The organism is Parendozoicomonas sp. 2304DJ65-17 (genome assembly GCF_058148445.1).
Map to the genome: position 1 here is coordinate 1 of NZ_JBYVJV010000016.1, position 51,855 is coordinate 51,855.

Annotated in this window: 44 protein-coding genes, 2 tRNA genes and 1 pseudogene; 21 read left to right on the top strand and 26 right to left on the bottom strand. The window is 48.9% G+C overall.

Features of this window, described 5'->3' with window-relative positions; genetic code table 11:
• Positions 1-2: 2 nt before the first annotated feature.
• The 15 genes from ACY2RR_RS23615 to ACY2RR_RS23685 form a co-directional block, all read right to left on the bottom strand.
• Positions 3-75 (bottom strand) — tRNA-Lys (locus ACY2RR_RS23615).
• 135 nt (positions 76-210) lie between these two features.
• Entirely contained in the window at positions 211-1,047 is an 837-nt protein-coding gene (ybgF, locus tag ACY2RR_RS23620; protein ID WP_490110663.1) for a tol-pal system protein YbgF, read from the bottom strand.
• A 6-nt stretch (positions 1,048-1,053) separates the two neighbouring features.
• Positions 1,054-1,620: an OmpA family protein gene (locus ACY2RR_RS23625; protein WP_490110664.1), complete on the bottom strand. Its 567-nt coding sequence runs from the start codon at positions 1,618-1,620 to the stop codon at positions 1,054-1,056.
• A 115-nt stretch (positions 1,621-1,735) separates the two neighbouring features.
• Complete coding sequence (gene tolB / locus ACY2RR_RS23630) at positions 1,736-3,049, bottom strand: Tol-Pal system beta propeller repeat protein TolB (protein WP_490110665.1); 1,314 nt, start codon at positions 3,047-3,049, stop codon at positions 1,736-1,738.
• Positions 3,046-3,864 (bottom strand): cell envelope integrity protein TolA, encoded by an 819-nt coding sequence (gene tolA / locus ACY2RR_RS23635; protein WP_490110666.1) that lies wholly within the window; start codon positions 3,862-3,864, stop codon positions 3,046-3,048. Before tolA ends, tolB begins: the two co-directional genes overlap by 4 nt.
• A 2-nt stretch (positions 3,865-3,866) precedes the next feature.
• Positions 3,867-4,298, bottom strand: coding sequence for a protein TolR (gene tolR / locus ACY2RR_RS23640; RefSeq protein WP_490110667.1), 432 nt, complete (start codon positions 4,296-4,298; stop codon positions 3,867-3,869).
• A gap of 2 nt (positions 4,299-4,300) precedes the next feature.
• On the bottom strand, positions 4,301-5,008 hold the full coding sequence (tolQ, locus tag ACY2RR_RS23645) for a protein TolQ (protein WP_490110668.1): 708 nt from the start codon (positions 5,006-5,008) through the stop codon (positions 4,301-4,303).
• A 40-nt stretch (positions 5,009-5,048) separates the two neighbouring features.
• Entirely contained in the window at positions 5,049-5,471 is a 423-nt protein-coding gene (gene ybgC / locus ACY2RR_RS23650; protein ID WP_490110669.1) for a tol-pal system-associated acyl-CoA thioesterase, read from the bottom strand.
• Positions 5,472-5,621: 150 nt separating this feature from the next.
• Positions 5,622-6,086, bottom strand: coding sequence for an outer membrane lipoprotein (locus ACY2RR_RS23655; protein WP_490110670.1), 465 nt, complete (start codon positions 6,084-6,086; stop codon positions 5,622-5,624).
• Positions 6,087-6,095: 9 nt separating this feature from the next.
• Complete coding sequence (gene ruvB, locus ACY2RR_RS23660; protein WP_490110671.1) at positions 6,096-7,103, bottom strand: Holliday junction branch migration DNA helicase RuvB; 1,008 nt, start codon at positions 7,101-7,103, stop codon at positions 6,096-6,098.
• A gap of 24 nt (positions 7,104-7,127) precedes the next feature.
• Complete coding sequence (gene ruvA, locus ACY2RR_RS23665) at positions 7,128-7,739, bottom strand: Holliday junction branch migration protein RuvA (RefSeq protein WP_490110672.1); 612 nt, start codon at positions 7,737-7,739, stop codon at positions 7,128-7,130.
• Between the two features lie 171 nt (positions 7,740-7,910).
• Positions 7,911-8,435, bottom strand: coding sequence for a crossover junction endodeoxyribonuclease RuvC (ruvC, locus tag ACY2RR_RS23670; protein WP_490110673.1), 525 nt, complete (start codon positions 8,433-8,435; stop codon positions 7,911-7,913).
• Between the two features lie 390 nt (positions 8,436-8,825).
• The gene (locus ACY2RR_RS23675; protein WP_490110674.1) at positions 8,826-9,572 is read right to left on the bottom strand and encodes a YebC/PmpR family DNA-binding transcriptional regulator; all 747 of its coding nucleotides are present in this window, start codon (positions 9,570-9,572) and stop codon (positions 8,826-8,828) included.
• 178 nt (positions 9,573-9,750) lie between these two features.
• Positions 9,751-11,535, bottom strand: coding sequence for an aspartate--tRNA ligase (aspS, locus tag ACY2RR_RS23680; RefSeq protein WP_490110675.1), 1,785 nt, complete (start codon positions 11,533-11,535; stop codon positions 9,751-9,753).
• 70 nt (positions 11,536-11,605) lie between these two features.
• On the bottom strand, positions 11,606-11,878 hold the full coding sequence (locus ACY2RR_RS23685) for an FmdB family zinc ribbon protein (protein ID WP_490110676.1): 273 nt from the start codon (positions 11,876-11,878) through the stop codon (positions 11,606-11,608).
• Positions 11,879-12,113: 235 nt separating this feature from the next.
• Here ACY2RR_RS23685 and ACY2RR_RS23690 point away from each other — a divergent pair, with 235 nt between their 5' ends.
• The 3 genes from ACY2RR_RS23690 to ACY2RR_RS23700 all read left to right on the top strand — a co-directional run bounded on the left by ACY2RR_RS23690 (position 12,114) and on the right by ACY2RR_RS23700 (position 16,133).
• The gene (locus ACY2RR_RS23690; protein WP_490110677.1) at positions 12,114-13,469 is read left to right on the top strand and encodes an OprD family outer membrane porin; all 1,356 of its coding nucleotides are present in this window, start codon (positions 12,114-12,116) and stop codon (positions 13,467-13,469) included.
• A gap of 324 nt (positions 13,470-13,793) precedes the next feature.
• A complete protein-coding gene (locus ACY2RR_RS23695; RefSeq protein ID WP_490110678.1) occupies positions 13,794-15,125 on the top strand; it encodes an OprD family outer membrane porin in 1,332 nt (443 codons plus the stop codon).
• A 195-nt stretch (positions 15,126-15,320) separates the two neighbouring features.
• Positions 15,321-16,133 carry an SDR family NAD(P)-dependent oxidoreductase gene (locus ACY2RR_RS23700; protein ID WP_490110679.1) on the top strand — a complete coding sequence of 271 codons (813 nt, stop codon included), beginning with the start codon at positions 15,321-15,323 and terminating at the stop codon, positions 16,131-16,133.
• Between the two features lie 79 nt (positions 16,134-16,212).
• Here ACY2RR_RS23700 and ACY2RR_RS23705 read toward each other — a convergent pair whose 3' ends face one another.
• Positions 16,213-16,545 carry an HU family DNA-binding protein gene (locus ACY2RR_RS23705; RefSeq protein WP_490110680.1) on the bottom strand — a complete coding sequence of 111 codons (333 nt, stop codon included), beginning with the start codon at positions 16,543-16,545 and terminating at the stop codon, positions 16,213-16,215.
• A 928-nt stretch (positions 16,546-17,473) separates the two neighbouring features.
• Between ACY2RR_RS23705 and ACY2RR_RS23710 the strand changes: the two are divergent.
• Positions 17,474-17,686, top strand: a pseudogene (locus ACY2RR_RS23710) (cold-shock protein); the annotation flags it as partial.
• A 63-nt stretch (positions 17,687-17,749) separates the two neighbouring features.
• On the opposite strand, the gene ACY2RR_RS23715 reads toward ACY2RR_RS23710, so the two are convergent.
• The 4 genes from ACY2RR_RS23715 to grxD form a co-directional block, all read right to left on the bottom strand.
• Complete coding sequence (locus ACY2RR_RS23715; protein ID WP_490110681.1) at positions 17,750-17,953, bottom strand: SlyX family protein; 204 nt, start codon at positions 17,951-17,953, stop codon at positions 17,750-17,752.
• A gap of 4 nt (positions 17,954-17,957) precedes the next feature.
• The gene (locus ACY2RR_RS23720) at positions 17,958-18,401 is read right to left on the bottom strand and encodes an HIT domain-containing protein (RefSeq protein WP_490110682.1); all 444 of its coding nucleotides are present in this window, start codon (positions 18,399-18,401) and stop codon (positions 17,958-17,960) included.
• Positions 18,402-18,527: 126 nt separating this feature from the next.
• On the bottom strand, positions 18,528-19,130 hold the full coding sequence (locus ACY2RR_RS23725) for a peroxiredoxin (protein WP_490110683.1): 603 nt from the start codon (positions 19,128-19,130) through the stop codon (positions 18,528-18,530).
• Between the two features lie 261 nt (positions 19,131-19,391).
• On the bottom strand, positions 19,392-19,724 hold the full coding sequence (gene grxD, locus ACY2RR_RS23730) for a Grx4 family monothiol glutaredoxin (protein ID WP_490110684.1): 333 nt from the start codon (positions 19,722-19,724) through the stop codon (positions 19,392-19,394).
• 162 nt (positions 19,725-19,886) lie between these two features.
• Here grxD and ACY2RR_RS23735 point away from each other — a divergent pair, with 162 nt between their 5' ends.
• The 3 genes from ACY2RR_RS23735 to ACY2RR_RS23745 all read left to right on the top strand — a co-directional run bounded on the left by ACY2RR_RS23735 (position 19,887) and on the right by ACY2RR_RS23745 (position 25,612).
• On the top strand, positions 19,887-23,300 hold the full coding sequence (locus ACY2RR_RS23735) for a hypothetical protein (protein WP_490110685.1): 3,414 nt from the start codon (positions 19,887-19,889) through the stop codon (positions 23,298-23,300).
• A gap of 111 nt (positions 23,301-23,411) precedes the next feature.
• Positions 23,412-24,593, top strand: coding sequence for an aspartate aminotransferase family protein (locus tag ACY2RR_RS23740; protein ID WP_490110686.1), 1,182 nt, complete (start codon positions 23,412-23,414; stop codon positions 24,591-24,593).
• Positions 24,590-25,612 carry an ABC transporter ATP-binding protein gene (locus ACY2RR_RS23745; protein WP_490110687.1) on the top strand — a complete coding sequence of 341 codons (1,023 nt, stop codon included), beginning with the start codon at positions 24,590-24,592 and terminating at the stop codon, positions 25,610-25,612. Before ACY2RR_RS23740 ends, ACY2RR_RS23745 begins: the two co-directional genes overlap by 4 nt.
• A 335-nt stretch (positions 25,613-25,947) precedes the next feature.
• On the opposite strand, the gene ACY2RR_RS23750 is transcribed toward ACY2RR_RS23745, so the two are convergent.
• Positions 25,948-26,781 (bottom strand): M48 family metallopeptidase, encoded by an 834-nt coding sequence (locus tag ACY2RR_RS23750; protein ID WP_490110688.1) that lies wholly within the window; start codon positions 26,779-26,781, stop codon positions 25,948-25,950.
• 206 nt (positions 26,782-26,987) lie between these two features.
• On the opposite strand from ACY2RR_RS23750, the gene glpD reads away from it, so the two are divergent.
• On the top strand, positions 26,988-28,511 hold the full coding sequence (gene glpD / locus ACY2RR_RS23755; RefSeq protein WP_490110689.1) for a glycerol-3-phosphate dehydrogenase: 1,524 nt from the start codon (positions 26,988-26,990) through the stop codon (positions 28,509-28,511).
• A gap of 112 nt (positions 28,512-28,623) precedes the next feature.
• Positions 28,624-29,718: a mechanosensitive ion channel family protein gene (locus ACY2RR_RS23760; protein ID WP_490110690.1), complete on the top strand. Its 1,095-nt coding sequence runs from the start codon at positions 28,624-28,626 to the stop codon at positions 29,716-29,718.
• On the opposite strand, the gene ACY2RR_RS23765 is transcribed toward ACY2RR_RS23760, so the two are convergent.
• Positions 29,681-31,276, bottom strand: coding sequence for an ATP-binding protein (locus ACY2RR_RS23765; RefSeq protein WP_490110691.1), 1,596 nt, complete (start codon positions 31,274-31,276; stop codon positions 29,681-29,683). The genes ACY2RR_RS23760 and ACY2RR_RS23765 overlap by 38 nt on opposite strands.
• A gap of 95 nt (positions 31,277-31,371) precedes the next feature.
• A complete protein-coding gene (locus ACY2RR_RS23770; protein ID WP_490110692.1) occupies positions 31,372-32,109 on the bottom strand; it encodes a winged helix-turn-helix domain-containing protein in 738 nt (245 codons plus the stop codon).
• Positions 32,110-32,855: 746 nt separating this feature from the next.
• On the opposite strand from ACY2RR_RS23770, the gene nrdA reads away from it, so the two are divergent.
• The 7 genes from nrdA (at position 32,856) to rhlB (ending at position 40,629) form a co-directional block, all read left to right on the top strand.
• Positions 32,856-35,132: a class 1a ribonucleoside-diphosphate reductase subunit alpha gene (gene nrdA / locus ACY2RR_RS23775; protein WP_490110693.1), complete on the top strand. Its 2,277-nt coding sequence runs from the start codon at positions 32,856-32,858 to the stop codon at positions 35,130-35,132.
• 106 nt (positions 35,133-35,238) lie between these two features.
• The gene (gene nrdB, locus ACY2RR_RS23780; RefSeq protein ID WP_490110694.1) at positions 35,239-36,369 is read left to right on the top strand and encodes a class Ia ribonucleoside-diphosphate reductase subunit beta; all 1,131 of its coding nucleotides are present in this window, start codon (positions 35,239-35,241) and stop codon (positions 36,367-36,369) included.
• Between the two features lie 33 nt (positions 36,370-36,402).
• Positions 36,403-36,693, top strand: a complete 291-nt coding sequence (yfaE, locus tag ACY2RR_RS23785) for a class I ribonucleotide reductase maintenance protein YfaE (RefSeq protein ID WP_490110695.1) — start codon at positions 36,403-36,405, stop codon at positions 36,691-36,693.
• Positions 36,694-37,029: 336 nt separating this feature from the next.
• A complete protein-coding gene (gene pyrB / locus ACY2RR_RS23790; protein WP_490110696.1) occupies positions 37,030-37,953 on the top strand; it encodes an aspartate carbamoyltransferase in 924 nt (307 codons plus the stop codon).
• 11 nt (positions 37,954-37,964) lie between these two features.
• On the top strand, positions 37,965-38,426 hold the full coding sequence (pyrI, locus tag ACY2RR_RS23795; RefSeq protein WP_490110697.1) for an aspartate carbamoyltransferase regulatory subunit: 462 nt from the start codon (positions 37,965-37,967) through the stop codon (positions 38,424-38,426).
• Positions 38,427-38,620: 194 nt separating this feature from the next.
• The gene (locus ACY2RR_RS23800) at positions 38,621-38,896 is read left to right on the top strand and encodes a hypothetical protein (RefSeq protein ID WP_490110698.1); all 276 of its coding nucleotides are present in this window, start codon (positions 38,621-38,623) and stop codon (positions 38,894-38,896) included.
• 533 nt (positions 38,897-39,429) lie between these two features.
• Entirely contained in the window at positions 39,430-40,629 is a 1,200-nt protein-coding gene (rhlB, locus tag ACY2RR_RS23805; protein ID WP_490110706.1) for an ATP-dependent RNA helicase RhlB, read from the top strand.
• Positions 40,630-40,688: 59 nt separating this feature from the next.
• Here the strand turns inward: rhlB and ACY2RR_RS23810 are convergent, their stop codons facing one another.
• Together ACY2RR_RS23810 and ACY2RR_RS23815 are read right to left on the bottom strand one after the other, a co-directional pair.
• Positions 40,689-41,156, bottom strand: coding sequence for a pyridoxamine 5'-phosphate oxidase family protein (locus ACY2RR_RS23810; RefSeq protein ID WP_490110699.1), 468 nt, complete (start codon positions 41,154-41,156; stop codon positions 40,689-40,691).
• Positions 41,157-41,221: 65 nt separating this feature from the next.
• On the bottom strand, positions 41,222-43,054 hold the full coding sequence (locus tag ACY2RR_RS23815) for a hypothetical protein (protein ID WP_490110700.1): 1,833 nt from the start codon (positions 43,052-43,054) through the stop codon (positions 41,222-41,224).
• A gap of 202 nt (positions 43,055-43,256) precedes the next feature.
• Here ACY2RR_RS23815 and ACY2RR_RS23820 point away from each other — a divergent pair, with 202 nt between their 5' ends.
• The 5 genes from ACY2RR_RS23820 to ACY2RR_RS23840 all read left to right on the top strand — a co-directional run bounded on the left by ACY2RR_RS23820 (position 43,257) and on the right by ACY2RR_RS23840 (position 51,609).
• Positions 43,257-44,558, top strand: coding sequence for a M18 family aminopeptidase (locus tag ACY2RR_RS23820; protein WP_490110701.1), 1,302 nt, complete (start codon positions 43,257-43,259; stop codon positions 44,556-44,558).
• 149 nt (positions 44,559-44,707) lie between these two features.
• Complete coding sequence (locus ACY2RR_RS23825) at positions 44,708-44,890, top strand: hypothetical protein (protein WP_490110702.1); 183 nt, start codon at positions 44,708-44,710, stop codon at positions 44,888-44,890.
• Positions 44,891-45,115: 225 nt separating this feature from the next.
• Positions 45,116-47,257: a carboxy terminal-processing peptidase gene (locus ACY2RR_RS23830; protein ID WP_490110703.1), complete on the top strand. Its 2,142-nt coding sequence runs from the start codon at positions 45,116-45,118 to the stop codon at positions 47,255-47,257.
• A 164-nt stretch (positions 47,258-47,421) separates the two neighbouring features.
• Complete coding sequence (locus ACY2RR_RS23835) at positions 47,422-49,845, top strand: hypothetical protein (RefSeq protein ID WP_490110704.1); 2,424 nt, start codon at positions 47,422-47,424, stop codon at positions 49,843-49,845.
• Between the two features lie 135 nt (positions 49,846-49,980).
• Positions 49,981-51,609: a uridine kinase family protein gene (locus ACY2RR_RS23840; RefSeq protein WP_490110705.1), complete on the top strand. Its 1,629-nt coding sequence runs from the start codon at positions 49,981-49,983 to the stop codon at positions 51,607-51,609.
• A gap of 38 nt (positions 51,610-51,647) precedes the next feature.
• On the opposite strand, the gene ACY2RR_RS23845 is transcribed toward ACY2RR_RS23840, so the two are convergent.
• Positions 51,648-51,724 (bottom strand) — tRNA-Asp (locus tag ACY2RR_RS23845).
• Positions 51,725-51,855: the final 131 nt, after the last annotated feature.

Consider the following 51,855-nt stretch of genomic DNA (forward strand, 5'->3'; position numbering starts at 1 on the left):
GGTGGGTCGTGTAGGATTCGAACCTACGACCAATTGGTTAAAAGCCAACTGCTCTACCAACTGAGCTAACGACCCACTCTTTGCTTGCCCGGCGTTCTCAACCGGAGCGATGCGTATCTTACAGAACTGCCGATAACGTGCAACCCCAGCATTTTCCGAAAAGGTTTCGAAAATTGCGAAATTGCACATATCGGGAATTCAGTTTGAAGGTTACCCTTCCAGATTCCTCAGATAAACATCAGCCAAACGTGCTGCTGAGCTACCTGGAAAATCTTTTACCGCCTTCTGCAAATACTCTCGTGCCTTAACACGATTTCCCTGGCGATCATAAACCTGACCCAGCTTATAGGTGGCATCTGCCAGCTTATCGCTGAAGGGGTATTTTTCTACTAGCTGAGTAAATGCCGCCTGAGCATCTTTCAGTTCACCCTGAGCAAGGTAAACCTCACCCAACCAGTATTGAGCATTATCAATATAAGTGCCGGATGGATATCTTTCGATATAGGTTTTTAAACCTGCAATTGCTTCAGGAAACTTGCGATCACGGATCAACTGGAACGTATCCTGATACAACGCCTCACCAGCCTTTTCTGCAGCAGCCTCAGCCAAGTTTGCCGGAACATTTAGCGGAGCAGTATTACCGGCACTTGAATCAGTAGTTGCAGGCGCTACAGGACTTGCAGAATTAGCCTGCTGCCCTGAGGCCAGCTGACTAATACGTCGATCAAGATCAAGATACCGGTCACGGTTCTCTTTCTGGATACGATCAATGGCATTAACCTGCTCTTCTACCAGTCCGCGCAGCTCCATCACTTCACGCTGCAGTGTCTCGATCTGATTCAACAGACCTGCAGGTTGAGCAACATTCTCGGTCACAGTTAATGTGGTGACCGGGGCTGAAGCAGTAACTCTGGAAGCAGGAGCAACGCTGGCGGCAGGTAAACGCTCACCACCAGCGCTCACCACCGGAATAGGAGAAGTTTCAGCAAAAGTCTGAACAGCAAAAGCAGTCAGTGCCAGACCCAGCAAAGCATTCCTTGCCGCCATTCGCGATTACCCTTCTACAGGAACGATAACAGCGCGACGGTTCTTCGCCCATGCAGTTTCGTTGTGTGCAGGATCAACAGGCTTTTCGAAGCCATAGCTCACAACTTCAACGCGGGAAGCAGAAATACCTTTCAGTGCCAGGTAGCTTTTCACAGCCTTTGCACGACGCTCGCCCAGTGCCAGGTTATAAGTACGGGTACCGCGCTCGTCGGTATGACCTTCAATAACCAGCTTGCTGTTCAAGCCAGCAGGGCTGGTCAGGTAAGCAGCTTGCACGTCCAGAGCTTTGATATCGTTAGAGCTGAGCTTGTCGCTGTCAAAACCGAAGTGAACAGTGTCCTGCTTCAGCAGAGCTTCGATCTGTTGAGCGCTACCCTGAACCTTGCCAGAATCGATCACAGCCTGAACAGCTGGATCAACCAGAGGAGTGGTTACAGCAGCAGTCTGATTACCGCCAACAACTTCACCACCTTCTGCACCGGACCCAGAAGTCTGGGTATTAGAGGCACAACCAGCCAGCCAGAGTACGGCCAATCCCGTGGCAACGCCTTTGGCGATATGGGCAAACTTCATTTTGAACTCCCGATTCATCATGATAATAAAACTTAATTAAGGTACCAGAGTTACCCCCGGCAAACCAGAACACCAAAGGGCTGAACCCTTACTTACGTAACAAAAAATGCACTTTTTAGTTCAAAAATGGTGACCACGCTGGTTCGCGCACATCTCCCTCACTGGAAGGCAGTCGGAAACTGACCCGCCCATCAGCAGAAATAATTCCCAGTACGCCCTGATCACCACCCTGAGCAGAATAAATCAGCATACGACCATTCGGCGATACATCAGGAGCATCTTCAAAGGGTGAAGACGACAGAATACGCATACGTCCGGTATCCATCTCCTGAACAGCCACATTATAGGATCCGTCTCCCTTGCCTTTGTGGATGAAGGCAAGACTCTTGCCATCTGGGAATACACGAGCCCGGGCATTAAAGCGACCTTCAAAGGTCAGGCGCTTAACATTGCCATTTGCAAGGGTGACTTCATACAACTGGGCAGAGCCACCGCGGTTGGAAGTAAACACAAGACTCTTGCCGTCTGGCATCCAGGCAGGTTCGTTATCCATAGCAAAGTGACGTGTCACCTGCGTCAGAGTACGGGTTGCGAGATCAAGAACATAGATGTCGGGGTTGCCGGATTTTGACAGCACCATGGCAATTTTTTTGCCATCAGGTGACCATTTTGGTGCACTGTTTAATCCACGGAAACTACTAACCCTCTCACGACGACCGGTAGCCAGCTCCTGGATATAGATCGCAGGGCGGCCAGTTTCGAAAGAAACATAAGCCAGCTTACGCCCATCAGGAGACCAGCTGGGAGCCAGAATAGGCTCTTTAGACTGCAGCACTGGCACAGCACGATAGCCGTCCATATCCGCATAAACTAGCTTGTAATCTGTTCTGTCGACACTGTGACGCTTGGCAACAACATAAACGATGCGGGTAGAGAACATGCCTCTAACGCCGGTAATTTTCTGGTACACAGCATCACTGATATTGTGGGCGACAGACCTTAGCTGATTACGATTGCCTGATACCTCTCCCCGAACTACGGACTTTTTACCAAGAACATCAAACAGCTCGTAGTTCACTTTGTAGCGATTATTCGGCAGCTCACTCACCTGCCCTATCACCAGATAAGACGCGCCAAGGCGCTTCCAGTCTCCAAAGTAAACTTCATCTGCCTTTGCGGGGAATCCGAGAAACTGATCATTAGGCAATGGTGTAAACTGACCGCTCAAGCGGAGATCATTACCCACAATACCGGCAATATCTTCAGGCAAAACGCCTTTGCCATTCCATGAAAAAGGAACAACCGCTACAGGCACAGCCTGATCATTGCCCTGAGTAATCTCAATAGTCAGCTCGGCACGAGCCAGACTCACCAACAGAAGCAAACACCCAAAAAGGGCGAATCGAGCAGACTGCGCCAACGTTCTCATTTCAGCAAATCCCTGGGATCAAAAACAAATCTGAATTCTCGAAAATCTCTATCAAACAACCGGCTTTCCAAACTCTGAATTTCCCGGAATGGTTGTGCTTTCTCTATGGCCTGCAATGCAGAACGATCAAATGCACCATCACCACTACTGGAAATCATGGAAATACTGATCACTTCCCCGGTCGGCAACATCTTTATACGGAATGTAGCTTTCATTCCTCTTTTTGCCGAAGCTGGGCGTGACCATTGCGATTCAACAAGGTTCTTAATCACACCGGCATAGGTGGCCACTGCCGCTTGGTCACCTTTTAACTGCTCGGCCTGCATCCGTTCTTGTTGCTCTTTGGCCAATGCCGCCAGCATCTCCTGTTCACGTTGCTTTTGCAACTGATCAAGGCGCTCCTGCTCCTTCCGCAGCTTCTCCCGCTCAGCAGCTTCTTTTTCTTTCTGCTTACGCTCTGCTTCCTGCTTTCGTTTCAGAGCAATCGCCTTTTGATCCACCTTGGGCTTGGGTGGAGCTTTTTTAACAGGCGTTTTTTTAACAGGTTTTGGTTTAGGAGCAGCTTTGCGTACAGGTTTTGGCTTTGCTTTCGGTTTAGCCTCAGGCTCAAGGGTAACCATGCGGGCGGATACAAAACTGGGGCTGGGGTTAACCTTACGCTCTTCCGATGACGGCATAATCATGAACAGCCCAATCACCAGAACACTGTGTAATACCACCGAGAATAAAACTGGAAGCTTCCAGTCATCACTTCCCTGCCCTCGCAGGGCTTTTCTGACACCGTTCAGCATTCGCCAGAAGAACTTTTCCTTCACGCTCAGTTAAGCTCCCCTGGCTCAGTAATCAGGCCAACATCACTGACTCCGGCCTTTTGCAAAACAGCCATAGCCTCAACAACCGCACCATAACTGGCAGCCTTATCTCCTTTTACCAACACCAGCGTGGAAGGCCGAGCTTTTTTGATTTTGCTGACCCGGTCAGTCAGCACATCCAGAGTTAATGGTTTGTCGCCAGTGGATTCAAGGCTCAGATAGTAAGAACCATCCGGTTTAATGGAGACAATCAGCGGCTCTTCACCCTTGGGAATTTCTACAGGCTTACTGTCAGTTTTTGGCAGATCAACCTGCACCCCCTGAGTAAACATGGGGGACGACACCATGAAAGCCACAAGCATAACCATCATGATGTCGATAAACGGCACCATGTTGATTTCTGACATGGGCTTACGACGCCCGGCACCTCGCGCCATGATCAGCTCTCCCCGCGCTTGTCAGCAGACTGCACAACCTGAGCATGAACCTGACGGTGCAGAATGCTGGAAAACTCTTCTGCGAAGGTTTCGTAGCTGGTGAGCAGCTGCTCAACACGGGAATTGAATCGGTTATAAGCGACAACGGCAGGAATCGCGGCAACCAGACCAACGGCTGTAGTTACAAGCGCTTCGGCAATACCGGGCGCAACAGCAGCCAAAGTCGTTTGTTGAACATTAGCCAGTCCGCGAAAAGAGTTCATTACCCCGACAACGGTACCAAACAAACCCACATACGGGCCGGTTGAACCAACAGTTGCCAAAAATGGCAGATGAGCTTCAAGGTTTTCCTGCTCGCGGGTAACGGCTACACGCATAGAGCGCTGCACACCATCCATCAGAGCATCAGCATCTACACCCTGCCCGCGCAGGCGGGTGAACTCCCGAAAGCCGGCCATAAAGATGCGCTCCATACCACCATCGGGATCACTGTCACCATGAACTTCCCGGTAAAGTTTGCCGAGATCCATGCCAGACCAGAAACGATCTTCAAAGGTGACCGCTGACTGACGTGCATTACGCAGAACAATAGCGCGCTGGACAATAAACACCCAGGACACCACCGAGGCCGCCAGCAGCATCACCAGCACAAACTGAACTACCCAGCCGGCATTCAGCACCAGCGCCCACATTGATGTACCTTCTGCCACTCTTTCCTCACTTGCCCGATTCGTTTAAAGCAAAAAAATTTCAGGATTTTACATCCTGCGATGATAACAGCATCGCTTGACGCACGTTGACCGGCAACCCGACCGGACGAAGACTGTTGGCACTGACACAGGCAATGGCAACTTTACCTTCACAGAGTTTCTCTTCACCACGCCAGATAGACTGAATCATATCAAAGCCAGCACGCCCGCGACGGGACAGGCTAACTGTTACATTCAAAGCATCATCCAGTTTGGCAGGCTTGAGATAATCAACCGAGGTATTGCGCACAACAAACAGGATGCCGTCATGCATCAGTGCTTGCTGATCGAACCCAAGACTGCGCAGATATTCTGTCCGGGCACGCTCCATAAACTTCAGATAATTAACGTAGTAAACAATACCGCCGGCATCGGTATCTTCATAATAAACACGCACCGGCCAGTTAAAAACGTTATCAGCCACAGCCACACCTCTGCTTGAAAAGGGTTCAGTGAAAACAGAAAAACGAACCCCTGACAGGCGTTATACCACGGAAAATCATTTTGTAGTGCCATCTATACAAAATGATACATCTACAAAATGTCTTAATTTCTTGAACTGTTAAACATCAGGTCACATGGGAACAACGCGACTGGTACCATTCTGTGAATAAATACGCACATGCTCGCCATTCTGGAACACCATATTCGGATCCACTTCCTGTACGACAGAGATCAACTGCCCGCTAGTCAGGCGAATGGTGATATTCACGCCCTGCTTACGGGTTGCTTTCTCTTCAGCCATATTCCCGAGAAGACCACCAAGAACAGCGCCACCAATAGCCGCTATATCACTGCCATGCCCGCCACCAATGCCACTGGCAGCAATACCACCAACTGCACCACCGGCAATACCACCAAGACCACTTTGACTCCCTTCAAGAGTCACAGCCTTGAGCTCAATAATGGTGCCTTCCTGTATTGTCTGAATCGTACGAGCTTCGCTCTGGGAATAGACATTGGAAGTCTGGCTTGACTGGCAACCAGCCAGAACAAAAGTGCTGGCAACGACAATAGGCAATAAATATTTCTTGATCATGACAGTTTTTTACTCACCACCGAATGAAAGTCCAAAGTGCTCATAAGCGTGGCGGGTAACCACCCGCCCGCGAGGCGTGCGCATAAGATAGCCTTGCTGGATCAAATAGGGCTCAAGAACATCTTCAATAGTATCCCGCTCTTCGCCAATGGCAGCAGCAATGCTGTCGACCCCAACCGGGCCGCCATCAAATTTTTCAATCATCGCCAGTAACAAACGACGATCCATATGGTCAAAGCCCTGATTATCCACATCAAGCATATTCAGAGCGGCATCAGCCACCTCACCTGTCACCTTACCGTTCGCACGCACTTCTGCAAAATCCCGTACCCGTCGCAACAAACGGTTAGCAATTCGTGGTGTACCACGGGCACGGCGGGCGACCTCTCCAGCCCCCTCTATTCCCATATCCATACCAAGGATCTTTGCGGAACGTTGAACGATGGTCGTCAAGTCAGCAACGCTGTAAAACTCCAGTCTTTGAACAATACCGAAGCGGTCACGAAGTGGAGAAGTCAGTAACCCCGCACGAGTCGTTGCCCCAACAAGAGTAAAAGGTGGGAGGTCAAGCTTGATAGAACGAGCAGCAGGACCTTCGCCGATCATAATATCCAGTTGGTAATCTTCCATGGCTGGATACAACACTTCTTCAACCACCGGGCTGAGGCGATGAATTTCATCAATAAAGAGAATATCGTGAGGCTCAAGATTGGTCAGCATGGCAGCAAGATCACCGGCCTTTTCCAACACTGGTCCAGAGGTAGAACGCAGGTTTACTCCCATCTCGTTGGCCAGAATATTAGCCAGCGTGGTTTTACCCAAACCCGGCGGACCAAATACTAACGTGTGATCCAAAGCATCCTGACGCAGACGGGCAGCCTGAATAAAAATCTCCATCTGCTCCCGCACTGCCGGCTGACCAATATAGTCATCCAGTTTGTCCGGGCGAATCGCACGATCAACGCGATCTTCGAGTGGCGCTTCCTGCGCCGAAATCAGTCGGTCACTCTCTATCATGTTCGCTTTCCTGCCTGCTCCTGCTTACACCATCGCCTTGAGAGCCTGACGAATCAACTCATCAGTACCTAAAGATTCATCCTGAACCGCAGAAATGGCCTTACTGGCCTCCTGCGGACGATACCCAAGAGCAACCAGTGCACTAACCGCATCCTGAACAGGATCATGGCGCGGTGTTACAGCAGCAGGTTTACCAGCCGCAGCCATTTCCAGAGGAGCCAAGGCTGATTGCCACTCATCCAGACGATCCTTCATCTCAACAATTAAGCGTTCCGCAGTTTTCTTACCAACACCAGGAATACGTGTAAGCATGGAGGCATCTTGCTCATGAACGCTGCGAGCAAAAATTTCCGCTTCCATACCGGAAAGAATTGCCAACGCCAGCTTTGGCCCAACACCATTTACCCGAATAAGTGTACGGAACAGTTGTCGCTCACTTTTATCTGCAAAGCCATAAAGCAACTGCGCATCTTCCCGAACCACAAAGTGTGTCACCAGAGTGGTTTCCACACCCACTTCCGGCAGGCGATAGAAAGTGCTCATGGGAGCTTCCACCTCATAGCCAACGCCATTCACATCCAACAGCAGTTGAGGTGGATTTTTTTCAATCAATATACCGCGCAGTCTTCCAATCATATTCCCACACTCTCCCAAGTAGGAAGGAGGTAAAACTCAAATGCTGAAAACCTGAGGTTGTATTGCTGATTCAAAGGCTAGGATGGCCTGAGAGCGACCCAGACCATGGTTGGTCTGAAGGAGCGGAAACAGCAATACAATTTCAGGTTCTACTTCAATTCTCGATAAAACTTAACGCAAACGACCACGAGCAATCCGACGCCCACCAGTACTCGCCATACCTATCAAACCCTGCCGGGTATGAGCGTGACACAAAGCCACCGCCAAAGCATCCGCCGCATCCGCCTGAGGTTTACGATTCAGTCGCAACATAGACATCACCATATGCTGCACCTGTTCCTTATCCGCAGAACCAGTACCCACCACAGCCTGTTTCACCTGACGGGCAGAATACTCACTAACAGGCAAATTGTTATTCATTGCCGCAACAATGGCCGCACCACGAGCCTGACCAAGCTTCAGAGCAGAATCCGCATTCTTGGCCATAAACACCTGCTCAATGCCCACCATCTGTGGCGACCAGGCTGCAATCACCTGATCAATACCATCGTACACCTGCTTCAAACGCTCAGGCAGCTCCCCTGGCTGAATACGAATACAGCCAGAGTCAACATACTCAATAGTTTGCCCGTTATGATTGATCACACCATAACCGGTTATTCGAGACCCCGGGTCAATACCTAGAATGATCGCCATGCCTTTACTTAAACAGCCCTCAGCTAAAAAGATGGTTTTTAGCAAACAGTAATACTGTTTATTTTTACAGGTATTTTGCGATGTGTGAAGCACGACAGGAAAAACAACTTACAAAGCACAGATAAGCTGTAACCAAAAGCAACAGGCGTTTTAGCTGGCAAGGATTAAGCTATCGGCATCACTTACAGGCAATGCATTAGAGGCTTGCAGGTCATGAAGGAATGGTTGACACCACTGGCCGTTGTCACAGCCATGACTGTTATTCTTTTTATTATCACACTGGGGGTTAATGTTTTATGAAAGCGAAGAATACAGAAAGGATCGAGACAGGAACTCTACAAAAAACAAATTCCCGGCTTTTTACCAAACAGTAAAAAGCCGGAAAGACTATCAGCCCAGCTGCTCCATCACTTCAGCAGAGATATCTGCGTTAGTGTAAACCTCCTGAACATCATCCAGATCTTCAAGACGGTCGATCAGCTTCAGAACTTTTTCTGCACCGGCAACATCCAGCTCTGCCTTGGTAGAAGCGATCATAGCCACTTCACCACCAGCAGGCTTCAGACCAGCCGCTTCCAGAGCGTCTTTGACTGACATGAACTCAGTCCACTCGGTCAGCACCTCAATGGAACCGTCGTCGTTAGTGACAACGTCTTCAGCACCGGCTTCCAGAGCGGCGTCCATCACCTGCTCTTCATCTGCGCCTGGCTCAAAGAAGATTTGACCTTTCTTTTCGAACAGGTAGGCGACAGAACCATCAGTTCCCAGATTGCCACCGTGCTTGGAAAACGCGTGACGCACTTCGGATACTGTACGGTTACGGTTGTCACTCAGACACTCAACCAGTACAGCCACACCACCAGGACCGTAACCTTCGTAGGTGATTTCATCCATATTGGAATCATCATCACCACCAGCACCACGGGCGATCGCACGGTTGATAGTGTCGCGGGTCATGTTGGCACCCAGCGCCTTATCAACAGCCGCACGCAGACGAGGGTTATCCTCAACATTGCCGCCGCCAATTTTGGCAGCAACAACAAGCTCACGGATAAGTTTGGTAAAAATCTTGCCTCGCTTGGCATCCTGCGCAGCCTTGCGATGCTTGATGTTGGCCCATTTACTATGACCGGCCATCGGCAATCCTCGAAAATACGAAAAACAATCATTATATCGCGATCACGGCGTACAGCCTAGACAGAGCGCAAGAACAGGCCAATCTCACAATACAAAAACACAAATTAAAAAGCCGGAGACAGTTCACACCATCTCCGGCTTCATCACTTAACCTAACGTTTAGTGGCTAGTCGCGCCTTTAATGACTGGTCGCAGACGCTGCATCACGACGAATACGAATATTCAGATCATGAAGCTGCTGCTGATCAACCGGGCTTGGAGCCTGAGTCAGCTGGCAAGCGGCAGACTGAGTTTTCGGGAAGGCAATAACTTCACGAATATTGTCAGTTCCGGACAGCAGCATGCACAGGCGATCCAGACCAAAGGCCAGTCCCGCGTGTGGTGGCGCACCAAACTTCAGGGCATCCAGCAGGAAGCCGAACTTCTCGCGCTGCTCTTCTTCCTGGATGCTCAGCACACGGAAAACCGCCTGCTGCATATCTTCTTTATGAATACGGACGGAACCACCGCCTACTTCATAACCGTTGATAACCATATCGTAAGCACGGGACAGAGCGGCTTCAGGATTCGCTTCCAGCTCTTCTGGTGTGCAGGTTGGCGCGGTGAATGGGTGGTGCAGGGCTGTCAGGCCGCCCTGGCTGTTTTCTTCAAACATTGGGAAGTCAACAACCCACAGAGGTGCCCATTCACAGGTGTACAGATCAAGATCTGCACCCAGCTTGCAGCGCAGTGCGCCCAAAGCATCGTTAACAACAGTAGCACTGTCTGCGCCAAAGAAGACGATATCGCCATTCTTGGCTTCCAGACGATCCATGATGTTCATGGCAACTTCTTCGCCCAAGAACTTCAGGATTGGAGACTGCAGGCCTTCAACACCATTTTCCAGAGAGTTGACCTTGATCCAGGCCAGACCTTTCGCGCCGTAGTTACCAACATATTTGCCGTAGTCATCAATCTGCTTACGGGTCAGCTTCTCAGCACCACCCGGCAGTTTCAGAGCTGCAACGCGACCTTTTGGATCATTAGCAGGCCCCTTGAAAACTTTGAAGTCCACTTCAGCGACCAAATCATTAATATCCGTCAGCTGCAGCGGAATACGAAGGTCAGGCTTGTCAGAACCATACAAACGCATAGCATCAGCAAAGGTCATGTGCGGGAATTCACCCAGATCGACATTCAGCAGTTCGCTGAACATTTTGGTAACCATCTCTTCAGTGGTACCCATAACCTCTTCTTCGCTCATGAAAGAGGTTTCGATATCAATCTGGGTAAACTCTGGCTGACGCTCTGCACGCAGATCTTCGTCACGGAAGCACTTAACAATCTGGTAGTAACGGTCAAAGCCGGACACCATCAGCAGCTGCTTGAACAACTGAGGGGACTGAGGCAGTGCATAGAAAGAACCCTGGTGTACACGGCTTGGAACCAGGTAATCACGGGCACCTTCCGGAGTAGCTCGGGTCAGTACAGGGGTTTCAATATCCAGGAAGCCCTTGCCTTCCAGATAGTTACGCACCAGGCGAGTGGCCTTACTGCGCATAATCAGCTTTTCCTGCATCTCCGGGCGACGGAGATCCATGTAGCGGTAACGCAGACGAACATCTTCACCTACATCGGTGTAGCCATCCAACTGGAACGGAGGAGTCTGCGCACCATTCAGGATTTCTACCTCTTTGCCCAGCACTTCGATCTCACCGGTGGACATATTGGGATTGATGGTACCCTCCGGACGGGGGCGTACCAAGCCGGTGATTTTCAGTACGTATTCGCTACGGGCTTTGTCTGCCAGCGCGAAAGCTTCTTCGGTATCCGGATCAATAACGACCTGGGCAATACCTTCCCGATCCCGCAGATCGAGGAAGATAACCCCACCATGGTCACGGCGGCGATGCACCCAACCACACAGTGTTACAGTTTCGCCGTTATGGCCCAGATTCAGATCGCCACAATAATGGCTGCGCATGGTTAACCTCGAACTCTTGCTTGATGCCGGCTAATGCCGGGCCTGACTTTTTCTAATCCCAATCTCAGGTTCAATCGCTGGTTGCCGCGCAGGAACCGCAGCCGCTCTTGGTATCTTTACTAGGACAATGATTATCGGTTGTTGCCAGATTTTTCTTCTGCTTGCCTTTAAAGTCGGTCTCATACCAGCCACCACCTTTCAAGCGAAAGGACGGAGCAGAGATCTGCTTCTTAAGTTCTGGCTTGCCACAGTGGGGACAATCGGTCAGAGGCGCATCACTGAATTTCTGGATAGCCTCGTGGGAGCCCCCACAATCCTGACAAAGATACTCATATATAGGCATGAATTAAGCGCCCAAAAAGCCTGTTCTCTAAAATGACCGGGCATTATCACAAGGGAAACAGGGATTGTCATCACTGTTTTGCTCCCATAGGCCATCAGATTAACCACACCCTCAACATTTCCGCCACCAAAACATGCGGATAACCCATAGCGAATTTGCACAAACTACAGTCATTGTCTATTTCATAGCCTGCACGATCTGCAAGATCATCGGAATGAACTGGAGTAGAACCACAATGCTAACAAAAGCGACGGTAAGTCAGGGTGGAACAGCAATTCGGCTGGCAGCCATCACTCTCGCATCAGGATTGGCTGCACAACCTGCTTTGAGCCGTGAACAACAGGAAATCGCCAAGCAGCCGGACAACATGACCGATATGCTCACCCATATGGTGAATGAAACAACAGTTGATCTCGGCCTGCGCAACTTCTACTTCAACCGTGATTTTAAAGATAAAAGAAAAAATGGTAGCAACACATTACCCGGCTCTGCGGAAAGCTGGGCTCAGGGTGCACGGGTTGACCTGCAATCAGGGTATTTTGCAGACATCATCGGCTTTGATGCTTCCTGGTTTGGTGCATTAAAACTTATTGGGGAAGACGATAAGTTTGGTTCCGGAGCCCTGAGGCAAAAATCATCCAAAGTGAAAAACGGCAAAGTCGTGGCAGACCAGGAAAGCTACGACAAACTCGGCCAAGCCTATCTAAAGGCCCGGTTTGGCGATGACCAGCTCAATGCCCACCTGAAAGCTGGCCGTATGGTTCTGGACACTCCACTCCTTAATGACAGCGATGCACGTACCACCCCATCCAGCACACAAGCCATTCTGGCAGAACTGGATGTTTACGGTTTAGGTTTTTACGGCCTTTTCTCTGATAAAGCCTCTGGTAAAACCGAATCTGGTTTCCACTCCTATAAGAATGCCAATGGTGACACCTGGAATGTTGGCATTCTTGGAGCTTCTGTTGCTCTGGATAACGGCCTGGCTTTCCATGCCGCTACCGGTAAAGCGGACAAATATATCAAGCAGAACTTTTTAAATGGTTCTTACACTCTGGATCTGGGCAGCAAAACCACTTTGCTGCTTGATGGTTACTATCAAACCAGCAAAGATGATGGTCGTTATTACGATGGGAAGCTGGATAGCAAACTCTGGAACCTGGCTTCACGCCTCTCGTTCGACAACCTGGCTTTCACACTCTCATTCCAGAGCGTTATTGGTGACACCTTTGATTATTGCTGGGATGGCTGCCGCCATGACGACAACGGCTTAATCACCTGGAATGCCGTGCAATATCTTGATTTTAATAAGAAAGACGAAAAATCATGGCAAGGCCGGGTTGATTACTCTTTTGATAACTGGGGCGTTCCCGGACTCAGCATTATGGCTCGTTATGTAACCGGTGAGTTTAAAGAAACCAAGAAAGTGAATGAATGGGAACGCAATACCGATCTGCGCTACACATTCAAGAATGGTGCCTTGGAGGGATTAGCGATCACCTGGAGAAATGCCACTGTAAGAAGTGCAACCAAAGGCAACTCTATAGATGAGAATCGCCTGATTGTTGATTACACCATCCCACTCATTTAAATAAACTCTTTCAAGAGACTTATTCAAACCAAGAGACCAGACACTGACCTTATTAAATTAGCAAACCGGTGTCTGGTAATTTATAAAACCCACTATAAAACAAGAATATTTATTATAAAAATACCTTTCTTCTTTATGTTGCATTTCCTGAAAACCTATTGAACAATGAAAGTGCACATGCGTTTTATGTGCGGTTGCCCGGGGAGGCACGCCGTTTGCTTCACGCTGTTGTCAGAAGTTTCTAAGGATTAGAAGCAATGTGTTTTGGTGATTGCCATAAAAAGCAAAACCAGAAACAACGACACCCAAGGAGCTGGTGTAATAATGAAAGTGCTAACAAAAAGCGCGTTAAGCGTAGCCATTGTTGCAGCTATGACTGCTACTTCCGCTCAAGCCGAGCAATTTATGGATGATAGTTCCCTGAATATTCATTTTCGGAACTACTACATGAATAAGGATGTGAAAAGCGGCACAGCCAAATCTGATAAAGACAAATCCTGGGTTCAAGCCATTAGAGCCGATTTTAAATCAGGATACGTCGCCAATATTGTTGGCGTTGATTTCAGCTCTCACTACGCTCTCAAACTCACAGAAAGCGCTGGTACATCTACAGCCAACAACCTTCTTCAAAAAGGCGGCAAAAACAAAGGCCATAGCTATGGCAAGAACTTTGGCGCTGTCAAAATCAATCTGTTTGATAGTGGTGTGGCCAAATATGGTCGCATGATCATGGATACACCACTGCTTAACGAAAACGACTCTCGCTCCCTGCCCAGCACTACTGAAGGTTTCTATGCTGATTACTCCATGGAAGGCTTTACCGTTTATGGTGCTGTTGCCAAGGCAGGCAATAAACGCGACCAGTCCGGCTATGAAGACTACGCACTTTTCGTAAGAAGAGATTCTAACGGGAATGGCGGAATCGACGATGGAGACGTGCTGGTCTCCGATAAAAAAGAAGATGTGAAAACTGTTGGTATTTCTTATTCGGATAGCGGATTAAGCCTTGGCCTTGCCTATGGCAAGCAAGACGACTTTGCTACCGCACTTTATACCGATGCAAGCTACACCTTCAAAGTCGACCGGATGACATCTATCAACCTTGGCGGACAATATGGAAAAATCACTGCTATAGGTCTCAACAAGCGCCACCAGATCCTCAAATCCCAGGGCGAAAAAGACAATATCGACTGGTTTGGATTAACGGCTGGCATCAACTATTCGAATCTCAGTGCAAGTCTGAGCATGACAGACATCGGCGATGCCAAAGGCGGCTGGGCTGATGCTGGCACACCATGGCGCGGCGGGGAAGACTCCACAGGCTTTAATGGTTACAACGCTGTTCAGATTGATGACTTCTATAACGCCAACGAGACCTCCTACAAGATCAAAGTTGGTTATGACTTCTCGGATATGATCGAGGGCTTAAGTGCTTCCGCTCTGTATGTAGATGGTGAAATTGACAACTCAGGCTCTGCCAGTGATGTTGATACCAGCGAGTACAATGTTCGCCTCGATTATGCAGTCCCACAGATGGATGGCTTAACTGTTACTCTGCGTCACGCAAAATACGAGTATGATGCAAAAGCCAAGGCTGACGACAAAACCACCAAGGACTCCCGCATTCTTATAACCTATGATCTGGCTGTATTCTAAAGATACAACCTGAAAATAACCTGTGAACCGCTATTTTTATAGCGGTTCTTTTTTTTGCCGCAAATAACTTCTTTCTTAACCGCCTTTGCCATTCACCAATTGTTACGAAGTGTTTATAGTGCACCACACAAGGGCGAACGCTCTAAAACAAAACAAGAAAACCAAAATAACAAAATCAGTGCAGACAGGAAAAAAATGAGATCCCTCGAAGGAAAAGTTGTCGCAATTACCGGTGCCGGATCAGGCATTGGGCAGCACCTTGCAATTGAACTGGCTCAACAGGGATGCCTGCTCTCTCTTGCGGAAATAAATCCTTCAAGCATGGAGCAAACCTGTGAGATGCTCCCTGAGGATTGCCAATACTTGCTCAGCACTACAGACGTATCAAGTAAAGAGCAGGTTGATAACTTCGCTGCGAATACCGTTGAAAAGTTCGGCAGGATTGATGTACTAATCAACAATGCCGGTGTTGCCCTCTCTCAAACCATTAATGATATGGATATTGGTGAGATGGAGTGGTTAATGAACATCAACTTCTGGGGTGTCGTCTACGGTTGCAAAGCTTTCCTTCCCCACCTCCTGAAGCAGAAAGAAGCCCATATAGTTAATACCTCCAGTGTTTTTGGACTTATGGCCGTCCCTACACAGGGGGCATACAATGCCAGCAAATTTGCTGTACGAGGCTTTACCGAAGCCCTTAGCCAAGAGATGAAACACACCTCCGTTAATGTATCCTGCGTTTATCCAGGTGGAATCAAAACTAATATTGTTAAGAATGGCCGCTACCACATAGGCCCAGACAATAATGAAGACAAAGATATTGCTGCCAGCAATTTCGAACAAATGGCAACGACCACGCCGCAAAGAGCCGCACAGGTAATAATTAACGGAATATTGAACAATAGAAAGCGGGTAATGATTGGATCAGATTCAATTCTTATCGACTGGCTGGTTCGCCTTCTTCCCACCAGTTACGAAAAAATTCTTAGCAAAGGACTACACCGTTAATTACAAGCCCCATTCAATAAAACTCATATCGACCGGGTTCTACTTTAAAAAACAGAGCCCAGTCGATATGTGCTAAACCTCAGGAAGAAGCAAAATCCTTCAGTTTTTTCAAAGGTCTGACTTTCACCTGAATGGACGCAGGCTTTGCCGCCACATCCATTAACTCACCAGGGCGAAAAGGATTAGGAACATTCTTTTTCGCCTTTTGGGCAGGCTTTTTCTTGGTAACAATTTTTAAAAGCCCTGGAATGGTGAACTCACCACAACCGCGCTTTTTAATATGGCGTTCAATTAGGTCAGTCAGTTCATCAAGAACATTACTCACATCCTTGCGCGAAAGCTCAGTATTCTCAGCAATTTCATTCAGGACCTGGCTCTTGGTGTACTTTTCCTTGATAGCTGCACCTGGCATCTGTTATCTCCGGACACGTTTTCTAACAGTTTTGGAATTCCTATTTCCCCTGCTTACAGCATGCCTGACCTGCTCAACCACAACTTAAACTACATACAACGTTTTCAGACGCATACAGGTTTAATGGGTTAGATTTTCATTTTTACCATAACCAGCCTAAGATTCACCCGCTCAACACGACTCCTAACTCATCCCCACTCCTGATGAAAAGTCGCCCTGTAACTTCTTACAGCTTCTTACAACATTTGAGTTACAGTTATGAACCGTAAAGCATGAACAATTTAACTGGCTACGAGTCCAATATAAACCACGGTTTTTCGGCTTGCGAGTATTTTTTAATCTATTTTTACCGCACCAAGGTGATTTTCTTTGATAAATGTTTACTCCTTACACTTCGAAGATATTGAGACATGATCCACAATCGAGTTAAATTAAGAGTGCAGTTCTTTATATCTTCGATAAAACCAATAACATTTATGATACGCATGGAAAAAACATGTTGCTTAAAACCCTAAAATATCTTCAGCTACTATCAGGCTTGGTGCTTACCGGCCTGTACCTGGCTTCACCCGCTTTATTGCCAGTGCTGCACCCAGAGGTGTTTCCAGTAGTTTCTGCTGCAGACATCTACACCAGCGAACCTTCGCTGATTATGTTACTTGCTACCGCCGCTGTTAACCTGATTACCGGCTGCTACCAGACCTCCCCCACAGGGACTCGTCGTCAGATTCAAACTCTTGGCTCAATTGTTCTCTTCCTGTCTGGTGTTGTTGCAGCTGTTAGCGCTTTGGGCCGCCTGCCAGTGAATCCGGTGACTTCTTATATTCCCTTGATAATTGTTGGCCTTCTGGTCAGCGGAATCATCTTGCACACGCTCTGTAACCTTCATCAGCTCGCGCCATCCGCCACCAGCGGTGAAAGTGCTCTCGACAATGACAGAGAAGCTGGCACCGTAAAGTGGTTTAATGTGTCAAAAGGCTTCGGCTTTATTACCCGTGACTCCGGGGATGACATTTTTGTTCATTACCGGGCAATCAGGGGTGAGGGGCACCGCATTCTCAGCGAAGGCCAGAGAGTTGATTTTGTTGTAACAGAAAAAGAAAAGGGTCTGCAGGCAGAAGATGTTGCGACATCCCGCTAATCTGTAACAACACCGATAACAAAAAAAGCAGGCTTATAGCCTGCTTTTTTGTGCGCTAAAATATTAATAATGCGGCGGAGGTGCTTCCTCTTCCGCACTTTCGCCCTGCTGGCTGATCAGTATTTGTAACTGTTGCTTCAGCATTTCAAACTCCCGGCGCAGAAGATCCATATCAGCCTGCTGGCGAGTCACTACATCATTTAACTGTTGCACCAAGTCATCCTGATAACTCAGCTGTGTTTGCAGTTCAAGAAGCTCATCGTTCATCTATCTACTCCTGAGGCAGGCTGTCAGCTGCCACCAGCCAGGTGGTAAAAACCGTTGCCAGACGATCGCGAATCTCTTTAATCTGGGCGTCAGTATACGCTATAGCAGTCCCCTGTCCCCAGACCGGCCCTGGCCAGGCAAAATCCCCTTGCTTGCGCACGACAATATGCATATGAAGCTGACGAACAATATTGCCAAGAGCTGCTACATTCATTTTTTCAGCAGCAAATACATCTTTAAGCTTCTCAGCAACATAGGAGGTCTCTTTCAGCAGCCGCTCCTGATCGGATTGCTTCAACTGGAAAATTTCTTCAACTCCACTGACTCTGGGCACCAGAATAAACCACGGATAACGTGCATCATTCATCAGCAGCATTCGGCTCAGGGGAAAATCACCAATGACGATGCAGTCATTAGCAAGGCGCTGATCTAGCTCAAACTGACCCATAAGAAAAATCCGAAACAAATATGCAGCGAACTATACGTCTGCAGGAAACCGGGAGGCAAGACAATAAAAAAACGGGACTGCCTTCCGGCAACCCCGTTTTTTATAGAAAGATTCTGAAATCTGTTTTTACAGGTTGTCAGACTCTTCAGACAGGTAAGCAGCAACGCCGTCAGGGCTGGCGTTCATGCCTTTTTCACCCTTCTTCCAGCCAGCTGGGCAAACTTCGCCGTGCTCTTCGTGGAACTGCAGAGCGTCAACCAGACGAATCAGCTCATCCATGTTACGACCCAGAGGAAGGTCGTTAATGATCTGGGAGCGAACTACGCCATTCTTGTCGATCAGGAAAGCTCCACGGAAAGCAACACCACCTTCGGATTCAACATCGTAAGCTTTGGCGATGTCATGACGCATATCAGCTGCCAGAGTGTAACCAACCTGACCAATACCACCCTTCTCAACAGGAGTGTTACGCCATGCGTTGTGAGTAAAGTGGGAATCGATGGATACACCGATAACCTCAACACCCTTTTCTTTGAACTGATCCATGCGATGATCCAGAGCGATCAACTCAGATGGGCAGACAAAGGTGAAGTCCAGAGGATAGAAGAAGATCAGGCCATACTTGCCCTTGATTGCTTCTGCCAGATTGAATTCATCAACGATTGTTCCGTCAGCCAGAACCGCAGGAACTGTAAAATCAGGAGCCTGCTTACCTACAAGGACTGCCATTTCCTATCTCCACATTCAAATGGATTGAATAAACGCCCCTATAATTCTATTACGCCACACGCAGAGGGGCCGCTAAAAACACATACATCATACACACAGCATTTCGGCTCGCCCACAAGATTCATGGCATTTTCCCATGATTTTTTTATTATTTACCGATAGATAAATTCTATGACCTGAAACTGTTTCAACGGTTGATTAGACATAAACAAAAAAACCGGTGAACAAACACCGGCTTTTTATGAGCTTTCTATATCGATATCAGGCTTCAGCTGAACCAGCAGCTGCCTTTATCATCTTCTGCAGCTCGCCCTGTTCGTAAAGGTCGCTGAGAATATCGCTGCCACCTACCAGTTCACCGCCAACCCACAGCTGTGGGAACGTTGGCCAGTTCGCATACTTAGGCAGATTTGCACGAATATCAGGGTGAGCCAGCACATCAACGTAAGCAAAACGCTCACCACAGGCAGACAAAACCTGCACGGCGCGGGAGGAAAAACCACACTGGGGCATACGGGGTGATCCCTTCATAAACAGCAGTACTGGATTATTTTCAATCTGCTGCTTAATCTGCTCCATTACTTCTTCAGACATCACTCCACCTCAATCCCAAGTTATTCTTGGCGCAGTATACATGACCCGCCGGTGGACAGAAATCCCACCATTCCACCGGCAGGATTCCTGTAACCTTCTACACTGCTCCCCGCCAGTTTACAAACACAAAACCATATATCCGGCAGGAGCCAGAAGATCAGCATGTGCAGGCCTTTTCTTTACAGGTTGTCCAGTGCAGGAACATCTGCTTTTATAAAAAATCAACTAAACGTTCTCTTAAAAATTGTTACAGGACTGGTTTTACTCCACACAGCGTATTCTTTTGGTGTCACCAGAACTCCTGGCCACCAAAGCTGGCCACAGCCCGCACAACCGACGGATGAACAGGTCATTGCTCAGCAAAAAACAGAACAAGCACGACGAGAATATATAGAAAGCGCCATTGTGGGCTTGCTAAGGGAACGCAGCAAGCCGCCCCTTAAACCAATTCCGAAATTCCATTCCCAGTCCAGCCTGCTTAATCCCAACAATGTGTCGTCCACTTTCAGGCTGGCGATCTTTGATCCAAACTCCGGCATGGTCATTCCTCTCTGGGGAAGTACTGGGACAAAAGCCTCCTTGTTTGGACATGACCAAGGCTCAGACATCTTGCATTTTTCCTCCAAGATACTTAATGAAGTGTTAAGAAATCATCCTGCTCTTTCCAACAACACTTCCACAGCCTGGTTTTATGTTATCTCTGACACTCAAAATACCCCTGTCATACTGCTCGACAGCATAACAGTTGAACCCGCCACTCTGCCCAGCGCCACCCCTCTTAGCGAGTCACCCACTTATACCCTGGATCTTGCAACACTCCTCCCCAGCGAAGAAGGAGAATTTCTTGGGCTTGCCAACCTTTCCGAGCAAGATCCCACAATCTATGCCTTGAGCAGACTCTCGGAAGATGGCGTGGGCAGAACACCGGCAGCCCTGATCAAACGACTCCACACACTTCCAGATGAACAAAAAAACAAACTGGTTCTGGTTACAGGCTATCACCAGGGGAGAAAACCTACACTTTCACGGGTACTCACCCCTGTTAGCGCAATACTCACTGATGAAAAGCACGTTGACTCAGACAGCACAGTAACTTTCTCAGCAAGCCAGTCCTCCCAACTGACAAGAGCGCAGGCAGAAAGCTTTTTTGTGCCGCCACCAAAGGAAGTCGACAAATACCTCAATGCCCCCCCGGGGACGGAACAACGACTCGAAATTGCCATTAGAACCGGCGAACTGGGCGGAACAGTTCGTTACCACCGCCTCAAGGGGCTTCCTGATACGGCACTTTGGGGGAACACAGTTTTTCCTGACTTCAAGGTGACTCTCGAGCCTCATCAACTGGCCTTACTCTGCTCGATAGAAGAATTATGTGACGGTCACCTAGTTGTCATTGAGCATATTCCTTCATTAAACAGTCAAGTGGTGCATGAGCTTAGTAATTACTCTTTGAAAGAGAGTGTGACCCATATTCTTCACAGCTCCCACGCCCTCTCTATACCCTCTCCAAAAGAGATCATGGAAAAGAGCCAGATTTTCAGGGAAAAAAGCATTAGCTTTACCCTGCCTAGCCAAAACCCTAACTGGGAAGCGCCAAGTAAAAAAAAGAAGGCTCCTCTTAAACTCAAGACATGCGCATGGCTTAACCCAAACGAAGCCTCAGAGATCATCACCTACGACACAAGGACTGGCCAGCGCACCAATAAAAATGCTCACCTGCACAACCGGGCAGGCGGGAGCATGACCGTTGCAGATCTGCCTCTTGACCCTAAATTCCGTTTTCCAGATGGCAGGAGAAAAATGACAGACGAGGAGCTGTATACCTATGAAAATCAGGCGATGCTAAAGGCTGCATCCGCCCAAAAAGCAAAAGACACTGAGCTGCAAAACTATGTATCTCAGGCAAAGCTGACATTAGAAGAACAGGTTGCGGCCACTTCAGCCATAAACGAATTACGAATCAAAAAAGGTGATAGCCGACCATTACTTGATCCAATCCCGGAATCATCCTCACAAAAACCAGAGCAGTCATTACCGAAAGCAGTACCTCCTACAGAAAAGAAAACCCCTAGAAAACCTATTGAACAATTGCGCCTGCCAGGAAGCACTGAGGGAGATATAAAGAAAAGGAAAGATACATTTGCCCAAATGCGACTGGAGCAGCGCAAAAAGATCGCCGAGGAGATGCATGCGGAGTACAAGCGTAAGTTCGGAGATCCGTCTGGAGGTGGCGGGGGCGGTGGTGGAGGTGACGGAGGAGGAAGTCCGACTCCCTCACCATTTTCGGAAGACGACCCCAACGGAGTTGCCCGACACCTTGAGCAACAAACTGTCGAACAGGCGGCCGGATGGTTGAAGACTCGCATCCGGGAGCACCCAATTCACAGCCTGGTCTCTGCCCTGACCCTGACCTGGATTATTCTGGACCTTTATCACAATTGGGGGGCCCCCCCCGGCCCAAGGGAAATACTCACAAAAAAAACCCATCAAGCCATGGGGCCTGGCGCAAGCGCCTTTCAACAAGAAGCCGCACGCCTGCTAATAGAAGGCATGCCTGATCACCTTCTGGAATATCTTGGGTCGGATACTTTAAGTTACTGGGTCACCCGTTCCTGCCAACACTGGTGCAGCAGAAACAACTGCAATGCCCGATACATTTCGGAGATATTCCTGCATTACGTTCTTGCCCCGGTTTCTACCCGCAAGGATCGTTTCCTGCAAGAGCTGCGTGTTCGCGTGAGTGAAGAGCCTCTGGAGTTAAACAATCCATGGTTGCATACCGTCGACCGGCGCAGAAAAGGGTTTGCAGCCGCACTGGATTTTAATCCGGTCACCCAGCAATTCTGGATGGCAGAATTGAACGACCACGGCCTTCTTGAAAAAACCAGCGAACTTCTCAACATGACCCAGAAACCGGTCAAAGTGATGCGTTACAGCTTTCTGGAAACTCTTCAAACCAAACCTTTCCATACGCGCTACAAAGACCTTATTCCGGAGCCGGTTACTGATGCCACCAACCAATATCGCCCAGTTATACCTTACCCAATGGAGCGCCAGCGCTACGGCACCTATACCTGTTCAACAATTGATGGTGACTACTGGCGGGCTATAGACATCAATGGTGAAGAACCCGGCTTTTATGGCGTTCCAGCGGTTATTGGTTATGCCCACAAAGCAGTGAATGGTTACTGCGTTATCAGCACTATGGACAAGTGGCTATCCGTTCTGGGGGATGATGGTCATACCACCATACTCAGCCCCGAGAACGAGCTGGAGTATCCGGTTGAGCTGGCACTGGAAAGTCCTTTCAGAAAGAAGAAAGAACTATTGACCAGCGAGTTCTGCAAAGTTCAGTACTGGAAAGAACGACGTTGGCGCAAGGTTCAGACGACAGATATTAAACCGGGAATCATTGAAGCCCTGCTACCAGTCAATGCGTTCTACCGGATTCGCTGCCATGGCGAGACCGCCACATTTACCTGGGATGCCAATACTGGTGTCATCCATGTCTGGAGCTGGCCCCCTATCTCTGCTGCAGCTATGCCGAAAAACAGAAGACAGGCCGCGAGTGGTTGACAGTTGCCAAATACTACCCGCCCTAGCTAAGATGCTTTCTGCCTGTGTTTTACTCCCGCAGGCAGAAACATACACCTCCTGATTACAACAAACAGAAGCCAGAGCAGGATCATGACTGAAAGCCTGATGAAAACCTATAACCGCTTGCCGGTTACCTTTACCACTGGAGAAGGTGTATGGCTGGAAGACAAGAATGGCAAACGCTACCTTGATGCACTTTCTGGCATTGCCGTATGTGGCCTCGGGCATAGTCACCCAAGAATTGTTCAGGCGATCAGGGAGCAAAGCAGCAAACTGCTTCACACCTCCAATCTTTATGGTATCGAAACCCAGGAAAAACTGGCTGAACGTTTAACCAGCATAACTGGCATGGAGACAGTTTTCTTCTGCAACTCCGGAGCAGAAGCCAACGAATGCGCCATTAAAATTGCCCGCCGCTATGGACATCAAAAAGGCATCGAAAAACCCGGCATTATTGTTATGGAAGGTTCATTCCACGGCCGGACACTGGCAACCCTCACAGCAACAGCCAACGCTGCAGCAAAACAAGGTTTTGGCCCGCTTCTGGAAGGTTTTTACAGAGTTCCATTTAATGATACCCAGGCAGTCAAAGAGCTGGCTGAAAGAGAAGATATTGTTGCAGTTCTTGTGGAACCCGTTCAGGGGGAAGGCGGCGTTAATATTCCCGATGCCGGTTACCTGAAAGCCTTACGCAATATCTGCGATGACAACAACTGTCTACTGATGCTTGATGAGATTCAGACTGGTAATGGCCGAACCGGCCAATGGTTTGCCTGCCAGCATGAAAATGTAAAACCAGATGTTATCAGCACCGCCAAAGGCCTGGGTAACGGCCTCCCTATTGGTGCCTGTATGGCTCAGGGTGAAGCCGCACAGGTTCTGGTGCCCGGCAGTCATGGCACAACCTTTGGCGGCAACCCTTTCTGTTGTGCAACTGCGCTTGCTGTTCTCGATACTATTGAACTGGACAACCTGCTCGCGAATACACTGACAACAGGTCAGTACCTTGAAGATCTTTTCCAGGAAGGTTTAAAAGATTGTAACGGGATTGTTGATATCAGACATGCCGGGCTTATGTTTGCTGTTCAGCTGGATCGCCCCTGCGCACAATTGGTTTCCAACGCTCTTGAAGCTGGCTTGCTGATCAATGTCACTGCTGGAAATACAATCCGCCTGTTACCACCATTGATTCTATCTAAAGATGAAGCTGCTGAAATCGCCCAGCGCCTTATTCCGCTAATACGTAACTTTCTGGAAAACGACACTGAATGAGTACCTTACTGAACGTCTGTGATATTTCCTGTTCCTATGACAGTAAAACAGTCGTTCACAATTTGTCTTTTGAAGTTCAGGCAGGCGAGCATGTCTGCCTTCTTGGCCCCAGTGGTTGCGGTAAAACCACCACCCTGCGGGCCATTGCCGGATTTGAAAATCTTGATCACGGCTCTATTTCACTGGCAGGGTCAAGCCTTTCTCAACCCGGATTCACACTTGCCCCCGAACATCGGCAACTGGGCATGGTATTTCAGGACTACGCCCTTTTCCCTCACCTGACTGTGGCTAAAAACATTGGCTTCGGATTGTCCGGTAAAAACTCTCGCTCCCGCATTGATGACATGATTCAGCTGACCGGCTTGGGAGAGTTTACTAACCGCTACCCTCAGGAGCTTTCCGGTGGACAACAGCAGCGAGTTGCTTTGGCGCGAGCGTTAGCTCACGAACCCAGACTACTACTGCTGGACGAACCTTTCTCAAACCTTGATGCATCCCTGCGCCAGACTCTGAGTCATGAAGTTCGAGAGCTGCTGAAGCAAACAGGCACCAGCTCCATTTTGGTAACTCACGATCAGGAAGAAGCTTTTGCCTTTGCTGATACCATCGGCTTGATGAAAAACGGTCAAATGGCACAATGGGGAACAGCCAGAGAACTCTACCAGCAACCTTCCAACAACTTTGTTGCAGGCTTTATTGGTGAAGGCTCACTGGTTAAAGGAATAAGAAACAGCCAAGGTCATATTGAAACCTCTGCCGGGGTGTTTTCCCCTGCAGCCGAGCTTACTGAAAAACAGCAAACACTCCTGCTTCGCCCCAATCATATCGTCTGCGACCCAACCTCAACTCATAAAGCCACGGTTGTACAGGTTAACTTCCGTGGAGAAAATACTCTGTTAAAGCTACGTCTGAGTTCAGGGGAAGAGTTACTCCTTGAAACCCTGGCCAACAGCTCACTGAAAGTAGGCGACACTACAGGTATTCGTCCCTCTACCGAAAAAGTGCCAGCTTTCGCTTAACAGAAAACCAAATAAGAAACACTAAACAGACATTAGCCCGCCTAAATACTTTTCCACAAAAACAACAGAGCATCACTCTGTTGTTTTTATCTATCGCCATGCCTTTGTCGTTCATACCCCATCATGGGAATCTGTCACTGCGCCCATAAAATCAACTGAAAATAGAGGGTTTGAAAATGAAAAAAACTCCGAAAGTGACATTAACGATGAAAACACCGTCTACACCACTATTACATCAAAGCACAACGCTCAAAACTCCTTTTCAAAATACTCTGCGCCGTCGCTCTCGACGCTAAGCGTCACCCCTGACTGATAGTAAATCCCCTACTCGCTGATCAACCAGCTTTTCTACCCTGCGCTTGCTCGTAGAACGGAAGAACTTTGGGAATATAGTGCCGAAGCCCACCAATACGGGTTGATGTAGCCGGGTGTGTACTGAGAAACTCGGGAGGCTGCTGACTATTCTGTGCTGACATCTTTTGCCAGAGAGTCACTGCTGCTTCCGGGTTGTATCCGGCCCGAGCCATCAACTCCAGACCAATAATATCGGCTTCAGCTTCCTTTTCCCGGCTGTTAGGGAGAGTCATCGCATAGTGAACAACATTATTGGCCAGGTCCAAAGTTTCCCGCGATGCGCCAAAGATTGAGCCAGCCAGAGTGCTACCCAGTTGCACCATGTAGGCTTCGGACATGCCTTCTCGCCCGTGCTCTCTGAGGGCATGAGCAATTTCATGGCCCATAATGGCGGCAATTTCGTCATCGCTCAGATTCAGGGTTTCAATAATGCCGGTGTAAAACACAATCCGGCCACCAGGCAGGCAGCTGGCATTCAGGGTTCTCTCATCAATAAGGCTCACCTGCCAGGGCCACTGGTTGGCATCAGGACGAAAGATTCCCACCTGGGCCACAAGCCTGTCGGCAACCTTTTGTAACCGGTTAACAGTAGCGCCACCTGTTACAAGTTTCTTTTCCTGCTTGGCCTGCTCCCGCATTTGCACATAGGACTGCTTGGATAACTCTTCCACCTGCTGTTCGCTGAGCAACATAAACATACTTTGCTCACGGCTAACGCCAACAGCCCCTTCTCGGGTTGTGCTTACAGATTGGCAACCTGTTACTGCCACTAAAACCAGCGACCATAACAATTTTCGCAACAATCCCGACTTCATATCCCCTCTCACCTACTTTTTATTTCTTATATAACTAAAAAAGACATCTTATATGTCTAGAATGACATACAGAATTCATATCCAGAAGATAGAATAGTGTCCGTACTAGAATGAGATAATCATAATCCCATAATGCCGCTGGAAAGTAGTGTTACTGTTCAATAATAATGCTAAGAAGCAGCGCCAATAATTAATAGCGAGTAGTCATGCAGTCAGACCGCAGTTCCCGCCCCTCCGGTGATACAAGCAAAGCTTCTGGTGACATTTACGATCTGGTCATTGTCGGGGGCGGAATCAATGGTACCGGAATTGCCAGAGACGCTGCCGGTCGGGGTCTTAGAGTGTTACTGTGCGAACAAAATGATCTGGCATCAGCCACATCATCTGCCAGCAGCAAGCTAGTACACGGCGGGCTGCGCTATCTCGAGCATTATGAGTTTCGCCTGGTTCGGGAAGCTTTGCGTGAGCGGGAAGTTCTGCTGGCCAATGCGCCCCATCTGGTGAAGCCTCTTCGCTTTCGACTCCCCCATGCTCCACACCTGCGCCCAGCCTGGATGATTCGTGCGGGACTTTTTCTTTATGACTCACTGGCCCACCGAGAAACATTGCCGGGCAGTAAAGGTGTAAAACTCAACGGTCACTCTCCGCTGAAACCAGACTTTACCCGCGCATTTGAATATTCCGACTGCTGGACCGACGATGCCCGCCTGGTGATTACCAATGCGATCTCAGCCAAAGAGCTGGGCGCAGATATTCTACCCAGAACACGCTGCACCGCTGCTCACCGCACAGATGAAGGCTGGAAGGTCGAGCTGGAAACCAACAACACCAGACGCTCAATCACAGCCAAAGCACTGGTGAATGCCTCTGGTCCCTGGGTGGCCAACTTTATTGAAAACAGCCTGCAGGCCAAGCCGGAATATGGAATCAGAATGATTAAAGGCAGCCATATTGTGGTTCCCGCCCTTCACGATGATGACGAAGCCTATATTCTCCAGAATGCTGATAAGCGAATTGTGTTTGTGATTCCCTGGCAAGGGAAATGGTCGATGATCGGCACTACCGACGTTGAATATAAAGGTGATCCATCGAAAGTCGCGCCCGACAGCGATGAAGTGGCATATCTTATCGATATCGCCAACCGTCACTTCAACAAGCAAATATCCAGTGACGACATCGTGTACAGATTTTCCGGTGTACGACCACTCTGCAACGATGAATCAAATGACCCCTCTGCTATTACCAGAGACTACACACTGACTGTTTCTCAGGAATCTGAACTATTTCCGCTGCTTAATGTATTTGGTGGCAAACTGACCACTTATCGTCGTTTGGCAGAGTCTGCCCTGAAAAAACTTCAACCCTGGTTTCCAGAAATGGGGCAACCATGGACCGACAGCACACCATTACCGGGTGGAGCTATAGCCTCACAACCGCTTTACGCACAACAACTGGCTAAAGAGAAAAGCTGGCTTCCGGAACAAATGGCAACCCGTTTTGCCAGCAGTTATGGCGAGTTATGCATGAAATTTCTGGAGCCTTGTCATTCCTTGGGCGATCTGGGCAAACACTTTGGCAACGGCCTTTATCAGGCTGAAGTCGATTACCTTATCGATCAGGAGTGGGCTGAAACTACTGAAGACATCCTCTGGCGCCGCACAAAAACCGGCGTTGCTTTAAAAAGCGATGATCTCGCCTCTCTGCAAAGCTATATAAGCCAGAAGAGCTGACACCTCAAAATAAACGAGACTGTTAGCAAGTCTAACTGTCTCGTTATACCTATCCTGTGACTCTCCTCTGACAATTCTCTCTCACTATCTCCAGAGGAAGGAGCCAGGAATCATGTCCCTGCCGGAACTGACTGAACTCGCCCCAATTATTATCAAGTGCCTTGTAACAGTCGTTGCATCCTCAGTTTTGGCATGGCTCTGCAAACGTATCCTGGATCGTTTAACAGTTCGATTTTCACGCACAAAAAGTCATTGGGATGATACGTTAAGCCGGGCCGCAACTCCTGTCATTGTTATTGGTATTCTGCTTATGGGAGCGAGTGTCACCGCTGATTTGATAATGGAACATTATGGCATTCAGGCCAGCGGCACTATTCACTCCATTCGCCAGATAGCGGTCGTCTGTCTGCTTTATTTTCTTTTAATGCGTTATTTGCGTCTGACCCGGGATAGTTTTCATCAGACGGAAAGAGCCCGTCTAAAAATAGACCTGCCAACAGCCGAACTGTTAATAAAACTTATGCAACTTGGCCTAACTATCGCCACGGCACTGACTCTGCTGCAAAACCTTGGGGTCAGTATCAGTGGCCTTCTGGCTTTCGGTGGAGTGGGTGGCCTTGCCATTGGTTTAGCGGCAAAAGATATGCTCGCCAACCTTTTTGGTGGCCTGACCCTTTATATGGACAGACCTTTTGTGATTGGAGAAAAAGTTCTTCTGAAAGACAAAGGCATTGAAGGTTTTGTGGAACATATTGGCTGGCGCCAGACCCGGATACGGGGTTATGACCGCACTCCCATCTATGTTCCCAACGCCCTGTTTACCAATATGGCGGTGGTAAACCCTTCACGTATGCAGAACCGCAGAGTCGATATTGTAATTGGCCTGCGTTACAAGGATTTCCCGCTGCTCGATTCTGTGACATCTGCCATTGAAAACTATCTGGCCAGTCATGACTCTCTGGATCAGGTGCGAGGTGTGCTAGCGCGCTTTGTTGATTACGGTACCAACTCTCTTGATATTCGTGTGCGGTTTTACACCCTGACAACTGACTGGAACAGTTACATGAATACCCGCCATGAAATCCTGCTGGAAATCGGCAAGATTATTCATAAACACGGCGCGGATATGGCCTTCCCAACCCGCACCCTGGATATTCCAGCAAACGCTTTTAACGTCCGCGCTGACGGCGAGGCCACACCAGACTGAATCTGGCACCACCCAGCTGATCACTGACTCCCACCATGGCCTTGCCATTGTGCCAGTGCATAATCCGCCGAACGATAGAAAGTCCCAGACCATAACCACCCGATGAACGGGTACGACTGTCATCAAGTCGAGCAAAGGCAGTGAACACCCGCTCACGCTGCTCCTCAGGAACACCGGGGCCATCATCTTCCACATCAACACGACAACTGTCGTGACCAACACTGAAGCGCACCTGAACTTTGCTGTCTGCATAGCGGCAGGCATTACTGACCAGATTTTGAATAGCCCGGTGAATATAACGCTCTTCCACATCAATTTTTCTGCGGGGTTCGAGCATACGGCAAGGAACGTGTTCAACAAGAATGTTGCTTTTCTGCCTTTGATGTTCTTCCACAACCCTTAATACGATGCTGTCTACATCCAGTCGCTGGAAGCGAATATCAGGCACACCTTCTTCCAGCTTCGCGTAAGTGAGAATTTCATCAATCAGGTGATCAAGCTCTTCAATATCACCATCAATCCCTTTGATGTAACTGCTTCTCTCGTCATCCGCCTGTGCATCCTTAACCATTTCAAGGCCAAAGCGAATGCGTGCAACAGGTGTTCGCAATTCGTGGGAAACCCCGCGAATCATCTCTTTCTGAATACTCAACAGGCGCTGAATATGGCTGGCCATATTATTAAAGGCAGCAGCCAGCTGCCCAACGGAATCGCCACCATGCAGCTTTACCCGTGCATCCAAGTCCCCTCTGGCTAAACGCCTGGCTGCACGTTCCAACTTACTTAACCTGCGTTCAAGCCCACGCACCAACACATAAATAGCAATACTGATAGACGCGAGAATAAACAGGCCAATAGTTGCCAGCAGTTTGAAAGGATAAGGGTCCAGCATTGAGATGGGCCCAAGTACAAGAACTTTACCGGTGTCTGGCAGACGACTGTATATATTCATCGCACGCCCACCCTGATTAAACAGAGCCAGAGACATCCCCTGCTCCAGCAGTCCGCGCTGTCGTTGGGAAAAACGTTCCGGATAATGATCCTGCAGGGTCACCGGATAACCAAACAGATCGCTGGAACGATCTTCCAGTATTAGTAATCGCCTTGCCGGAGGAATTCGGCTTAGCCAATCGCGAACAATAGTTGCTGTACCGGTGGCCAGCTGCTCATTGATGTCTTCGATGGTTCCGCGCAATAACGAAGAATCATTGATGGCGGAAAATATTTCGAATTGTCCAGCATCTCCCCCCCGCACCAACACCCTGCCAGCCTGTAGCTGATGAGCTGTTTGCTGGCCAAGGTCTTCATCTTTATCTGGCACAACGGCGAGAGCAACACCCAGGCGGTTTTCCCAAACCTCCAGCTGTTCCGGCCAGCGATCCTCACTCAGCCCCGCCAGCTCCAGACTCATAACCCGGAAGGTGCCCCGTGCCGTCGATTCCCGAAAATCCTGCAGCCTGACCCCATTAATAATGGTCAGGGCCAGTCCACACAACACGGCCACCAGCACCAGGGTGAACAACAGGCCACCGTAAATGCGCAGAAAAATACTGCTCACTCGTTCTTCTCCAACTCAAGAGGTTTTCACGAGACAAGTATCAGCCAGCAATAATTGTCTGCTGACTTCATTGATTGTTCGTTCGATCCGGCTTCTTAGACCGGACGAACAAACAGGTATCCCTTGGAGCGAACAGTTTTGATCATGCGGGGGTGCATAGGGTCATCACCGATCTTGGGGCGAATACGCGACACCCGCACATCAATAGAGCGATCCTGACCGTCGTACTCAATACCTCGCAGCTTTTCGAAAATTTCTTCACGGCTCAGCACACGGCCGGCATTAGAAGACAGCAACCAAAGGAGATCGAACTCGGCGCTGGTGAGTTCAATATTGGTGTCTTTGAGCCAGGCTTCGCGCATAGCTGCATCAACAACCAGATCACCAAACTCCAGGCGACCTTTATCACCAAAATCTTCCTGCACGGGGGCACTGCGGCGTAGCAAAGCACGAATACGTGCCAGCAGTACCCGAGGGCGCACAGGTTTGGCGACATAATCATCTGCGCCCATCTCCAGCCCCAGAACTTCGTCCAGATCATCGGTGCGTGCAGTCAACATCAGAATGGGGTTATGAAAATCAGCCCGTACCCGTCTACAGATGGAGACACCATCTTCACCGGGCAACATCAGGTCGAGTACGACCAGATCAGGGTTCTCTTCAAGGATTCGATCAACAGCCTTGCTGCCGTCATGCTCAACGCTGACGGTCAGACCATTGTTTTCAAGATACTCACGGGTAAGGCTGGCCAGGCGTTCATCGTCTTCGACAATGAGAATATGGCCGGAGTCTGTTTGTTCCACAGTGGACACTTCTGCTTCTGTTTGCATCATAGAGTGTAACCGGATTCTACCGTTGCTAATGATAACCGCACAGACCTGAACGTTTCCGTTGCAGTCTGTAACCGGCTTCCCTTTGACCTCGATCAACCGAAAAGATTCACCATCTCCGGCTACGACCTCACAATACAAAATAAGGAAATTCGGAAACACTACAACCACAAGATATAGTGTTTTCAGCCCTAACAACGTCAAAGAGTTATTAACTATGAAAACACAAGATAACGATTATAAAAATCTATAGTAAGGAAAACTGCCATTTCCTGCACCCACTTCATTTCCTGTCGGACTCTCAGGGCGGGCATACTAGAGGAAAGTAAACACTTACATGAGTTTTTTTTCACCGCCTGAAAGTCTCTTCTGCGCTACAAGCGGCACCTTGCAATGCGACCAAGACCGCATTATCTTGTATACATAGATAAGAACAACACAACATTTAGTGCCCCATCATGGAACACACACGGGGCGTCAGGCAGCCAGCTGCTATGCAGGGAAATCCGTTCGGGAATGTTACCCAAATAGCCCGAAAGCATAGTCAAACGGTTGACACTCTAAAAACAGAAACAGACAAAACCCTTGCAGGCCTTGCTTTTTGCTTTTCCTGCAGCGGATTCTCTGTGCCTGTTGAGTGGTCCTAATATACCTTTTGGTATGGTCGTTGCTGTTGTTTTATTTCGAATAATTAGGATCGACACGTTCACATAACCACAACATATAGTGCATACAGGTATCAGCAGGGCATGAACGAACATCTTCAGGTCTCCAAAAGAAACGGGCAGCAGGAAGCTATCGACCTTGAAAAAATTCACAAGGTGATCACCTGGGCTGCTGAAGGGCTGGATAATGTGTCAGTTTCCCAGGTGGAACTGAAATCCCATATCCAGTTCTATAACGGTATCCAGACTACCGAAATTCACGAGACCCTGATTAAAGCCGCCGCCGACCTTATTTCCCGGGAAGCTCCCGATTACCAATATCTGGCGGCTCGCTTGGCAATTTTCCACCTGCGCAAGAAAGCTTACGGTCAGTTCGAACCACCCGCCTTATACGATCATGTTGGACGCCTGGTGGAACTGAAGAAATACGACGCAGCCCTTCTAAAAGATTACACCCGGGAAGAACTAGAACAGATCGACGGTTTTATCGATCACAGCCGTGATATGAATTTCAGCTATGCGGCAGTGAAACAGCTGGAAGGCAAATACCTGGTTCAGAACCGGGTAACCGGCGAGTACTTCGAAAGCCCACAGTTTCTTTACGCACTGATTGGCGCCAGCTTGTTTGCGGAATACCCAAAAGAGACCCGGCTGGACTACATTCGTCGTTTTTACGACGCAGTGTCCACATTCCGCATTTCTCTGCCAACCCCAATTATGTCTGGCGTGCGCACCCCAACCCGCCAGTTCAGTTCCTGCGTTCTGATCGAGTGTGATGACTCACTGGATTCCATTAACGCCACTGCCAGCGCCATTGTGAAATATGTCAGCCAGCGTGCCGGCATCGGTATAAATGCGGGCCGTCTGCGGGCCGTTGGCAGCCCGATTCGTGGCGGTGAAGCTTTCCATACTGGCTGTATTCCTTTTTATAAGCACTTCCAGACCGCAGTAAAGTCCTGCTCCCAGGGTGGTGTTCGTGGTGGCGCGGCCACTCTGTTCTACCCCATCTGGCACTATGAAGTGGAAAACCTTCTGGTTCTGAAAAACAACCGCGGTGTAGAAGACAACCGGGTTCGCCATATCGATTATGGTGTCCAGCTGAACCGTCTGATGTATCAGCGCCTTATCGAAGGTGGCAACATCACCCTGTTTTCACCCAGCGATGTTCCCGGTCTCTACGATGCTTTCTTTGAAGATCAGGACAAGTTTGAGCAGCTTTACACCCAGTACGAACAAGACGACAACATTCGCAAGAAAACCCTGAAAGCAGTTGAACTGTTCAGCCTGTTTGCTCAGGAGCGTGCCAGCACTGGCCGCATTTATCTGCAGAACGTTGATCACTGCAACACTCACAGCCCGTTCGATGCCAAGCAGGCACCCATTCGCCAGAGCAACCTCTGTCTGGAAATCGCTCTGCCTACCAAACCCCTGCAGGACATTCATGATGAGCAGGCCGAGATTGCGCTCTGCACACTGGCTGCCTTTAACCTGGGAGCCCTGGACAGCCTGAATGAACTGGAAGAATTATCTGACCTGATTGTCCGCGCTCTCGACAGTCTTCTGGATTATCAGGACTACCCGGTAGCTGCCGCTCACACAGCCACTATGGGCCGCCGCCCACTGGGTGTTGGTGTGATTAACTACGCCTACTATCTGGCAAAAAACGGTGGCCGTTACTCCGATGGTTCCGGTAACGCACTGACCCACAAAACCTTTGAAGCTATTCAGTATCATTTGCTGAAAGCCTCCAACCAGCTGGCGAAAGAGAAAGGCGCCTGTCCGAAGTTTAACGAAACTGTTTACAGCAAAGGCATTCTTCCCATCGATACCTATAAAAAGGAACTCGATGAGATCTGCAATACACCTCTGCGCTTAGATTGGGAAACCCTGAGAGAAGAGATCAAAACCCACGGTCTGCGTAACTCAACCCTGACTGCGCTGATGCCTTCGGAAACTTCTTCGCAGATTTCTAATGCCACCAACGGTATCGAACCACCACGGGGCTTTATCAGTGTTAAGGCCAGCAAGGACGGTATTCTTAAGCAGGTTGTGCCGGAGTACGAAACTCTTCGTCATCACTATGAGTTGCTGTGGGATATCCCCGACAACAATGGTTACCTGCAGCTGGTCGCCATTATGCAGAAATTTATAGACCAGACGGCATCCGCCAACACCAATTACGATCCCGCTCGTTTTGAGGGTGGTAAAGTTCCGGTAAAAGTCATTCTCAAGGATCTGCTGACCGCTTATAAGCTGGGTGTGAAAACACTCTACTATCACAACACCCGTGATGGCGCGAGTGATGCCCAGCATGTCGAGCAGGAAGATGATGGCTGTGCTGGCGGCGCCTGCAAGATTTAACAGCTGAATATAAACCGCTGGCCACCGTGCCAGCGGAGCAATAAAAAAACAGTTATACCGAGACTCATAGCGCACCTGCCTGCGCGCTTGTCAGAAGAAGGCGAACATGGCTTACACCACTTTTAACCAGAATAATTTCGACGCCACCAAAGAGCCGATGTTTTTCGGCCAGAACGTGAACGTTGCCCGCTATGACGTACAAAAGTACGCCATTTTTGAGCAACTGATTGAAAAACAGCTGTCGTTTTTCTGGCGCCCGGAAGAAGTTGACCTGTCCAACGATCGCAGCGACTTTGCCGGCCTGCCAGAACATGAGCGCCATATCTTTCTCAGCAACCTGAAATATCAAACGTTGCTGGACTCCGTTCAGGGTCGCTCCCCTAACGTTGCCCTGCTACCAATTGTTTCTATTCCTGAACTGGAAACCTGGATCGAAACCTGGTCTTTCAGTGAAACCATTCATTCCCGCTCTTACACACATATTATGCGTAACGTGGTGGCCGAGCCGGGTGAAATTTTTGATGACATTATCAACAACGATGCCATTGTCTCCCGTGCCACAGCCATAACCTGTTATTACGATGAACTTATCGAAGGTGTGCAGCTGCTCAACACTTTGGGAGAAGGCAAACACACCATTAACGGTGAAACGATCACCGTTTCCAAGCGGGAGCTAAAGAAAAAGCTTTACCTCACGCTGGTATCAGTCAACGTTTTGGAAGCTATCCGCTTCTATGTCAGCTTTGCCTGCAGCTTTGCCTTTGCAGAACGAGCCACTATGGAAGGTAACGCCAAGATCATTAAACTGATCGCCCGGGACGAAGCCCTGCACCTCACTGGTACTCAACACATCCTGCAACTAATGGCGAGCGGTCGTGACGATCCGGAAATGGCAGAGATTGCCAGTGAACTCAAAGACGAAGCCCGCCAGATCTTCCTTGACGCAGCAGAGCAGGAAAAAGAATGGGCCGCTTACCTGTTCCGTGATGGTTCCATGATCGGCCTGAACAAAGACATTCTTGGTCAGTATGTGGAATACATTACCGGCCAGCGTATGGCCGCTGTTGGTTTTGAATCTCCCTTCACCATTACTCAAAACCCATTGCCGTGGATGAACAGCTGGTTAAACAGTGACAATGTTCAAGTGGCACCTCAGGAAGTGGAAGTGAGTTCTTATCTGGTTGGGCAGATCGACAGCGATGTCGACAGTGATGACTTTGATGGTTTTTCCCTGTAACCGTTATCTCTGATATCGAGGCAAGATGACACCATGGCCAATATCGTAAAAATCCAGGATGGTTACAGCTTTCTGCCAAGACCCGGAGAAACGCTTCTGGAAGCCCTGGAAGGGCAGGATATTGCCATGGAGTATCAATGTCGTCAGGGATATTGTGGTAGCTGCCAGGTTAAACTGGTGGACGGTGCCGTAGAGTATACTGAGCAGCCACTGGCCTTTGTGCAGGAAGGGCATATTCTGCCCTGCTGCTGCCAGACAAAGTCAGATGTCACACTGGAGCTACCTCACCCACTAGAGGTGATGCAGCGCAAAGCGTCTGCCTAGACGGTGTAGCCTGCATGCCCTTGACCGGAGCCTTGTAAAACGTATAATGCCGCGCAATTTGTCTGGAGATACTGTAGCCTTAGTTCAGACAAAGTTGTTTCAGGTTGAATATTTACCGGATTGACGGATTTTTTTTATGAAGGCAGTTTTCACTCGCATGACTTCTGCACGCCGCTGCAAGCCGGACACCTCTTTTCTTTTTAAAAAAGCTCCTATTTCAGGAGCTTTTTTTTGGTTTCAACATCTATCACCCAGTATTGTTACCAGTAACCGGTGCCATTCAAACCCTGACACAAAAACAGGCTCACAAAGCTATAAAGGACAGGTAAGCTCGATATGACTAATCCGCTCTATCAGAAGCATATAGTCTCCATCACCGACCTCACCCGGGAAGAACTGGAGCTCATCGTATCCACGGCGGAAGCCCTGAAAACCAACCCACGGCCCGACCTGCTGAAAGGGAAAGTCATTGCCAGCTGCTTCTTTGAGGCATCCACCCGTACCCGCCTCTCCTTTGAAACAGCGGTCCAGCGCTTAGGCGGTACATTTATCGGTTTCGCTGATGGTGGTAGCACCTCTCTGGCGAAAAAAGGTGAAACACTAGCAGACTCTGTACAGGTTATCTCTTCCTATACAGATGCCTTTGTTATGCGCCATCCACAGGAAGGTGCTGCTCGTCTGGCCTCTGAGTTTTCGGCTGTACCGGTTATTAATGGCGGGGACGGTTCGAACCAGCATCCAACCCAGACTCTTCTGGACCTTTTCAGTATCTATGAATCCCAAGGCACTCTTGATGGCTTGAAGGTAGCTTTCTGCGGGGACCTGAAATACGGACGTACCGTGCACTCCCTGGCTCAGGCCCTATGCCAGTTTGGTGCCGAATTTACTTTCCTGGCTCCAGATGCCCTCTACATGCCGGACTTCCTGCTGGATGATTTTGAAGAGAGCGGCATCAAGTTTAAACGTGCCCATGACTTCAGCGAAGTTGCCCATGATGCAGACATCATTTATATGACCCGTGTGCAGAAAGAGCGTTTTGATGAAACTGAATACAAGCACATTGCCTCCCGTTACATCCTGACCGCAGATCATCTGAAAGAAGCCAAGCCCAATATGCGGGTTCTGCACCCCCTGCCCCGGGTTGATGAAATCACCGTCGATGTGGATCACACACCTCACGCCTACTACTTCCAGCAGGCTGAAAACGGTGTTTACGCCCGTGAAGCCCTGCTGGCACTGGTTCTGAACGAGACAATTTGAGGTTGGATATCATGGTTGAGAAGAAAAAACTCCAGGTTGAAGCGATCAACACCGGCACCGTGATTGATCACATTCCGGCGGGTCAGGGCGTTAAGATTCTCAGTCAGCTGCAGCTGCTGGGTACCGATCTACGCATCACTGTTGGCTTCAATTTACCCAGTAAGGAATTGGGGCTGAAGGACATCATCAAAGTTGAAAACCGCTTGTTCAACGAAACAGAAGCCAGCGAGCTGGGACTGTTTGCGCCACAGGCAACTATCAATGTGATTGAAGATTACGCCGTTCGCGGCAAATTCAAGATGAGCGTGCCGGAGAAACTGGAAGGGGTGTTTGAATGCCCTAACTCCAACTGTGTCACTCACAATGAGCCAGTGCAAAGCTCCTTCACCTTGAAAGAGCGAAAGAATGATATCCAGATGAAGTGCAAATACTGCGAAAAGAGCTTTAGCAAGGATATCGTGGCAGGCCTCTAATAAAGCCAGCTACATCCACTCTCGGTCAGACAGCGTCAGGCTGCCTGACCGAAGTGTTAGCGATACTGACAAAACCCCTCTCTAACCACCAGCTTCTCCACTCTGTTACGGAACCCACCTTCAGATTCGCTTTCTAAATTTCGGAAGCAGGTTCCATTTTGTTGAGCCTGCGTGGGTAAGATAAGGAGAGGATTATGAGCAGTATTCGCCCTACAGCCATGCCTCCAGCAGGTTATAACCTGAATACGGCCATGGCACATTTCGAAGAAGAGAAAACCTTCTTCGGACCGATGTTCGTTGTTGTAACACCTTACACACGGCGCCGATTGAAGCACTTGAGATCCCGACGGGAAAGAGAGCGAGCAGCCTCAACCCTTGGCAGGGTGATCAGACGTTTCCGTACCGGCAGAAGTCTGATGCGCAAGCGTAAGCAGCCAAGATACTACCTGGACTCTACTCTGGACGACTAAGCGGCTAAACCTGTCAGCCTGAACCAGATTCAGGCTGATTTAAAGCTCCCAAATCATACCCACTGTCGACAACTGAGACCCAGCAGCCGATAATGCTCTGATTACCGCACCAAAGCGTTCTGAGTGCCTGACTATCCTCCGGCGAAGATTCCCCTGCCAAAGAACAGAAACGGTGAGGGGACAGAGGCTGGATTTACGACTTTCACCGATAGCGCCAGGCCATCACTTCAGAAAAGCGGTGCCCACAACAGCTCCAAACAACGGATCAACGCTGATTCAGTTTCAGGCTGTTTTACCTAACGAGAAGGAAACAACCAGGTTTGAGTGGTTTTCTAAATATTTTCAGCCGGTCTAAGAAAAAGCGCGCGAAAACCGGCACGCGCCGCAACAGTGACAACACTACTCAGGGAAACAGCTCTTCAGCACATTCCCCTAAGAGTCAGGATTCCAAGTCACACCATGGTGGCCCCAAAAAACGTGGACGCCATCCACACAAACGTAATAAACGTCATCAGGAAAAGTTTGTTCAGACGGTGAACGACTGGGACCCAAGCCAGTTCCAGGTGCCGGTAGAAGAAGGCAAGTCGCGCTTTCACGACTTCAACCTGCCGAATGAACTGCTTCACGCTGTTGCCGATCTTGGTTTCAAATACTGCACACCGATTCAGGCGGAAGTGCTGGGAGCCACCCTGCAGGGTCGGGACGCTATCGGTAAGGCTCAAACCGGCACCGGCAAAACAGCGGCCTTCCTGATCGCCACCATTAAACAGTTGCTGGAAACTCCAGCTCCTGATGAACGTTATCTTGGCGAACCTCGCGCTTTGATAATCGCTCCTACCCGGGAGCTGGCCATGCAGATCCACAAAGACGCTGAAGCCCTGACCAAGTACACCAAACTGCACACCGTCATGGTTGTTGGTGGTATGGACTATGAAAAGCAGCGCCAGCAGCTAAAGCAGGAATATGTTGATATTCTGGTTGCCACTCCGGGTCGCTTGCTCGATTACTGTGAGCGCAGAGACATTCACCTGGATCTTGTGGAAACCATGGTGATTGATGAAGCGGACCGCATGCTGGATATGGGTTTTATCCCTCAGGTACGTCGCATTATCCGCTCCACCCCTCGTCCCGGCGACCGTCAAACCCTGCTGTTCTCAGCAACCTTCAGTGAAGATGTTTTGCGCTTGGGAGAACAGTGGACCTGGCACCCTCTGAAAGTAGAGATCGAGCCAGAGAGCGTGGCAACCGATACGGTTGACCAAAAAGTCTGGATTGTCAGCACGGAAGACAAATACAAGATTCTCTACAACCTGATTACCCGCCACAACCTGGAGCGGGTCATCGTATTCACCAATCGGAGAGACCAGACTCGCCGACTGACAGAGAAACTGCGCAAAGACAACATTCGTGCAGATATGCTGTCTGGTGATGTTCCACAGAAAAAACGTATCAGAACCCTCGAAGATTTCCGTGCTGGGAAGTTGCGAGTCTTGGTAGCAACCGATGTGGCCGGCCGGGGCATTCACATTGATGGTATTTCCCATGTTGTGAACTACCACCTGCCAGAAGATCCGGAAGATTACGTTCACCGCATTGGCCGTACCGGTCGTGCTGGTACTACGGGAACATCTGTCAGCTTTGCCTGTGAAGACGACTCCTTCCTGATTCCAACATTGGAAGAGCTGCTGGGAGATCGCCTTAGCTGCACACGCCCACCTGAAGAACTGTTTTAATCGTTCTCAAGACAAAATGAAAATGGCCGCACTTTAGAAAAGAGCGGCCATTTTTTTCTTCAGGGGATTTCAATCGCGACTCTTTTATCCAGCAGAAGATTGTCATCCCACTCCGGTTCCTGCAAAGTGAATGCCTGCTCAGTGTCGAGACAATAAATGCGACATGGGCTACTCCCGAGATAATCCTCCACACGCCCGGAGACTCCAAGCTCCGTTCGCTTCATATAAATATCCAGCACATAGCTCAGTTGCTCTCTCTGGCAGATACTCACCATCCCGGACAAATATAAAGCAGACACTTCATGGGACACTCCGGGAGGTTCATAAATCGCCACACTGGCTCTTGGGTTTTCTGCAAGATTCTGTGAATGCCGGCAACTAGTGGCAGAAATCCAGAATAATCGCCAATGCTCATCAAATGCATAAAACAAAGGTGTAGACCAAGGTTCCGCCCGGCTACTGGCAGTTGAAAGCACACAATAGTGATTACTCTTTAACAACTCTGCCGGAGTCAGTTTGGTTCCCATACACTTTCCTCTTACAACAGAAAAACCAGCAACACCTCAAAACAATCTCAGTGTTACCAAGGCATTTAATCGCCATCATCGGCAACTTTTCGGAAGCCATCGCTAAATAACCAGAGAACCCCTAGAGATAAACGATTGCACTCCTCTCCCAAGAACTTCATCAAGTTCCCTTTCATGTAATCCAGCTCAGCCCGACACAATGGACAGACAGGTATTTTGGGAGCATCACGAGTTGAGGCATAGCTGTCGTGCTGGAAACTTCTTGGATTCACTTTATTCCAGTGGATGACTCCACAGTTTTCACAGGGTTTTATATTTGCAACTTTCATGTGTCTTTTAAGGCAACCGGAACAGATGTTATGGCAACCAAAATCCACCAACGTTCCCGCCTGGTAACGGCCACACCCGCCAATACCGCAACGTGGATGTTTACAGGTTCCACCACACGTTTTACAGCCCAGAACTTCAGATTCCTCGTGATTATCCAACAATTTAGATTTGGGCATATCTTCATCACTTTTCTTGACGGGCTGTTCACCATTACCCCAAATCCCATGATGTATGGAGACAATCAGACGATTGACTGCTATCTGCCCAACAACGTTGACCACACCAAGAGCAAAGCGACTCATAAGTTCAGGAATCCTGATCTGAAAGTAACTGCCCTGATACCATATTTGCGGTTCACGATTGAGCAGAATTGTTCTGTTGCGCTCAGCAAAACTGGAAAATCGGGTGTAAAGGGTCATTGGAGGCTGGCGAGAGAGAACCGAAAGATCGCCTAGTACCAGATAGTTTTCCCAGCACATAGGTCGGCTGCTAAAGTTGCAACCACTCAAGGGCAACACCCGGCCTGTACTGTAATCACGCTCTTCCCATATTTGTGGCAGCACGACTGGCACCCTTGGGCGGAAGAACAACCCTCCATCCACAGATTCCAGAACGCCAGACAAACACAGGCCTTTCTCCCCGGCCTGAAGGTTGGGGTGCTCTCTGTGACACGACAACATCTGGGCAGCCAGCTCCAGCGCATCCTGAGACAACAGGCTTGCATAGAGGCGTATCTCCTGCCTCGGCACTTTTTGTCGAATCACTTCAAACAGCCAGGGAACTGGCTGATAAATACTGTCCAGCGCAGCACTGATAAGTTGTTCACGGCCATTGGCAACAGGGTTTTTGAAGCGCAGTTCAAAAGAGCCGTTTATTGCGCCTCCCAGACGAAGTCGACTGACACTACTGGTTTCCATTTCTTTATGAAGCTCCCCCCAGGGGTTCGCATGGGGAAAAGGCCGGGAGAGTGCTGGAATATTTTTCATCGAAGGAACCCGGTCAAGCTCTACAGTCACCGGGTCAATAATTTTCTTGGGAAAGGCCGCCTGAGCAAAAAACTGGAATGAGAGCTCTGCATCATTTACCAGAATCGGCATCGTGCCCTCATACCAGTCTCCAGTCAGGGTTTTCCGGTAATCATTCAAAAAGGTAAAAAGAGGAGTCACCTCCTGCATAAAAGAGCGATACAGGGCTAGCGCTACCCATAGCTGTGAAGATACAGATAGAAGTTGATGGGCATAATTCGGCAATAGCTTCCAAATATGGCGAAACAGAAGCTCCTGGGTCAGCAGGTTCCCTTCTTTCCAGAAACCTCCAAGAACCAGGTTTACCATAAGTTTTGATACATCTTCAGGGACGTCCACCCCTTCAAAAAGAACGACCCTGTGACCATAAACAATATAAGTGCCTACATCATTAACGGCATACCAGCTTCCACGGCGTTCCTTGGCATGAAAAGATGATGTTGAAACATAGTCATCAACAGCCGATGGCCAGCCCTTCGTCACAGCTGGAAGAAGCAACCCCACAACAATTACCAGCAATGGCCATAAACGCTGCCTTTCCAAGAATCACTCCCGTCGACAGCCTTTTTCTAGGGACTGTTTCTTATCAATACCTTTTGAAGTTGCAGTATCTTTTCTGATGATATTTGCAACACCACTTTCACCGACCGGCAAATATAGCCGGTCTGGAAAAATTGGCACTTCTGTTGTGTTAGGGGGGCAAATGATATGCTTAAGCTTTCTCCCACCAAGACCTCAGTACGTTATGGATACCGCTGGATTTAATAAAGAACTGCTGTCCTTTCTGCAGGCTTCACCCACGCCATACCATGCCACTGCCGAAATGGCCTGCCGACTCGATAAAGCCGGATTTACCGCCCTTGATGAGCGTGACAGCTGGGTATTAGAAGCCGAAAAGAAGTACTACGTTACCCGCCATGACTCTGCCATCATTGCCTTCACCACCGGTAAAGGTGACTTTGCCTCACACGGCCTGAGAATGGTTGGCGCTCATACTGACAGCCCCTGTCTGAAGGTTAAACCGAACCCCGAGCTCAATAATAAGCACTACTTCCAGCTGGGTGTGGAGGTGTATGGCGGCGCGCTGCTGAACCCTTGGTTTGACCGAGACCTATCCATTGCTGGACGGGTAACCTGGCAAAATACCAAAGGTGAGATCCACAACTCCCTGGTTAACTTCACTAAAGCCGTGGCAACAGTTCCCAGCCTTGCTATTCACCTGGACCGGGAAGCCAACAAAAAACGCAGCATTAATCCCCAGAAAGATATTCCACCGGTGCTCTGCCGCCTGAAAGGAGACGAAGATAAACCAGATTTCCGCCATCTGTTAGCAACTGAACTGGAAAAACAGGGAGAACAACCTTCCAACGTGCTGGACTATGAAATGTTCTTCTATGACACCCAGGCACCGGCAACCATTGGTTTAAACGATGAGTTTATTGTCTCGGCTCGCCTCGATAACCTGCTCAGCTGCTTTACCGGCATGGAAGCTTTGATTGCTGCCAGCGACAGTGATTATCCCTGCCTGCTGATCTGCAATGATCACGAGGAAGTTGGCAGTCAAAGCGCCACCGGTGCCAGCGGGCCTTTCCTCCGCCAAACTCTGGAACGTATCTGCGAAACTTCTGAAGAGTTAACCCGCACCATGCAGCGCTCGGTGATGATCTCTACAGATAACGCCCATGCCGTGCACCCTAATTTTTCCGACCGTCACGATAGCAATCATGGTCCGGTGATCAACGAAGGTCCGGTAATCAAGATCAACGCCAACCAACGTTACGCCACTTCCAGTGAAACCAGTGCATTGATTCGCCAACTGTGCGAACAGGAAAACGTTCCGGTACAAGCTTTTGTTGCCCGTACCGATATGGGTTGTGGCAGTACTATCGGCCCACTGACTGCCAGTGAGTTAGGTGTTCGTACGCTGGATATCGGTCTGCCAACTTTTGGCATGCACTCTGTGCGTGAACTTGCTGGTAGTGAAGATGCAGCAGGCCTGAGTAAAGTTCTCTCTCGTTATTTCCAAATGAAGAACCTTCTGCCTTAATCGCACATCAAAATATTCCCGTCATGCATTCCATCGGATGCGTGACGTTTTTATTTCACAACCTTTCAACATCAGAATCCGTACAATAACGAATCAAGTACATTTTGGGGGAATGTTAACCTGTCGAATTACTGACCAGACAAATCATCATGTCCCACTACAGCACCCTCACCAGACCTGATACAGCTTTAGAGAAAGAACTTCAGGAATTGGAAGCCGCCATGGCCAAACAGAACCGCTCGCTACCAATACACGACAAGAAAAAAACACCAGTTCTAACAGCAGAGCAATTGGATGACCGTGAGTATGGTTTTATCTTGAGCGAAAACTGATCACCTTTAAGAAATCAGTTAACCACTCTTAATAGTTGATACAAATCAACCAACAAACAGTATCAGGATGATGCTATAGTGCTGAAAGCACTGTTCTTAATGCGTTTGAAATGTTCGGTACTGAACACTAGACATTAAATGACAGCGCCATCCAAAAAAACAGGGATGTTTTCGCTACCCTCTTCCCGGGCTGGCGACAACACCGAGAAGAGAGTGACATAGCTGATGCGCTTCAGTCCCAAAGCTTTCCATTTTTCCTTATGTCAGGCTCGCAGGCAGATTCACCTGACCTTCAGCCTTCTTGCATTCTTCCTGCTCATCGCATCAGGAGCCCGAGCTGCAGAAGATTTGAGCCAACCGGTTCCAGCGCTGAAACCAACTCTCAACCAAGCCATTGCCAGCGTTAACGTTGTGCAGCTGCTGAAAAACAACTCCTATGAAAAACTGAGCCTTGACCAATCCAGTTCAGAGAAAATCTTTGAGAGTTACTTCGATACTCTGGATCGCAACCGCAGTTTCTTTCTCGCTTCCGACCTCAAAGAGTTTGCCAAGTACCAGGACAATCTCGATGACGCCCTGAAAGGCGGCAACCTTCGCCCAGCCTTTGAAATTTTCAACCGTTATCGCGAGCGCAGCGAAGAGCGTATTCGTTATATGCTCAAGCTTATTAGCGCAGGACTGGATAAACTCGATTTCAAAAAAGACGAAACACTGGAGCTGGATCGGGAAAAAGCAAACTGGCTGAAAGACACTAAAGAACAGCAAGATCTGTGGCGCCGTCAGCTGAAAGACAGCGTTCTCAGCATGAAGTTGAATGACAAAAAGATGTCAGAAATTTCTGAGCTGCTGACCAAGCGTTTTAACAACCAACTGCGCCGTTTACACCAGACCCGCAGCGAAGATGCATTCCAGCTTTACCTGAACTCTTACACTCAGCTTTATGATCCACATACCCAATACTTCTCTCCCCAGCGCGCTGAGAATTTTGATATCAACATGAGCCTGTCTCTGGAAGGTATTGGCGCTGTTCTCCAATCTGAAGATGAGTACACCAAAGTTATCAGTATTGTTCCTGCTGGGCCTGCTGATAAAGCCGGTCAGCTGAAACCCGGCGACAAGATTATCGGAGTAGCTCAGGGCAAAGACGGCAAGATGGAAGATGTTGTCGGCATGCGCCTGGATGAAGTGGTGAAACTGATTCGTGGTGCCAAAGGTACTCTGGTTCGTCTTGAAATTATCCCCTCAAGCACCAGTGACGGTAAAACCCGTATTTACCCCATCAACCGGGATAAGGTGAAGCTTGAAGAACAATCTGCCCAAAAGAATATTCTGGAAGTGGGCAAGGGAGACCAGAAGAAGCGTATTGGCGTTATTGATATCCCAGCCTTCTATATAGACTTCAAAGCGGCTCAGGCTGGTGACCCAAATTACAAAAGCACTACCCGCGACGTTAGAAAGCTGATTAATGAGCTGAAAAAAGAGAAGATTGATGGTTTGGTTATCGACCTTCGCAACAATGGCGGAGGCTCTCTACAGGAAGCCAACCAGCTAACTGGCCTGTTTATACCTAAAGGGCCTACAGTGCTGGTAAAAGACAGCCGTGGCCGCACAGAGGCTCAACAGGACCCAGACCCTAAAGAAGTTTATAACGGCCCTATGGTTGTTCTGATCAACCGTCTCAGCGCCTCTGCCTCAGAGATATTTGCAGGTGCTATGCAAGACTACCAGCGCGCCCTGATTATTGGTGGTCAGAGTTTCGGTAAAGGCACAGTACAAACCATCCAGCCGCTAAATCACGGCCAACTGAAACTCACTGTTGCCAAGTTCTACCGGGTTTCCGGCCAGAGCACCCAGAACCGTGGCGTGATTCCAGATATCAGCTATCCATCCCTGTTTGACCCCAAAGATATTGGCGAGAGCTCTCTGCCCAATGCACTGCCATACACCGAGATTAAACCAACACAGTACACGGCCCTTAAACCTCTTGCCCCTGTTGTTCCTGAACTGACTAAAGAACATGAAAAGCGCATCGCTGATAACCCGGACTTTATCTATTTGAATAAACTGCGGGAATATCAAAAGCAATTCGACGGCCGTACGGTTGTTCAGCTGAATGAGAAAAAGCGCAAGCAGGAAATCACTTCCATGCGGGAAGAACGGCTTGCTATAGAAAACTCCCTGCGTAAAGCCAAAGGTGAGAAGCCCTATAAGAATCTCGAAGAGCTGGAAAAAGAACAGACCGATAAGTACAGCCAGAACAAGAAAGATAAGAAACCTGAAGAAGATGCACTGCTGGTTGAAACCGGTGAAATTCTCGGCGACTGGATTCGTACCAAAAGCCCAATGGTTGCTAAAAACAACCAGTAAATTCTCCTTCCCCAAAACCCGAAAAGCCCCCCTGCAGTACAAACTGCGGGGCCCACCCCCTCCTTCAGATTCTCCCCCCCAGCAATTGCTATAGTTTCCACAGACCCTATTTATTCTGTTAAAGCCTTCAGGCTTTAACACTGCTGCAGGCAAGGAGGCCAACGATGGGTTTAGCAGGTCCAGGAAATCCCCCCAAACCACCAGCAGGGGCCAGCAATACCCCACCCTCCCATTCAGAGGGAGCTGAATCCTCCCGGCCTTCTCAAAAACAGTTATTGTCTCCGGAAGGTATGGACTGTGAATCAACACCTGATGCGCGCCCCATTGGGTCTTACGCTGTCGAAGCTCAAGAGCAAAGCTATGATGAAGCCTGGGAGGCGCTGAGGGGAAGACCATTCAACGCCCCCCTGAGCCCTAAGGATTGTGACAGTCTTTTGTCACTGCTTGAGCATGGCCTCGTGCACCTTGCAAAACGGCATAGGGGATTTAGCTTAGCTCTTGGCATCAATTACAGATACATTAGGGGCACAGGCAGTAGCCACCCCAGCGCAATTCGACCTATTCTGGAAAAGTGGCTGACAACAAGAGGGGAAGCGGCAACCCTTGAAGTTCTTTACCAGGCTATCGCGATGACATCGGGTGGTGACCATCTGGAGTTAGCCGAAAATATCGCCAGCAAGCTTGGACGCAATGCCAACCGACCATTTAAAGAACCCACTTTTGCAAAATCATTAGCTGAAGGCTCATTAGATACGAGCCTCGATTACTCCGATTTTAATGCAGTGTATCAAGCACTGTACCCTTACAGGGAACACTGGCAGGAAATATTCACACAACTGGGCTTTGATTCTAATGTCATTGGAGCGCTTGAGCTTGATAATCCAGGCAATGACTCTAAGGCTTTATTTCAGGCATTGGAGTTTTGGCTGGGTGATGAACTTTCATCTCCAACCCTCGGCAGCCTCTTTAGCGCCATGTCTGCTGCAGGTATGGAAGCTGAGGTAGAAGAAGCACGAGAGATGGCCCTTAATCATCAGATGACAAAGATGCACATCTCACCCTCTGGTGCAGAAAATACTCCCAGAAGAGGCGGTTCTGACGAACCTGCCTCCCCCCCAAGTAGAAAACGAGCACGACCAAAAGATGATGAACCTTCTGATATGGAGGTATCCTCACCTGCGAAAAGAAGCCGCTCAACATATCCAGAAGCTATGGACACACAGCCAGCGGCCAGTGAACCATGGCGAACTCTGCTAGAAAAAGACCCTGATGACGACTTCCTGGGCACCGATGACTACAGCGCCATAATGTCACTGCTCGGCAACCACTGCGATCACCTTGAAGCCCGCTGGGAGGAGCTTGCACTGGCTTTAGGAATATACGGCCAGGCTCTGCATAAAGATTGTTATCTCGAGCCTCCCAGAATACCCGCTGTATTAAAAGAGTGGGTGACGCTTTACCCTTCCGTGCCAACCCTTACAAATCTTCATGCTGTCATTCTGCTGCGGGCAGGAGGAGACAGTGAAGAGTTGGCTGCAGAAATAGCCCAAAAACTTGGGCTCGATACCAGTCATACGTCCAGAGATATTTCTCTGGAAGACGCAATGGTAGGATTCGGGCTGGATGAACACCTTAAGTTCAGCATAATGGGCAGGCTTCAGAGGGGGTTATATCCGTACCGCAGCCAATGGCAACAGCTATTTCGCCGGCTGGGTTTAGATGAGATGCGCTTGCAACATTTGGCAAGAAGGTTTCCCAATAATGACTCAGCTTGCCTGTATCGCGCTCTTGAGATGTGGCTGCATGGATCTGGTAAGCACAATCTTCCTCAAACACTTCGAAACATGTACACAGCACTGGCCGTTATTGGGGAGGAAACAGGACTAAAAGCGGCTCAGGCATTAGACCCCTCCTTTGAGCTAACGCCCGAGATGGTTGCCTTTGATCCTAGATTACAGAGGCTTAAACAAAAACCTCCCACTGAGCCATTAACGTCTGATGATGTAGAAAGCGTACAGGCATTACTGGAAGGTCATGAAGAAGAGCTTGTTGACCGCAGGGTGGAGTTTTGTCTTGCTCTAGGTATCAGCCCAGATGATATTGATCGATTCGAAAAGCATGCTGGCGACCCTACAATATATCTTGAACGCATGTTGAAGTGGTGGGTGCATGCAGTTCGTAAACCAGAGCATCCTCCTACCCTGGAACAACTGCATGCTGCTATTCAATTGGAGTGGGCCGGTAACAACGAAGAACTGGCTCACAACATCTCCCGCAAACTTGAAGTGGAAATCGGAGCTGATACCGATGACACCACATTTATGGAGTTTCTAGCCGATAGACCTAGCGATACTTCTTTGGAGACCGACGATCTAAGAGATTTATACCAAGGGCTGCACCCACATCGTTACCAATGGCGAGCTTTATGTAACTTCCTTGGGTTCGAAGAGGATCTGATGCAACAAATTGCAGATGCCAGCCCCAGCGAATCACGTCGTTTGATTTTCACTTTAGGCCAATGGCTGAATGGTAATGGCATACCTGCCACTATCGAGAATCTGAACAAAGCCACAGACGCTATCAGTTAGAAAACCGATCGAAGCTACGGGGAGCGTTTGGCTCCCCGTCTTTTATAACCCACAAAATCCTTAGAAACACTGTGCTATGTTTATCTGGCCTGCAAGGACGCTGAGTATTTTTTAATAATACTGCGAGGGCGCTCTATGCACAGTAACCGAACGACATGCTTTCTCCTCATCGCCTTAATCTTTATTTGGATCAATCAACCTGCCATTGCTGATCCGGAAAAAACCAAACAAACATTACGCCCCTGGGTGACAAGAATTCTAAGTCACTACTCCCTGCTCCAGAATCTGAAACTACTTAACGGACCTTTCTTTCTTGCTATTGATGGCCCACCCGCCGTTGGCAAATCTTTCATGCTCGCGCCATTGAAAGAATTACTTCATGAACAGGCTGCACAAATGGGAATGTCGGTCTCAATAGGCACATTCAGTCAGGATGATTTCCTGGAAGACAGAGCCACGCGAAAAGAAAGATTCACTCCCCTTGTTGGAGCTGATGGCACGTCCGGGTACTGCGCTGGTGATGAGTACCGCTGGGATGAATTAAAAGACTGTATGGAAAAAATTAAAAATGGTTTGCCATATAACGCCAGTTGTTACAGCAGGGAGGATGGACAACTGCATCCTAATACACGCCTTGATTACTCTCAGGATCAAATTCTTATCTTTGAAGGCACTCACTGCCTTGGATCCGTTCTTTCCCCCTATATGCACTTCTCCATGTTTCTGGACGCGCCAAAAGAATTAATTCGCTGGAACAGAGCAGTGAGAGGAGCCAAAGAAAAAAGGGATTGGAAACAGGTTACAGCGATGGCAAATGTGGCTGATAATCAATATCCCACATCCATACGACCGAACCAGGCACGAGCGCAGGCAGTATTTCACTGGCGCCCCACTGAATCTGTACCACCAATGGAGCGGGCTCAATCATCTCCTATACCTGCCGTTAATAGAAAGCTCACTTCAGGATATTTACCATCCTCTGAAGTTACGCCACAACTTCAGTTAACAACACAACAAAACAAATGGCTTGCAAGGGTAAAGGATTCCAGCAATTCTGAAAGTACCCAAGCTAGCCTGCATAACCGTATTGCAACACCGCCACCAGTATTCTGGGAAAATATTCAATCATTTCTGACAACGTCAAAACTCTTTATTCATCTCCCAGTCAAAGAGAGTGACAGTTTATTTGTATCACTGGCGAAGTCCCATCCGGTATTCGATAGCCTGAATCGAGAAGGCGCCATCGACCGTTTACAGGACTTGGAGTCGGATAGAGAAAGTAATCGGCTCACCACCTCACAGGAGAGCTTGCTGAAAAGCTTTTCCTTCTATATCGATCAAGAGATACGACTTTTAAAAGAAGGCGGTCGGGGAGGCTTGATAACAACTGTTCTGTTATGGGCCGCCAGTCTCTCTCTTCATCACGAATCACTTTACCTGGTTCTGTCTCTTCAGGGGCATACAACCACTCTGGAACTGAATCCAAACGGAATAATCAGTTCAATACAAGCCCCACCCCTGGGAGCCTACACCATCATTTTCGACGGACTTTCTAATTGGATGTGGGCAGATCGCCACAGGAACAGTGTTTTTTATTCTTCAGAAAGTGAGTCGAGCTGGGGAAAGAAACCAACGCACGACACCGGAAAGAAAAGAATGTTTTCCCCTCAGCCCCCAAAAGCGCCACAAAGTATTTATATGCAGTACCCAGACACCCTGTTTGGAATACCGCCTTTACATGAAGGAATGGTGAAAAGTTCATAAAAAAAGCCCCTGCACTTTGTGCAGGGGCTTTTTAAAGATGGCGGACCGGACGGGACTCGAACCCGCGACCTCCGGCGTGACAGGCCGGCATTCTAACCAACTGAACTACCGGTCCGCGCTAACTTTTGAGACGAGCCTGTTAAGAGTAAACCTCAAAACAAACCTCTCGAATTGGTGGGTGATGACGGGATCGAACCGCCGACCCTCTGCTTGTAAGGCAGATGCTCTCCCAGCTGAGCTAATCAC

Coding starts and splice junctions, on each gene's coding strand:
- ybgF (WP_490110663.1), bottom strand. CDS start 1,047: ATGGCGGCAAGGAATGCTTTGCTGGGTCTGGCACTGACTGCTTTTGCT.
- ACY2RR_RS23625 (WP_490110664.1), bottom strand. CDS start 1,620: ATGAAGTTTGCCCATATCGCCAAAGGCGTTGCCACGGGATTGGCCGTA.
- tolB (WP_490110665.1), bottom strand. CDS start 3,049: ATGAGAACGTTGGCGCAGTCTGCTCGATTCGCCCTTTTTGGGTGTTTG.
- tolR (WP_490110667.1), bottom strand. CDS start 4,298: ATGGCGCGAGGTGCCGGGCGTCGTAAGCCCATGTCAGAAATCAACATG.
- ACY2RR_RS23655 (WP_490110670.1), bottom strand. CDS start 6,086: ATGATCAAGAAATATTTATTGCCTATTGTCGTTGCCAGCACTTTTGTT.
- ruvB (WP_490110671.1), bottom strand. CDS start 7,103: ATGATAGAGAGTGACCGACTGATTTCGGCGCAGGAAGCGCCACTCGAA.
- ruvA (WP_490110672.1), bottom strand. CDS start 7,739: ATGATTGGAAGACTGCGCGGTATATTGATTGAAAAAAATCCACCTCAA.
- ruvC (WP_490110673.1), bottom strand. CDS start 8,435: ATGGCGATCATTCTAGGTATTGACCCGGGGTCTCGAATAACCGGTTAT.
- ACY2RR_RS23675 (WP_490110674.1), bottom strand. CDS start 9,572: ATGGCCGGTCATAGTAAATGGGCCAACATCAAGCATCGCAAGGCTGCG.
- aspS (WP_490110675.1), bottom strand. CDS start 11,535: ATGCGCAGCCATTATTGTGGCGATCTGAATCTGGGCCATAACGGCGAA.
- ACY2RR_RS23685 (WP_490110676.1), bottom strand. CDS start 11,878: ATGCCTATATATGAGTATCTTTGTCAGGATTGTGGGGGCTCCCACGAG.
- ACY2RR_RS23690 (WP_490110677.1), top strand. CDS start 12,114: ATGCTAACAAAAGCGACGGTAAGTCAGGGTGGAACAGCAATTCGGCTG.
- ACY2RR_RS23695 (WP_490110678.1), top strand. CDS start 13,794: ATGAAAGTGCTAACAAAAAGCGCGTTAAGCGTAGCCATTGTTGCAGCT.
- ACY2RR_RS23700 (WP_490110679.1), top strand. CDS start 15,321: ATGAGATCCCTCGAAGGAAAAGTTGTCGCAATTACCGGTGCCGGATCA.
- ACY2RR_RS23705 (WP_490110680.1), bottom strand. CDS start 16,545: ATGCCAGGTGCAGCTATCAAGGAAAAGTACACCAAGAGCCAGGTCCTG.
- ACY2RR_RS23715 (WP_490110681.1), bottom strand. CDS start 17,953: ATGAACGATGAGCTTCTTGAACTGCAAACACAGCTGAGTTATCAGGAT.
- ACY2RR_RS23720 (WP_490110682.1), bottom strand. CDS start 18,401: ATGGGTCAGTTTGAGCTAGATCAGCGCCTTGCTAATGACTGCATCGTC.
- ACY2RR_RS23725 (WP_490110683.1), bottom strand. CDS start 19,130: ATGGCAGTCCTTGTAGGTAAGCAGGCTCCTGATTTTACAGTTCCTGCG.
- grxD (WP_490110684.1), bottom strand. CDS start 19,724: ATGTCTGAAGAAGTAATGGAGCAGATTAAGCAGCAGATTGAAAATAAT.
- ACY2RR_RS23735 (WP_490110685.1), top strand. CDS start 19,887: ATGTGCAGGCCTTTTCTTTACAGGTTGTCCAGTGCAGGAACATCTGCT.
- ACY2RR_RS23740 (WP_490110686.1), top strand. CDS start 23,412: ATGACTGAAAGCCTGATGAAAACCTATAACCGCTTGCCGGTTACCTTT.
- ACY2RR_RS23745 (WP_490110687.1), top strand. CDS start 24,590: ATGAGTACCTTACTGAACGTCTGTGATATTTCCTGTTCCTATGACAGT.
- ACY2RR_RS23750 (WP_490110688.1), bottom strand. CDS start 26,781: ATGAAGTCGGGATTGTTGCGAAAATTGTTATGGTCGCTGGTTTTAGTG.
- glpD (WP_490110689.1), top strand. CDS start 26,988: ATGCAGTCAGACCGCAGTTCCCGCCCCTCCGGTGATACAAGCAAAGCT.
- ACY2RR_RS23760 (WP_490110690.1), top strand. CDS start 28,624: ATGTCCCTGCCGGAACTGACTGAACTCGCCCCAATTATTATCAAGTGC.
- ACY2RR_RS23770 (WP_490110692.1), bottom strand. CDS start 32,109: ATGATGCAAACAGAAGCAGAAGTGTCCACTGTGGAACAAACAGACTCC.
- nrdA (WP_490110693.1), top strand. CDS start 32,856: ATGAACGAACATCTTCAGGTCTCCAAAAGAAACGGGCAGCAGGAAGCT.
- nrdB (WP_490110694.1), top strand. CDS start 35,239: ATGGCTTACACCACTTTTAACCAGAATAATTTCGACGCCACCAAAGAG.
- yfaE (WP_490110695.1), top strand. CDS start 36,403: ATGGCCAATATCGTAAAAATCCAGGATGGTTACAGCTTTCTGCCAAGA.
- pyrB (WP_490110696.1), top strand. CDS start 37,030: ATGACTAATCCGCTCTATCAGAAGCATATAGTCTCCATCACCGACCTC.
- pyrI (WP_490110697.1), top strand. CDS start 37,965: ATGGTTGAGAAGAAAAAACTCCAGGTTGAAGCGATCAACACCGGCACC.
- ACY2RR_RS23800 (WP_490110698.1), top strand. CDS start 38,621: ATGAGCAGTATTCGCCCTACAGCCATGCCTCCAGCAGGTTATAACCTG.
- ACY2RR_RS23810 (WP_490110699.1), bottom strand. CDS start 41,156: ATGGGAACCAAACTGACTCCGGCAGAGTTGTTAAAGAGTAATCACTAT.
- ACY2RR_RS23820 (WP_490110701.1), top strand. CDS start 43,257: ATGGATACCGCTGGATTTAATAAAGAACTGCTGTCCTTTCTGCAGGCT.
- ACY2RR_RS23825 (WP_490110702.1), top strand. CDS start 44,708: ATGTCCCACTACAGCACCCTCACCAGACCTGATACAGCTTTAGAGAAA.
- ACY2RR_RS23830 (WP_490110703.1), top strand. CDS start 45,116: ATGCGCTTCAGTCCCAAAGCTTTCCATTTTTCCTTATGTCAGGCTCGC.
- ACY2RR_RS23835 (WP_490110704.1), top strand. CDS start 47,422: ATGGGTTTAGCAGGTCCAGGAAATCCCCCCAAACCACCAGCAGGGGCC.
- ACY2RR_RS23840 (WP_490110705.1), top strand. CDS start 49,981: ATGCACAGTAACCGAACGACATGCTTTCTCCTCATCGCCTTAATCTTT.